This window comes from Delftia sp. DS1230 (genome assembly GCF_040112715.1).
GTDB classification, from domain to species: domain Bacteria; phylum Pseudomonadota; class Gammaproteobacteria; order Burkholderiales; family Burkholderiaceae_C; genus Comamonas; species Comamonas tsuruhatensis.
In genome coordinates, this window is record NZ_CP157763.1 from 2728712 (window position 1) to 2783188 (window position 54477).

Below are 54477 nucleotides of genomic sequence, written 5' to 3' on the forward strand. Positions count from 1 at the left end.
AGGTGGCACTGGGTGGCTGGGTCAGCACCAACTATGCGGTGCTGGCCTGCAGCAGTTTTCCGACCTGCCAGGGCAGTTGGTGGCCGGCCATGGATTTTTCGCAGGCGCTGCAGATCTGGCGTCCGCTGGGCCTGCTGCAGGACGGCAGCAACATCAGCCTTGCGGGCCTCACGGCCATCCACTATCTGCACCGCCTTGCGGCCTATGTGGTGGTGGCCGCGCTTGCCGGGCTGTGGTGGCGGTTGGGCGAGGCGCCTGCCCTGGCGCCGCAGCGCCGCGTGCTGGCTGCGTTTTTGGTGTTGCAGGTGCTGACAGGCCTGTCGAACGTGGTGCTGGACTGGCCGCTGGTGGCTGCAGTGCTGCATACGGGTGGCGCAGCCGCGCTGGTGACCGTGATTGTTTGGTGCCTGGCGGCCAGTCGCCCGGGCACGCTGCGGGCCGGGTTGCCGGTTGCCCGTGGAGAGATTGCATGAGTAAACAAGCTTCCCTGAGTGTCGAGTCCTCACGCTGGACGCAGTTCTATGCCCTGACCAAGCCCCGCGTGGTGCAGTTGATCGTGTTCTGCGCGCTGATCGGCATGGTGCTGGCCGTGCCGGGCTGGCCCAACGCCGACCAGTGGCTGCACATGGCGCTGGCCTGCCTGGGCATCTGGCTGGTGGCGGGCGCCGCAGCGGCCTTCAACTGCCTGGTGGAGCGCCATATCGATGCGCGCATGAAGCGCACCTCCTGGCGGCCCACGGCGCGCGGGGAGCTGACCAGCCAGCAGGCCCTGGCCTTCTCGGCCATCCTGTGCACGCTGGGTGCGCTGGTGCTGCTGCTGTGCACCAATCCGCTGACCATGTGGCTGACGCTGGCCACCTTCGTGGGCTATGCCGTGATCTACACGGTGATCCTCAAGCCCGCCACGCCGCAGAACATCGTGATCGGCGGCGCCTCCGGCGCCATGCCGCCCGTGCTGGGCTGGGCCGCGATGACGGGCCAGGTCGGACCCGAGGCGCTGATCCTGTTTCTCATCATCTTCCTGTGGACGCCTCCGCATTTCTGGGCGCTGGCGCTGTACCGCGTGGAGGACTACCGCCAGTCGGGCCTGCCGATGCTGCCCGTCACGCATGGCAGCGAGTACACGCGGCTGCAGATCCTGCTGTACACGGTGATCCTGTTCGCAGCCTGCATGCTGCCCTTCATGTACGGCATGAGCTCCTGGCTGTACCTGGTGGTGGCCGTGGTGCTGAGCGTGGGCTTTTGCGGCTATGCCTTCGCGCTGTGGCGCAATTACTCGGACGAGCTGTCGCGCAGGACTTTCCGCTTCTCGCTGGTGCATCTGAGCGTGCTGTTCCTGGCACTGCTGATCGATCACTACCTCTGGCTGGGCTGATGGCCTGAGGGCCATGGCCGCGCAATGACAAACCGGGCCCTTGAGGCCCGGTTTGTCTTGGTGCCTGCCGTCTTACTTGATCTGCCGCTTTTCCAGCTTGCGCGCCAGCGTGCGCCGGTGCATGCCCAGGCGGCGTGCGGCCTCGGAGATGTTGAAGTCGCTCTCGGCCAGGGTTTCGTGGATGTGTTCCCACTCCAGTGTCTTGATGGAAGTGGGGTTGCGAGACAGCTCCACGTCGGTGCGGCCTTCGAGGCGGCCGAAGGCGGCCTCGATGTCGTCGGTGTTGGACGGCTTGGCCAGGTAGTGGCAGGCGCCGAGCTTGACGGCCTCCACGGCCGTGGCAATGCTGGCATAGCCGGTGAGCACGACGATCAGCGCCTCGGGGTTGTGCTGGTGCAGCATCTGCACGCAGCTCAGGCCCGAGGCATTGCCGGCCAGCTTGAGGTCCATGACGGCGTATTGCGGCGAATGCGTCTGCAGCAGCTCGCGCACTTCCTCGGCGCTGGCGGCCTGCAGCACGCGGTAGCCGCGCCGCTCGAACGATCGCGTCAGCGTGCGTGCAAACGTTGCATCGTCTTCAACCAGCAGCAGGAGGCGGGAGCTGTCCATGGGCGATTCGGGTTCCTGTGGGCGCCGCTTCAGGCGCCGGGTTCAATGGCAATCGATGACAGGGGCAGGCGGATCTCCACCTCGCTGCCCCTGGGCGGGGTGTTCCTCACCTGAACGCGTCCGCCCAGCGAGCGCGCCACGTTGAGCACCAGGAACAGGCCCAGTCCGCGGCCCGGGCGCTCCGTCTTGGTGGAGATATGGCGCTGGCCCAGCTGCTCCAGCACGGCAGGTGCAAAGCCGGGACCCTTGTCGCGCACGGTGATGCACAGCATGCCGGTGCGCACGGACAGGTGCAGCGCCACATGGCCGGGAGATGCCTCGGCGGCATTGTCGAGCACATTGCAAACCATTTGCTGCAACGCGGTATCCGAAAGAATGGGGAAGTCCTCTTCGGCCTGGACATAGTCGAAACGCTCCACCGCATGGCGTGACTGCCATTGGGCGACCACTCCATCCATGAAGGCATGCAAGGTCGTGGCCTGGGGCGCGTCGGCGCGGGTTTCGCCGGCGGACATGAGCACGCTGGAGACGATGGATTTGCAGCGCAGCAGCTGCTGCTGCATCTCCTGCAGGTCGGCGAGCAGATCGGGATCTTGCGTGATGACGGGCATGCGCTGCCAGTCGCCCAGGATGACGGACATGGTCGACAGCGGCGTGCCCAGCTCGTGCGCCGCGCCCGTGGCCAGCAGGCCCATGCGCACGATGTGCTCTTCCTCGCTGGCGCGCTGGCGCATGTTGGCCAGCCGCGCGTCGCGCCGTCGCAGGTTGGAGACGATGCGGCGCAGGAAGACCACCAGCAGCACCGTGGTCAGCCCGAAGCTGATCAGGATGCCGCTCACGTACAGGCCGGGCAGCCCGTCCGGTCCCGCCGCGCCAATGGGCAGGGGCCAGTGCACGATGGCCAGCACCAGGGTGCACAGCGAGGTGCTGGCAACGATGATCCAGGCGTGCACGGGCCTGAGCAGCACGGCGCCCAGAATGCCCTGCAGCAGGAACAGGTAGATGAAGGGATTGCTGGCGCCGCCGCTCAGATATAGCTGTATGGCCAGGGCGAGCACGTCGGCCAGCAGGGCCAGGAACAGGTTGCGCGCCGAGATCTGGCGGCGGTGGCTGCGGTACCAGTAGATGTAGCCGAGGTTGGTGAACACGCTGGCCATCAGCACCAGGGCCATGGCCGGCAGCGGCAGGTTGATGCCGAAGCCGTAGTGCACCAGGGAGATGGTGATCACCTGCCCGACCACGGCAAACCAGCGCAGCTGTATCAGCAGCTGCATGTTCTGGCGTTCGGTGGTGCGCTCGACGCGGAACAGGGACTCTGAAGGCGAATTCACGCGGGCGATTGTGCGCTACCGCAGGCAGCCGTGGCGCGGCAGGGTCTTGTAGAGGACTGAAGAAAAAGGGCCACCGATGTCATCGATGGCCCCATTGCCTGCGCAAGGCGGTTCTATGGCTTGTCGGCCGGCTGCCGGTCATTGCGCCTGACCAGCCAGGCGGCACCGACCACCATCAGCGCCAATCCGTACCAGGTCAGTGCGTAGACCAGGTGGCTGTTGGGAAAGCGGATCACGGTCATGCCCGGGCGCGGCCAGGTGCCGTCCGCCACGAGCTGGCCGGGCAGGCCGGCGTCGATGAAATAGGGCGCTGCCTTGCCAAGGCCCTGGGCCTGTGCAATGGCCGCCACATCGCGCGAGAACCAGCGCTGCTGAGCAGGATCGTTCTCGCGCAGAAAACCGCCGCGCGGCTCGCTGATGCGCAGCAGGCCGGACACCGTCACCTGGTCCTGGGATGCCTGCCCGGGCTGCGCCTGCCAGCGTGCGCGCTGCTCCGTGGGGATGAAGCCCCGGTTGACCAGCACCTGGCTGCCATCGTCCAGCTGCAGCGGCGTCAGCACCCAGAAGCCTGCTCCCAGCTCGGTCACGGCCTGGGTCAGCACGGTCTTGCCTGTCAGCCATTGGCCGCTGGCCTGCACGGCGCGGTATTCATGGTCGGCGGCCGTGATCTGCGGCCATTCGGTGGGCGGGGGCAGGGCAGCGGGCGCGGCGTGCACGCGCTGCTCCACGCGCTCTATGAGATCCAGCTTCCAGGCGCGGCGCTGCACCTGCCAGCTGCCCAGGAAGATGAAGCCCAAAAACAAGGCGATGCCCACCGAGATGAGCATCGCCTGAGCGAGTGGGCCGCGCCGGCGCGATGCGCCTGCGCGGCTGGAGGGCCCGGAGTTTCCGGATGCGGTCAAGGCGTGACCACGGCCGGTGCCGTCTGCGCCGCAGGATCGGTCGGCATGGTGTGCTGGGGCATCATGTTGGTGTTCATGTGGAACATGACCCACAGCGTGCCTGCGATGCCGATGGCCACGAAGACCACGGTGAAGATGGTGGACAGCAGGGTCCAGCCGCCTTCGATCTTGCCGTTCATGTGCAGGAAGAAGACCATGTGGACCAGGATCTGCACCACGGCGAAGCCGCCGAGCACCATCACGGCCGTCGAGCGGTCAGAGATGATGTTGCCCATCACCAGCCAGAACGGGATGGCCGTCAGGATGATCGAGAGCACGAAGCCCCACATGTAGCCCGAGAACGTGCTGTGCGGGCCGGCATCGTGGTGGTGGTCGTCATGGCCGTGATGGTCGTGGTGACCGTGGCCGGCGTGGATGTCGTGTGCAGCCATTTACAGCACCCCCATCAGATAAACAAAAGTGAAGACGCCGATCCAGACCACGTCCAAGAAGTGCCAGAACATCGACAGGCACATCAGACGGCGGTTGTTCTCGTGCGTCAGGCCGTGCTTGTTGATCTGGATCATCAGCGTGACCAGCCAGATCAGGCCGAAGGTCACGTGCAGGCCGTGGGTGCCCACCAGCGTGAAGAACGAGGACAGGAAGGCGCTGCGCTGAGGGCCAGCGCCCTCGTGCAGCAGGTGGGAGAACTCATAGAGTTCCAGGCCCAGGAAGCACAGGCCGAACAGGCCGGTGATGGCCAGCCACATCTGCGTGCCGCCCAGCTTGCCCTGCTGCTTTTGCAGCATGGCGAAGCCGAAGGTGATCGACGAGAGCAGCAGGAAGGCCGTGTTCATCGCCACCAGGGGCAGGTCGAACAGCTGGGCGCCCGTGGGGCCTGCAGCGTAGTTGCGGCCCAGCACGCCATAGGTGGCGAACAGCGCTGCAAAGATCAGGCAGTCGCTCATCAGGTAGAGCCAGAAGCCCAGAGCGGTGCCGTTTTCGGGATGGGGCTCCTCGGCGAGGTGGTACTCACGCGGGGCCAGGGCGGCAGCGCCGCCTGCGGTGTAACGGATATCAGACATGACGTGCCAGCTGTTGTGTGCGCAGTTCTTCCGTGGCCGCGACTTCCGCGGCGGGGATGTAGTAGTCGCGCTTGTAGTTGAACGTGTGGATGATCGACGCCAGCACGGTGGCGGCGAAGGACACGATGGCCAGGGGCCACATGTGCCAGATCATCGCGAAGCCGAAGACCGTGGACAGCGCAGCGATCACGACACCGGCGCCGGTGTTGGCGGGCATGTGCACGGGCTTGAAGCCGGTCAGCGGACGCTGGTAGCCGTGCTTCTTCATATCCCACCAGGCATCGATCTCATGCACCACGGGCGTGAAGGCGAAGTTGTACTGGGGCGGGGGCGAGGATGTGGCCCACTCCAGCGTGCGGCCTTCCCATGGATCGCCGGTTTCGTCACGCAGCTGGTCGCGCTTGAAGTAGCTGACCACGAGCTGCATCAGGAAGCTGCCGATGCCCAGGGCCACCAGGCCTGCGCCGCAGGCGGCGATGATGAACCAGATCTGCAGCGAGGGGTCCTCGAAGTGGTTGGCGCGGCGCGTCACACCCATCAGGCCCAGCACGTACAGCGGCGTGAAGGCCACCCAGAAGCCGACCAGCCAGAACCAGAAGGAGCACTTGCCCCAGAACTCATCGAGCTTGTAGCCGAAGGCCTTGGGGAACCAGAAGTTGATGCCGGCGAACACGCCGAATACCACGCCGCCGATGATCACGTTGTGGAAGTGGGCGATCAGGAACAGGCTGTTGTGCAGCACGAAGTCGGCCGGGGGAACGGCCAGCAGCACGCCGGTCATGCCGCCGATGGCGAAGGTGCACATGAAGCCCACGGTCCACAGCATCGGCACGGTGAAGCGGATGCGGCCGCGGTACATGGTGAACAGCCAGTTGAAGATCTTGGCGCCCGTCGGGATCGAAATGATCATCGTCGTGATGCCGAAGAACGTGTTCACGCTGGCGCCCGAGCCCATGGTGAAGAAGTGGTGCAGCCACACCAGGTAGGACAGGATGGTGATACACACCGTCGCGTACACCATGGAGGTGTAGCCGAACAGGCGCTTGCGGCTGAAGGTCGAGACGATCTCGGAGAAGATGCCGAAGCACGGCAGGATCAGGATGTAGACCTCGGGGTGGCCCCAGATCCAGATCAGGTTCACGTACAGCATGGGGTTGCCGCCCAGGTCGTTCGTGAAGAAGTTCGTGCCGACGTAGCGGTCCAGCGACATCAGCACCAGGGCTGCGGTCAGGATGGGGAACGAGGCCACGATCAGCGCGTTGGTGCACAGGGCAGTCCAGGTGAAGACGGGCATCTTCATCAGGTTCATGCCGGGTGCGCGCATCTTGATGATGGTCACGATCAGGTTGATGCCCGACAGCGTGGTGCCGACACCGGCCACCTGCAATCCCCAGATGTAGTAGTCAAGCCCCACCCCCGGGTTCTGCGCCCCCAGGTTGGACAGGGCCAGCCAGCCGGAGGTGGAGAACTCGCCCAGGAACAGCGAGATCATCACCAGCACGGCGCCGCCCGTGGTCATCCAGAAGCTGAAGTTGTTCAGGAACGGGAAGGACACGTCGCGGGCGCCGATCTGCAGCGGCACCAGGTAGTTCATCAGGCCGGTCACGAAGGGCATGGCCACGAAGAAGATCATGATCACGCCGTGGGCCGTGAAGATCTGGTCGTAGTGGTGCGGAGGCAGGTAGCCCAGGTTGTCGCCGAAGGCCATGGCCTGCTGCAGGCGCATCATCAGCGCATCTGCGAAGCCGCGCAGCAGCATGACCAGACCGAGGATCATGTACATGATGCCGATCTTCTTGTGGTCGATGCTGCACAGCCAGTCACGCCACAGCGGGCCCCACAGGCGGAACTTGGTGAGAAGGCCCAGCACGCCGAGGCCGCCGAGCACCACGGCGATGAAGGTCACCAGCACGATGGGCTCATGCGCCATCGGGATGGAGTCCCAGGTGATGCGTCCCAGCAGCCAGTGGGCCTGTGCCGGGGAGGTATGTTCAGACATATCGAGTCTCTTAGGTCGTTTTGGAACGGGCGGCGGGCTGGCCGTCGTCCGCTTCCGCTATCTGCTTATTGCTGTGCGCTGGCGGCCGAGCCGTCGCGCTGGTCCAGGAAGGCCACGACGCGGTCGGCGTTTTGCACCGTGCACACATCCTGGGGCAGGTTCATGCCCACGGCCTTGAGATAGGCTTCACCGCCTGCGGCATCGATGGCCATCATGTGGTGCATGCACATCTTGCCTTCCTCGACGCAGCGGTTGAGCACCTTGTCGTACAGGCCTTCGTCCACGGTGGCGAAGCGCTCGACCGGGTTGCGCTCGCTGGGCTTGACCAGATTCAGGTAGGTGTCGCGGTTCAGGGCCTTGCCTTCGGACTTGGCCTTGGCAACCCACTGCTCGAATTCCTCGTCGCTGAGGCCGTGGAACTTGAACGTCATGCCCGAGAAGCCGGCGCCGCTGTAGTGCGATGCCAGGCCGTGGAACACACCGGTCTTGTTGATCACTGCGTTCAGCTCGGTCTGCATGCCGGGCATGGCATAGATCATGCCGGCCAGGTCAGGCACGTAGAAGGCGTTCATCGTCGAGGTGGCGGTCAGCTTGAAGTGGATGGGACGATCCACGGGAGCGGCCAGCTCGTTGACGGTGGCGATGCCCTTTTCAGGGATGAAGAACAGCCACTTCCAGTCCATGGCCACGACCTGCACTTCCAGCGGCTTGACATCGGTGCTCAAGGGCTTGGAGGCCGAGACGCGGTCCAGCGGGCGGTAGGGGTCGAGCTTGTGGGTGCTGATCCAGGTGATGGCGCCCAGCGCGATGATGATCATCAGCGGCACGGACCAGATCACCAGCTCCAGCGTGGTGGAGTGGTGCCATTCGGGGTCGTAGTGGGCCTCGGTGTTCGACTGGCGGTATTTCCAGGCGAACAGCAGCGTGAGGATGATCACCGGGATGATGATGATCAGCATCAGCAAGGTGGCCGTGACCACCAGGTTGCCTTGCTGCGCGGCGATATCGCCGGCCGGGTTGAGCACGACGGCTTTGCTGCAGCCAGTGAGACTGGCTGTCAAAGCGGCCGCGGTGAGCCACGCAGGCCCACGGAGTTCCTTGATTTTTAGCATGCTAGGGGCGCAACAAGAGCGCGTTTACATAGAAACGCGGATTACAAGATCCGGGCAAATGTATTACGAAGTATAAATTTGTCCATTGGACATTTTGTCCAACGTCAAGGAGAAGCCGGGAACTTTCTGCTACCTGGCGGGGCAGGCAGCGGGGTCCCGGCGATCCGGAGGCCGCATTTTTCGGCCGCGCGCAGCAGGAAAAACACCAAGTCCGGTCGAGGTGAAACCGCCTTGCGCCAGATCAAGCGAGGGCGTAGAACGGAGCTGTCAGTGAGACGAGACAAGGAGCATCCATCTATGAGCGGCCTCGACACAACTGCAAGCTTCCCCAACGGAAGCTACGAAAGCAAGGAATCTCTGTCCCGCGCCGACACCCACGAAGATGTCACGCCCAACGAGATCGCCGTCGGCGTGATCCTGGGGCGATCCTCGGAGTACTTCGACTTCTTCGTGTTCGGCATCGCCTGCGTGCTGGTCTTCCCGGCACTGCTGTTCCCTTATCTTTCCAAGCTTGACGGCACGTTGATGTCGTTCGGCATCTTCGCGCTGGCCTTCGTGGCGCGGCCGTTGGGCACGGCGCTGTCCATGGCCGTGCAGCGGCGCTGGGGCCGGGCGACCAAGCTGACGCTGGCGCTCTTCCTGCTGGGCGTGTGTACGGTGGGCATGGCCTTCCTGCCCAGCTACCAGCAGGCGGGCGTGAACGCCATCATCGTGCTGGCGCTGCTGCGCATCGGCCAGGGCATTGCACTGGGCGGCTCCTGGGACGGCCTGCCGTCGCTGCTGGCCATGTCGGCGCCCCAGAACCGGCGGGGCTGGTATTCGATGATCGGGCAGCTGGGTGCGCCGCTGGGCTTTGTGCTGGCGGCAGGCCTGTTTGCCTTCATCTATGCCCATGTGGATGCCGACGAGTTCCTCAGCTGGGGCTGGCGCTATCCCTTCTGCGTGGCCTTTGCCATCAACGTGGTGGCACTGTTTGCCCGGTTGCGCCTGGTGGTGGGCCAGTCCTACACCGAGCTGCTGGCGCAGCGCGAGCTGGAGCCCATGGGCGTGGTGCCGCTGATGCGCGACGAGGGCCGCAACGTGGTCATCGGCGCCTTTGCAGCCCTTGCCAGCTTTGCGCTCTTCCACCTGGTGACCATCTTCCCGCTGTCCTGGATCTCGCTGTATTCGGACCAGTCGGTGAACCATGTGCTGGGCGTGCAGATCGTTGGCGCCTTCTGTGCGGCCGGCGCCATCATGGTTTCGGGCTGGCTGGCCGACCGAGTGGGGCGGCGCAACACGCTGGGCACCATGGCCTGCCTGATCGGCATCTTCAGCTTTGTGGCTCCCTGGCTGCTGGGCAGCGGCACCACGGGCAACAACGTGTTCATCATCGTCGGCTTCATCCTGCTGGGCCTGTCCTACGGGCAGGCGGCAGGCACGGTGACGGCCAACTTCCCCTCGCGCTATCGCTATACGGGCGCGGCCCTGTCCTCGGACATGGCCTGGCTGGTCGGCGCGGCCTTTGCCCCGCTGGTGGCGCTGGGCGTGTCCTCGCGCTTCGGCCTGGTGGCGCTGGGCATCTATCTGCTGTCGGGCGCGCTGTGCACGCTGGCGGCGCTGGGCATCAACCGGGCCATCGAGACGCGCGACTGAACGGGCCCTTGCAAGCCAAAGGCCGGCTCTGCCGGCCTTTTTTGTCGCCGGGCCGCCCCAAGGCAAAAAGCTGGCCCCCTGGGGGGCAGCGGACCTTGCGAAGCAGGGGAGCGTGGGGGCATTTTCCGTTGCGGCTCCGCCTCAGGGGTTTTCACCGTAGCGCTGCTTGAAGTCGAATTCGAGCCTGTCGCAGTCCTGCACCGATTCAAACTGCTGCGTCTTGCGCTCGGCCTCTGGCCGCGCGGTTTCCTTGCGGCAGATCTTGATGGTTTCGCGCTCCACCCAGCGCGCCTCGCCTTCGGGCGTGGACAGCAGCTGCCCGGCCAGCATGAGCACACCGAAGAAAGCCACGGGCAGGCCGATGAGCCAGGGCACGATGCGGCTTTTGCCTGGTTGGGCCGGTTCGGCGGAATGAGGCTCGGGTGTCGGTGGTTGCGCCATGGTGTGCTTGCTGTGGTTCCGGCTGGCGATTATCCAGGGCGCCCATCGCGCGCAGTCTGAGCGGGATCAGGGAACGGCGAGATCGCCTGTGCTAGCCATCTCCCCCATCTCCTGCATCAGCCATTTCTCCAGCGCAAGAATGTCGGCCCTGCGGCTCGGATGGGGCGCCACCCACAGCTGCAGGCGCCGCGGACCGGCCAGCGCGGCGGGCTGGAGATCGTGCTCAAGGGCGGGCAGATGGGAGGAGAGGCCTTCTTTGGCCACGTGCGTGATGGAGGCTAGGCAGGGCTCGCTGCCGCGACGATGGGGCAAACCTATAATGCGCGTTGGTCCCGACGGGACACCCTCCCGCCAGGGACAGCGCCCCGCGTGCGCGCTCCGAACTCCTAGACACCATGAGCACACCCACTTTCACCGTTGCCGACATTCGCAAGAGCTTTCTGGACTTTTTCGCATCCAAGGGCCACACCATCGTGGAGTCGAGCCCCCTGGTGCCCGGCAACGACCCGACGCTGATGTTCACCAACTCGGGCATGGTCCAGTTCAAGGACGTGTTCCTGGGTACCGACAAGCGCCCCTACACGCGTGCCACCTCGGTGCAGACCTGCCTGCGCGCAGGCGGCAAGCACAACGACCTGGAAAACGTGGGCTACACGGCCCGCCACCACACCTTCTTCGAGATGCTGGGCAACTGGTCCTTTGGCGACTACTTCAAGCGCGAGTCGCTCAAGTGGGCCTGGGAACTGCTGACCGAGGTCTACAAGCTGCCCAAGGAGCGCCTGCTGGCCACGGTCTACGCCGAGGACGACGAGGCCTACGACATCTGGACCAAGGAAATCGGCCTGCCTCCCGAGCGCGTGATCCGCATCGGCGACAACAAGGGCGGCCGCTACAAGAGCGACAACTTCTGGATGATGGCCGACACCGGCCCCTGCGGCCCCTGCTCGGAAATCTTCTACGACCACGGCGCGCACGTGGCCGGCGGCCCTCCGGGCAGCCCTGACGAAGACGGCGACCGCTTCATCGAGATCTGGAACAACGTGTTCATGCAGTTCGACATGGACGAGCAGGGCAACGTCAAGCCGCTGCCCGCCCCCTGCGTGGATACCGGCATGGGCCTGGAGCGCCTGGCCGCCATCCTGCAGCATGTGCACAGCAACTACGAGATCGACCTGTTCCAGGCACTGATCAAGGCGGCTGCGCGCGAGACGCACATTGCCGACCTCGAGACCCCGTCGCTCAAGGTCATTGCCGACCACATCCGCGCCACCTCCTTCCTGGTGGCCGACGGCGTGATCCCGTCCAACGAAGGCCGGGGCTACGTGCAGCGCCGCATCGTGCGCCGCGCCATCCGCCACGGCTACAAGCTGGGCCAGAAGACTCCGTTCTTCCACAAGCTGGTCAAGGACCTCGTGGCCGTGATGGGCGACGCCTATCCCAAGATCCGCGAGCAGGAAGCGCGCATCACCGAAGTGCTCAAGGTCGAGGAAGAACGCTTCTTCGAGACCCTGGCCAACGGCATGGAAATCCTGGATGCGGCGCTGGCCGGTGGCGCCAAGGTGCTGCCCGGCGACGTGGCCTTCAAGCTGCACGACACCTACGGCTTCCCGCTGGACCTGACCAACGACGTCTGCCGCGAGCGTGGCCTGGGCGTGGACGAGGCAGGCTTTCAGGCCGCCATGGAAGAACAGAAGAACAAGGCCCGCGCGGCTGGCAAGTTCAAGATGGACCGCGCCCTCGAGTACACGGGCCAGGCCAATGCCTTCACCGGCTACCAGAAGCTGGCCGAGGCCGCCAAGGTGGTCGCGCTGTATGCCGAAGGCAGCGCCGTGCAGGAACTCAAGGCCGGCCAGAGCGGCGTGGTCGTGCTCGACACCACACCCTTCTACGCCGAGTCCGGCGGCCAGGTGGGCGACCAGGGCGTGATCAGCACCGCAGGCGCGCGCTTCGCGGTCGAGGACACGCTCAAGATCAAGGCCGATGTGTTCGGCCACCATGGCGTGCTGGAGTCCGGCAGCCTGAAGGTGGGCGATGCCGTGCAGGCCGAGGTGGACACGCAGCTGCGTGCCGCCACCATGCGCAACCACTCGGTCACGCACATCATGCACAAGGCCCTGCGCGAAGTGCTGGGCGACCACGTGCAGCAAAAGGGCTCGCTGGTCAACGCCGAGCGCACGCGCTTCGACTTTGCCCACAACCAGGCCGTGACCGCTGCCGAGATCCGCGAGATCGAGCGCCGCGTGAACGCCGAGATCCTGGCCAACACGCCCACCGACGCGCGGGTGATGGACATCGAATCGGCCAAGGCCACGGGCGCCATGATGCTGTTCGGCGAGAAGTACGGCGACTCCGTGCGCGTGCTGGACATCGGCACCAGCCGCGAGCTGTGCGGCGGCACCCACGTGCAGCGCACGGGCGACATCGGCCTGTTCAAGGTGGTGGGCGAAGGCGGCGTGGCCGCTGGCGTGCGCCGCATCGAGGCGGTGACCGGCGAGAACGCGCTGGCCTACCTGCAATCGCTGGAATCCACGGTGGACCAGGCGGCCGCCGCGCTGAAGGCGCCGACGGCCGAGCTGAACACCCGCATCGGCGGCGCGCTGGAGCAGATCCGTGCGCTGGAGAAGGAAGTGGCTGCGCTCAAGGGCAAGCTCGCTTCCAGCCAGGGCGACGAACTGGCCGGTCAGGCCGTCGACGTCAAGGGCATCAAGGTGCTGGCCGCCAGGCTGGAAGGCGCCGATGCCAAGACCCTGCGCGAGACCATGGACAAGCTCAAGGACAAGCTGGGCGCCGCCGCCATCGTGCTGGCGGCGGTCGATGGCGACAAGGTGCAGCTGGCTGCCGGCGTGACCAAGGCCGAGACCTCGCGCATCAAGGCTGGCGAGCTGGTGAACTTCGTGGCCAGCCAGGTCGGCGGCAAGGGCGGCGGCAAGCCCGACATGGCCATGGCCGGTGGCACGGATGCAGCGGGCCTGCCGGCCGCGCTGGCCGCCGTGCAGGCCTGGGTGGCAGAGCGCGCCTGATCCAGCTGCGCGGCAGATGATTGCTGCTGCTCCCGCTTCGGGACGCCCCGGTGGATTCCTCCACCGGGGCGTCTTGCCGTGGGCGCTGCGCATGGCGTGCGTGATGGGCGTGGTGGCGCAATCGGCCGCTGCCGCCGCGCAAAGCGTGGTCTTCATCAACCCCGGCCGGTCCGACGAGCGCTACTGGACCACGGTCAGCGAGGCCATGCAGGACGCGGCCAGCAGCCTGGGCATGCAGCTGCAGGTGCGCTATGCGCAGCGCGACCACCTGCGCCCCATCGAGATCGCGCGGCAGATCGCGGCCCTGCCCAAGGCGCAGCGGCCCCGCTACGTGATGTTCACCAACGACTACAGCGTGGCGCCCGAAATCCTGCGCACGCTGGAGGCGGCAGGCATAGACAGCTTCATGGCCTTCAGTGGCGTGCCCGAGACATTGCGTGGCCAGACCGGCGTGGCGCGGGAGCGCTATCGCCACTGGCTGGGCAGCCTGGAGCCGGGCGCCGAAGAGGCCGGCTACCTCACGGCCAAGGCCTTGTTCGCCGCCGCGCGGGCGTCGGGCCACGCGCGTGCGGCCGATGGCCGGCTGCACATGGTGGCCATTGCCGGCGACCGCTCCACGCCCTCGTCGGTGGAGCGCAATGCCGGCATGCGCCGCGCAGCGGCCGAGGCCGGCGACGTGGTGCTGCAGCAGGAAGTCTTTGGCGAATGGCGCCGGGAACGCGCCGAGCAGCAGGCGGCCGTGCTGTTCCAGCGCTATCCCGAAGTGCGCCTGGTGTGGGCCGGCAACGACGAGATGGCCTTTGGCGCCATGCAGGCCTGGCGCGCGCGCGGGGGAGCGCCCGGGCACGATGCCTTCTTCAGTGCCATCAATTCATCGGCCGCCGCCATGACGGCGCTGCGCACGGGCGAGCTGAGCGCATTGGCGGGCGGCCATTTCCTCACGGGCGCCTGGGCTCTGGTCATGCTGTACGACCATGCGCACGGCAGCGATTTCGCCACCGAAGGGCTGGAGCAGGTGCGGCCCATGTTCGCCTTGCTGGACAAGTCCCAGATCGACCGCTACGAGCACAGGATCAGCGCGCCCCTGGCTCCGCTGGACTTTCGCAGCTACAGCAAGCACCTCAATCCCCGGCTGCGGCGCTACGGATTCGAGTTGAAGCACCTGCTGCGCTGAGCGCCTTCCATGCCCCGCTTCCGTTCGATCGCCTCCTTGCTGATTGTGCGCATCATGCTGCTGGCCGTGGCCTGCATGCTGGTGTTCGGCGGTGCCCACGCCTGGTGGGAGTACCGCAAGGGGCAGCAGGAGTTTCGCCGTTCCATGGAGACGGTGGTGACCAACAGCATGATCTCGCTGTCGGCAGCGCTGTGGGATATAGAGCCTGCCCTGGTGCACGAGCAGGTGCAGTGGCTGGGCCGGCTGCCCCTGGTCGGCCATGTGCAGCTGCGCGTCACCTCCACGGGCGAGATGTACGAGGCCGGCGAGCCCAGGGATGGCCAGGCCCCCGCCGTGTCCATGGCCATTGCGGCGCCCAGGCACAGCCAGTCCAGCTTGCCGCTGGGTGAGTTGCAGGTCTGGGAAAACCGGGGCCACTACCTGGAGGTGCTGCGCGACTCCACGCTGCGCGTGCTGCTGGGCTACGCGCTGTTCACGGCCCTGGTCTGCCTGATGGTGGCCTGGGTGATGCGCCGCGAACTTCGCCAGCCGCTGCAGCAGATTGCAGGCTTTGCGGCCAGCCTCAAGCCCAACGAGCTGTCGCGGCCACTGGTGCTGGAGCGGACCCGGCGCGGCCAGCACGACGAGATCGATCTGGTGGTGCAGGGCTTTGCCCAGCTGCAGCATGACCTGCGCGGCCACATCGAGCATCTGGACCTGCTGGTGGCCCAGCGCACCGGGCAACTGCAGGAGCTGGTGGAAGAGGTCAAGCGCATGTCGCTGACCGACGCGCTGACCGGCTGCCTCAACCGGCGCGCCATGGACGAGCGCCTGGCGACCGAGGTCGTCCAGAGCCGGGACCGGGGCGCGGCGCTGAGCGTGATGTTCGTGGACGTGGACCACTTCAAGCGGGTGAACGACAGGCACGGCCATGCCGCTGGCGACGCCGCGCTGCGCGAGGTGGCGCTGCGCTGCCAGCGTGCGCTGGAGCTGGATTCGTCGGCGCACTGGATGGCGCGCTACGGCGGGGAGGAGTTCCTGATCGTGATCCCTGGTGTCGCTGCGGCCCGGGCCGGGGCACTGGCCGGTCAACTGCGCGAGACCGTGCGCACCACGCCCGTGCATGTCCACGGGCTGGATCTGATGCTGACGGCCAGCTTTGGCGTGGCCCAATTGCGTGGCGGCGAGGGCGTGCAGCAACTGCTGCAGCGTGCCGATGCCATGCTCTACGAGGCTAAGCACGCCGGGCGCGACTGCGTGCGCGTGGCCGACACGGCCTGACCGACCCGGCCTGACCTCAGGTCGGGCTCAGAACAGTTCGATGTCGTTGCTGTTCACCTGTGGTGCCAGCAATCCCTGGGTGATCAGGTCGCCGTAGTACCAGGTCTGGTTGCGGCCATGTTCCTTGGCGTGGTAGAGCGCCTGGTCGGCATGCCCCAGAACCTCCACGGGCGCGCCCGTGCCCATGGCGGCAAATCCCGCGCTCACGGTGATGCGGCCGACCTGGGGAAACTCGTAGCTCTCCACATCGTGGCGCAGGCGCTCCAGCGCCTTGCGCGCATTGGCCAGGCTGACCGAGCGCAGCAGCACCACGAACTCCTCTCCGCCGAAGCGGAATACGCGGTCCTTGGCATCGAAGCAGCTGCGCAGGATGTTGGCCACCAGGATCAGCACCTCGTCGCCATACAGATGGCCGAAGCGGTCGTTGATGCGCTTGAAATGGTCGATGTCGATGGCGGCCAGCCACTGGCCCGGAACATCTTGCGTGGCCACGCCAGGCATGGCTGCCGGCGGCTCCTGCAGAGACAGGCGCAGGAACTGCTCGTCGAAGGTCTTGCGGTTGAGCAGGCCGGTCAGCGCGTCGCGCTCGCTGTAGTCCAGCAGGCTCTGGTAGTTGTGATAGACGCCGAAGATGCCTTGGATCACATCCAGCCGGCTGGGCGAGAAGGCCGTGGACTGGGCAATCTCCAGGCAGTGGTAGGCCGTCTCCTGGCGCCACAGCGGCAGCCACAGCACATGGCGGCCATCGGGCTGCACGGCCGAGGCGACCAGGGCGCGCTGCTGCAGGGCCTGCTGCAGCGAGGGCATGGAGGACAGCTCCACGCTCTGCGGGTCGTACAGGGCCTCGGCATCGGTGGACATGACCTCATCGCCCTGGCTCCAGGTGCGCGCACGCACGCAGTGCCTGCCGTCAGGCATGGCGAACAGCTCCAGCGCCCGCACCTGCACCACGCCGTTGAGCTTGAACAAGGTGGACAGCACCGAGATTTCCAATCGCAGATGGTCCCGGTGGGCCGTCATCTCGACCAGATTCTGTAGCAATGGCTGCATGCGAGGCCTTGTCTTGGAGGAGGGCGCGACCGGCTCAGCGGCGCTCAAACACCAGATCCCATACGCCGTGGCCCAGGCGGATGCCGCGGTTCTCGAACTTGGTCAGCGGCCGGTAGTCGGGCTTGGCGGCATAGCCTTGTGCCGTGTTGGCCAGCAGGGGCTCGGCGCCCAGCACTTCCAGCATCTGCACTGCGTAGGGTTCCCAGTCGGTGGCGCAGTGGATGTAGCCACCGGGGCGCAGCCGGCGCGCCAGCTTGGCCACCAGCGGCTCCTGGATCAGGCGGCGCTTGTTGTGCTTCTTCTTGTGCCAGGGATCGGGAAAGAAGATGTGCACGCCGTCGAGGCTGGCCTCGGGCAGCATGTTGTCTATGACTTCGACGGCGTCGTGCTGCAGGATGCGGATGTTGGTGATGTCCTGCTCGCCAATGCGCTTGAGCAGGGCGCCCACGCCAGGCTCGTGCACCTCGCAGCAAAGGAAGTTGTCGTCGGGGCGCACGCGCGCAATGTGTGCCGTGGCCTCGCCCATGCCGAAGCCGATCTCCAGGATCAGCCGGCCCTGGCGGCCATAGGTGGCTGCTGCGTCCAGCGGCGCGGCCTGGTAGTTGAGCACGAAGCGCGGGCCCAGTTCCTCAAAGGCCTTGGCCTGGCCGGTCGTGGTGCGGCCGGCGCGGCGCACATAGCTTTTGATGGTCTTGGGATGGGCCACGCCCTCGGGCGGCTGGCCGGTACGCGCGGCCGCAGGCGTGGAGGGTGAAGGGCAATCATGCGGCGTGCCGGAGGCAGCGGGCATGGTGTTCGGGATGTCGCCGTCCATGGACTGCTCGGCGTGGGAGGAAGGAATTGGGTTCACGGGCTCAATTGTATGTATGGCGCCAGCTCCGTACCCAGAACTGCAGCGCTTCGCCCAATGCGGTCTGTGGAGAAGGCTGGGGCAGGCCCAGGTGGGTGGCGGCGGTGCGAAGCGTGGCCAGGGGGACGCTCAGGTCCAGGGCGGGGGCGCCGTGCTGCTTGGAAAGTTTCTCGCCGTCAGGCATGAGCACCAGCGGCGTATGCAGGTACTGCGGGGCGGGCAGGCCCAGGGCGCGCTGCAGCAGCATCTGGCGGGGCGTATTGTCGGCGAGGTCGGCGCCGCGCACCACATGGGTGACGCCCTGCAGGCCGTCATCGACGACCACGGCCAGCTGATAGGCCCACAGGCCATCGGCCCGGCGCAGCACGAAGTCGCCGACGCTGTGGGTCACGTCCTGCTGCTGTGCGCCCATGCGGCGGTCCAGCCAGTGCAGCACGGGGTGGCGGCCGGCAAAGTGGTCCAGCGCAAAGCGCCAGGCGCGGGGGCTCTTGCCATGCAGGCCGTCGCGGCAGGTGCCGGGGTAGGGGCGCTCCACATGGCGTTCATGGATCCAGCCCAGATGGTCCCAGGCGGCCTCGATGTCCTTGCGTGTGCAGCCGCAGGGATAGGCCAGGCCGCTGGCCTTGAGCTGCTCCACAGCGGCCTCGTAGAGGGCGCCGCGGCGGGATTGCCAGACCGGCTCCTCGTCGGGCAGCAGGCCGCAGGCGGCGAGCTGGCCCAGGATGGCCATGTCGGCACCGGGCTGGCAGCGCGGGGGATCTATGTCCTCGATGCGCACCAGCCAGCGCCCGCCGTGGGCCCGGGCATCCAGCCAACTGGCCAGCGCTGCCACCAGGGAGCCTGCGTGCAGCAGGCCCGTGGGCGAGGGCGCAAAGCGGCCCACATAGGGGGAGGCCGCGGTGGCAATGCCGGGATCGGGGGACTGAGGGACGGCGCAAATCATCGGGGCCGGATGTTAAAGCCTCGCGCCGCCCCTTGCCATGACCTGGGAGCCGGACACTGCCTCGGCTCAGTCCGCAACCATGGCCAGCGCCATCTCCAGCCCCGAGACGAAGGCATCCTCGACACGGCGGCCAATGCACCAGTCGCCGCACAGGCCCAGGCCGGCGTCCTTGTTGCGCAAATGGCTGCTGCCCAGCGGCGACAGGGTCTGGGCATGGGGCCAGAGATAGACGCTGGCATGGCGGGGGGGGATGCGGATGCGCGTGATCTCGCCAAAGGCCTTCTGCATCTTGGCCAGCACGCGGGGCGCGTCGTCGGAGCGGTGCTCCTGGGACCATTGGGGGCTGGCCAGCACGGTCCATCGCTCGCTCTGGGAGCGTCCCGGCTTGGACGATTCGCGCGCCACCCAGACCGCACGCTCATGGGTGGTACGGGCTGCATTCCACTGTGGGCCCAGGGTGGACAGGCCGGCCTCGGTGGCCATGGGATAGGACAGCGTCAGCGCCCAGCACGGTGCCATCTCCACGGCCGCCATGCCCTGCACCAGCGACAGGGCCAGGGGCGTGGTCTGCAGCAGCTGGCGCGCCTGGGGCGCGGGCAGGGCGAGTATCACTTCATCGAATCCGGTGCGGATCTGCGTGGTCGGCTCGGTCGTCTCCACATGCAGGCTCCAGCCGCGCGATCCGGGCTGGCGTTCGAGCTTGGTCACGCGCTGGCCCAGATGCAGGCGGTCGGCGTCCCACAGCGGCGCGGCCCAGGCCATGGGCAGGGCCTGCATGTCGGGCGTGGCCACCCAATGGGCCTCGGTGGGTGCGGGTGCGGCGCTGGACTGGCGACCCTGCGCATCCAGCACGCGCAGCGTGCTCACGCTCCAGGGGCGGCACAGGCCGGGCACGGTCTGCAGGGCCAGCTCGAAGCGCTTGTCGCGCACGGTGAAATACTGCGCGCCGATGTCGAAGGCGCCATGCGCGGCGTTGACCGAGCGCATGCGCCCGCCCACCTGGGGCAGCCGTTCGTAGACATGGACATCGTCGCCGGCCTGCATCAGCGTGCGGGCGCAGGCCAGGCCCGCCATGCCGGCACCGATCACGGCGATGCGGCGCGCGCCGGCCTTGGGGCGCGCCTTGGAGGCTTCGGGGGGCTTGGTGGCCTTTTTCTTGACCGTGGACTTGGAGGCGGCGCGGGAAGCGTTCATGGAGCAGACCTTTGCGGGCAGTGGCAGATTCCGGGAAGCATGTCCTTGCCGGCCTGCTTCGCCGCAGCGGCGGAGCAGGCCGGGACCTGTAACCACTCTACACCCGCACAGACCGCCCGGCGGCGTGCGCCAACTCAATGTCGGTGATGATTTTCCATGAGAGCGCGGCGCGTGGCGGGGCTTTCCAGCTGCTGCAGCCACCACTGCAGCGCGCGCGGCGGGTCCTGCTGCGGCGGGCAGGACCATGCGTAGTGCATGCGCACATTGCGCGAGGGCCGGGCGACCTGGCGCGTTACCAGCAGGCCGGCCTGCACATAGACGTCGGCCATGAAATGGGGCAGGAAGCCGCAGCCTATGCCGCGCACCTGGGCCTCGATCTTGGCCTGCATGGAGTCCACGGTGAAGATGTCCTGGCCGCTGAGCAGGCCCATGCTGGCGCTGTCGCGCAGGCCTGAATCGGCCACGGCGATGATGCGGTGCTGCAGCAGCGTCGCGTCGGTGATGGGCTCGGGCGCCGTGGCCAGCGGATGGTGGGGCGCCACGGCAAAGACGAAGTCCAGCTCGCCCAGCTCGCAGGCCTGCAGGCCTGCCACGTTGCTGGAGTTGACGGCCACGCCGATGGCCAGGTCGGCGCGGCCCGAGGTCAGCGTCTCCAGCGTGCCGGTGAGGATGCCGTCGCGCAGCTTCAGCCGCGTGGGCGGCTGCATGGCGTAGAAGGCCTCGACCAGTTCCAGCATGGGCGTGCGCGCCACGGCGCCGTCCACCACGATGGTCAGATGCGGCTCCCAGCCCGTGGCCACACGGCGCACGCGGTGGGCCACGGTGTCGATCTCATGCAGCAGCCGGGTGCCTTCGCGCAGCAGTTCCCGGCCGGCCTCGGTGGGCTGGGCGTGGCGCGAGCGGCGGTCGAACAGCAGCACGTCCAGCGCATCCTCGATCTGGCGCACGCGGTAGGTCAGGGCACTTGGCACCAGGCCCAGCTGGCGTGCGGCGGCGGCAAAGCTGCCGGCCTCGGCAATGGCCTGGAGCATGGCCAGGCTGTCGGGAGTGAGCACGTCGCGGGGGCTGGGCATGGGGCGTTATGGATTCAAAAGCTTTGAATGATGCCATCAATCCCGCTGTGCCTGGCCTGCTACAGCGGCTTCTACAGTGGAGCCACCGACGCAAGAGTTTTGAAGATCTGACCAGTTGAAAGGGACATACACATGATCGCCCTGCGCAAATCCCGCGAACGCGGCCATGCCGACCACGGCTGGCTGCGCTCGCACCACAGCTTCTCGTTTGCGGGCTATCACGATCCGCGCCACATGGGCTTTGGCAACCTGCGCGTGATCAATGAAGACCATATCGCCCCGGGCACGGGCTTTGGCGCCCATGGCCACAAGGACATGGAGATCATCAGCTACGTGCTCGAAGGCCGGCTCTCGCACAAGGACAGCATGGGCAATGAGCAGACCATCTCGCCGGGAGAGGTGCAGCGCATGAGCGCCGGCTCGGGCGTGGTGCACAGCGAGCACAACCACGCACCAGGCCAGACCACGCATTTCCTGCAGATCTGGCTGCTGCCCAGCGAGACGGGCATTGCGCCCGGCTATGCGCAGAAAGCCTTTGCCGACGAGGAAAAGCGCGGCCGCCTGCGCCTGGTGGCCTCGCCCGATGGCGCGGATGGCTCGGTCACCGTCCATGCCGATGCCCGGCTCTATGCCGGCCTGTTCGACGGCGATGAGCACGCCGAAATGGAGCTGCCCCCCGGCCGCAAAACCTATGTGCATCTGGTGCGCGGCGCGCTGAGCGTCAATGGGCAACGGCTGACAACGGGCGATGCGGCCCTTGTGGAGAATGAACCGCGACTGCGCCTGCACGACGGGGAACAGTCCGAGGTCCTGGTGTTCGATCTGCAAGCCTGAGCATTCACGAGGAGTAACCATCATGCTGAACCGTCTGAGCAACCCGCTGGCGCTGGCCGGCCGCATCCTGATCGCGCTGATGTTCGTGCCTGCGGGCTTTCAGAAAATCGGAGGCTTCGCCGGCACGGTGGGCTATGCGGCCTCGGTGGGCATGCCCATGCCGCAGATCGGCGTGGCCGTGGCCCTGGTGGTGGAGATCGTCGGCGGGCTGGCCCTGCTGCTGGGCTGGTGCACGCGCTGGGCGGCCCTGGCGCTGGCCTTCTTCACGCTGGTGGCCAGCTTCTTCTTCCATGCCTACTGGAGCGTGCCGGCTGACGCGGCCATGATGCAGCAGCTGCTGTTCTGGAAGAACATCGCCGTCACGGGCGGCCTGCTGGGCTTTGCCGCCCATGGCGCCGGTGGCTGGAGTGTGGATGCACGGCGCCATTGAGTGGCCCGCGCACTGCCGCCAGCTCCTTTATTTTTGTTAGGCTACCGGCCTGAGTGGGCCCCGCAGCAGCGCTGTGGGGCCTTTTGGCGTGGATGATCGATGAATGTGGCGCCTGCCGGCCTGGAGCCGTGGCCGGCGCCCGAGGATTTCTTGTATGGCAGATATCGTGGTGGTCTACCACTCGGGTTACGGGCACACCCAGCGCATGGCCCAGGCCGTGGCCGATGGCGCGGGTGCGCGCATGCTGGCCATAGACAGCGACGGCCAGCTGCCTGCCGGCGGCTGGGAGCTGCTGGCGGCGGCAGATGCCATCATCTTCGGCTCGCCCACCTACATGGGCGGGCCCAGCTGGCAGTTCAAGCGCTTTGCCGATGCCTCGTCCAAGCCGTGGTTCGTGCAGGCCTGGAAGGACAAGCTGTTCGCCGGCTTCACCAACAGTGCCAGCGTCAACGGCAACAAGCAGACCACGCTGGACTATCTGTTCCAGCTGGCCATGCAGCACGGCGGGCTGTGGGTGGGCAGCGGCATGCTGCCGTCCAACGCGCGCGCCGCGCAGCGCAACGACCTCAACTGGATAGGCGCCTTCAGCGGCGCCATGGCGCAATCGGCCTCGGATGCCTCGGCCGCCGAGATGCTGCCGGGCGACCTGGAGACCGCGCGCCTGTTCGGCGAGCGCGTGGCGCAGCAGGCGCTGCGGCTGGTGCGCCAGGCCGGCGCGGCTTGATCGGCCGGCTCCACTGAACCTCACGCACCCAGCCGGTCCAGCAGGCTGTACCAAGCCACCCCTGCCGCTATGTACAACCGTTGCAACCCATGCAGCGGTATCGGCTGAACCGGCGTTACCGGAAAGGGGCAGGCCGGCGCATTTCCGCCGGCCATCAGCGCGGCCGCCTCCCGCCCCAGCAGGGTAGCCATGGCAATGCCGCGGCCGTTGTAGCCCAGGGCCATGGTGATGCCGGGGGCAGGCTGGTGCAGGTGGGGCATGAAGTCGCGTGTGACGGCGATGCGCCCTGCCCAGCGGTACTCGTATTGGAGGGGGCCCAGTCCGGGGAACATCAGCGCCACGGCGCGTTCCAGGTGGGCATAGTCGCCTGCACCCTGCGGGTCCGCAAAATGTCCGCGCCCGCCCATGAGCAGACGGCCTTGTGCGTCCTTGCGAAAGTACAGCAGCAGGCGCTGCGAGGTCGAGCCTGTCTCGCCCCCGGGCAGGATGTGCGCGCCCGCCTTGCCCAGGGGCTGCGTGGCCACGATGAAGCTGTTGGCTGCCAGTACCGTGCGCGCCAGGCCAGGCCACAGACCATCGGTATAGCCGTTGGTGGCCAGCAGCACCTGCCTGGCCTGTATGCGTTGACCCTGGGCCGTGGTGGCGGTCCAATGGTCCGTGCCCTGTCGCTCCAGTGCCAGCACGGGCGATCCGCTGTGGACCTGCGCGCCCAGGGTCTGTGCGGCGCGCACCAGTCCGCGCACGTAGGCCAGGGGCTGTATGGCGCCGGCGCGGCCGTCCAGCCAGCCGCCGGCAAACGCGGGCGTGCCGGTGCGTGCTGCCGTGGCAGTGCGGTCCAGCAGTTCCACGCGCACGCCGCGCCGCTCCCACTGCCGGGCGCGCGCATGCATGCCGTCCACCGCCTGCTGGGTGTATCCGACCTGCAGCCAGCCGGCGCGCACGGGCGCACAGTCGATGTCGTGGCGTTCGATCAACCCGTACACAAGGTCGGCCGAGCGGGAGACGGCGTCGATCAGCCGCTCGCCAAGAGCGGCACCGTGGATGCGCTGCAGTTCGTCGGGGTCGTACTTGAGGGTGGGGTTCACCTGGCCGCCGTTGCGGCCCGACGCGCCCCAGCCGGGAGCATGGGCGTCAAGCACGCACACGCTGGCGCCGCTTTCGGCCAGATGCAGTGCTGCCGACAGGCCGGTATATCCCGCGCCGATCACCAGCACGTCGGTGGTGGTCAGCGCTGCCGCCAGCGGTGGCGTGGGCGGTGCGGCGGGTGCAGTGGCCGCCCACAGCGATGGCGCTGACGGGTGCGACAGCACGGGGCGTACCGACGAAGACGATGCGATGGAGGCGGTAGCTGCCATCGTCATGCCGCACCTTGTGATGGCGCACAGTGCTGGTGCAGCACGCGCCGCAGGAAGTCCTGCGTGCGTGCATGGCGCGGTGCGCCCAGCACCTGGGCCGAAGGGCCTGCCTCCACGATGGTGCCGCCGTGCAGAAAGCACACGCGGTCGGCCACCTCGCGAGCAAAGGCCATCTCGTGCGTGACCACGATCATCGTCATGCCTTCTTCGGCCAGCTGGCGCATCACGCCCAGCACGTCGCCTACCAGCTCGGGGTCCAGGGCCGAAGTGGGTTCGTCGAACAGCATGGCCTCTGGCTTCATGGCCAGGGCGCGGGCAATGGCCACCCGCTGCTGCTGCCCGCCCGAAAGCTGTGCGGGCCAAGCCTGTGCCTTGTCTGCCAGACCTACCTTGCGCAGCAGCTCCAATGCCTCGGCATGGGCCTGGCCGGGCGCTTGGCCCTTCACATGGATGGGGCCTTCCATCACGTTCTGCACCACGGTGCGGTGCGGGAAGAGGTTGAAGCGCTGGAAGACCATGCCCATGCGGCTGCGCAGCGCGTGGATGGACGGCGCGCGTGTGTCCACGCGCTCACCGAAGGCGCGCACCTCGCCGCCCTGGTACGACTCCAGGCCGTTGATGCAGCGCAGCACCGTGGACTTGCCTGATCCCGAAGGGCCGATCAGACACACCACCTCTCCACGTGCCACGCGCAGGTTGACGCCCCGCAGCACGCGATGCTCGCCGTAGGCCTTTTCCAGGTGATCGATCTCGATCATGGCGACTTCCTTCCCGCTCCAAAGCGCTTCTCCAGACGCCTGAGCCCCCATACCAGCGGCAGGCTCATGGCCAGGTAGAGCAGGGCGACCAGGGTGTAGACCGTCATGTTCTGGAAGGTGGACGCTGCGATCAGCTGGCCCTGGCGCGTCATCTCGGCCACGGTGATGGTGGAGACCAGGGACGAGTCCTTGAGCATCATCACCAGGGTGTTGCCGTAGGGCGGCAGCGCTATGCGGAATGCCTGCGGCAGCACCACGCGGCGCATGAGCAGGGCCGGTCGCATGCCCATGGCCAATGCGGCTTCCCGCTGGCCTGGGTCCACCGCCTCGATGCCGGCGCGGAAGTTTTCTGCCTGATAGGCCGAATAGGCAATGCCCAGGCCGATCACCCCGGCCTGGAAGGCGGTGAGCTGGATGCCGACCTCGGGCAGCACGAAGTAGATGTAGAACAGCTGCACGATGATGGGCAGGCCCCGTATCACATTGACCACGGTCGACGCGGCCCACGAGACGGCGCGCACGGGTGAGAGCTTGCCCAGCGCCAGCACCAGTCCGATCGCGCTGGACAACAGGAACGACAGCGCGGTGACCTGCACCGTGACCACCGCTCCTTGCAGCAGGATGGGCAGGAACTCTCGCGCGTGCTGCACAAATGCTTGCATGGCGTACTTTCCTCGAAGGTGTCATTGCCGTGCATTGCGCGGCAAAGGGGGTTGATGCGCGAGGCGATCCGACGGGCGTCCGATGTCCTCAGATGCCCCACTTCTTGACGATCTGGGCCAGGGTGCCGTCTGCCTTGATGGTGGCGATGGCCTTGTTCAGGCGGGCCAGGGTTTCGGTGTCACCCTTGCGCACCACCAGGCACACATCCCCCACGTTGGAGGGCTTGTAGCTTTCGGCCAGCTTCACGCCCTGGAAGCTGTGCTGGCGTATCTGGTAGGCAATGATGGGCTGGTCACCCAGCCCTGCCTTGATGCGGCCAAGCGCCAGGTCGCGCGTCATGTCGGCTACCGAGTCGTAGCTGCGCACTTCCCTGAAGATGCCCTTTTTCTGCAGCAGGTCGTAGAACACCGTGCCCACCTGGGCACCGACGACCTCGCCCTTGAGATCGTCCAGTGACACATAAGCCTTGGCATCGTCGGCCTTGACGATCAGGCCCTCGCCGTAGGAGTAGACCGCATCGCTGAAATCGACCACCTGCTGGCGTGCGGCGGTCTTGAGCATGGCCGCCGAGATGATGTCGATCTTGCTGGATGTGAGCGAGGGGATCAGCGCCGCAAAGCTGGTCTGCTGCACATGGGCCTGGAAACCTGCGGCCTTGGCCACGGCCTGCATGGTGTCGACCATCATGCCCTGGATGCTGTTGCTCTTGACGTCCAGAAAGGTGAACGGAATGCCTGTGGGCGTGGCGCCCACGTTGTAGCTGGCCGGGGCGCTGCCGCCTTGCGCCGCAGCCTGCGCGACGGCGCCGGCGGCACACAGGCCCAAGGCGAGGTGGAGGACGCGGCGGACAAAACCTGGCATTGCCTGACTCCTTGGCGTGAACGACGGAAGGAAAGAGCAGGGACAGGTCACCTTGGGGGCTGCCCCTCGCCTGCAGCGAAGAATTCTCGGAACCGTGCCAATGATCAATGTGGATGAATCTTCAAGAAATAAGAGAAAACCACTAAGTAATTCAAAGAAATCGATATGCGATTCTTTTGATGTGGATGCCTATACTTGCCGCCATGCAAGCACCGTCTCAACCCGCTTCGTCACCGATGGATGACGACACCAACCCCCTGTTCAACCAGTCGCTGGAGAAGGGCCTGGCCGTGCTCTGCGCCTTCAGCGCGCAGCACCGGAGCATGACGCTGGCCGATGTGGCCGCCGCTGCGGGCATCAACAAAAGCTCGGCGCAACGCATGGTGTTCACGCTGGAGCAACTGGGCTACGTCCGCAAGCATCCGCAAACCCGGCGCTACCAGCTCGCGCCGCGCGTCATGCGCGTGGGCTACAACTACCTGGCGGCCAACCCGGTGATCGACCTGGCCAATCCGTATCTTTCGGAACTGACCAAGATCACGACCGAGACCACCTGCCTGACCGAGCCCGACGGGCTGGAGATGGTCTACGTGGCACGCTTCATCAGCGCCCAGTTTGTGCCGGTGCACATGCCCATTGGAAGCCGCATCCCCATGTACTGCACTGCCTCGGGGCGTGCTTGGCTGAGCGCACTGCCCGATGAAGAAGCCCTGGCCCTGCTGCGCCAGAGCGAGCGGACCGCGCACACACGTTTCACCATCACGGACGAGGCCGCCATCCTCGATGAGCTGGCCCAGGCGCGTCAGCGCGGCTATGCCGTCAACCGGGAGGAACTCTTTCTGGGCGACATGACGCTGGGCGCGCCCGTCATCGGCAGCCATGGCCGTCCCGTGGCCGCCGTGCACATCGTCGCGCCGACCAGCCGATGGACGGTGGAGGAGGCGCAGGCCCGCCTGGGCCCAGGGCTGCTGGCCTGCGCCCGCTCGCTCAGCAACTCGGTGCGTGCTCTGGGTTGAACGGCAGCCGATGCTGCAGCCGGTACGGCCGCATTGGTGGTGCACGCCGCAAGCGTGGCGTGCATGCCCCTGGCTTCAGGTCAGGGCTGGGGGATCGGCCTATGCAGACGGAGTCTCCTGGGCCTGCGGATGCTCCAGCTGGGGTGCGGCCGACAGGTCCGCACCCACGGCGCGGCGCTCGTCGAAGACGAAGCAGCCGCCGTCATAGAAGGCGCCGTCGGTCTCCTCGAAGTACTTGAGGATGCCGCCCTCGAGCTGATAGACATGGTCCAGGCCTTCGTCCTGCATCAGGATGGCGGCCTTCTCGCAGCGTATGCCGCCCGTGCAGTAGCTGACCACGGTCTTGCCGGCCAGTTCGGCCTTGTGGGCGCGCAGCGCGGGCGGGAATTCGGTGAACTTGGTGATGCGCCAGTCGATGGTGCCCTTGAAGGCGCCGGCATCGACCTCGAAATCGTTGCGCGTATCCAGCGTCACCACCTCGCGGCCCTCGTCATCGTGGCCCTGCTGCAGCCAGCGGCGCAGCGTGGCGGGGCTGACAGAAGGCGCGCGGCCCTCTGCCGGGCGGATGGTGGGGTGGTCCATGCGGATGATCTCGCGCTTGACCTTGACCAGCATCTTGCGGAAAGGCACGGTGTCGGACCAGCTTTCCTTGGGGGCCAGGTCGGCAAAGCGCTCATCGCTGCGCAACTGATCGACGAAGCTGTGCACCGCCTGGGCGGGGCCTGCCAGGAAGAAGTTGATGCCTTCCTCGGCCAGCAGGATGGTGCCCTTGAGCGCAAGGGCCTGGGCGCGTTCGGCCAGGGTGTCGCGCAGCGCCGCTGCGTCGGGCAGCGGCGTGAACTTGTAGCAGGAAATATTGAGGATATCGGGCACAGGCAGGCAGGCGGGGGGCGGCAAGGGCCGCAGGTTGGATCGGGTCGCCGGCGAGGGGCGGCCCGATCAGCCGCCCGACACCAGCAGGGCCTTGATTTTATTGGCCAGCTGGGCCACGGCCAGCGAAGCCGGTGCACCGGGCATGGATTGCAGCAGCAACTGGCGTCGCATCACGGCCTCGCGCACGGCCGGGTCGGAGGGAATGTCGCCCAGGTGCGTGAGCCGCAATGGCTCGCCGGAGGCCGTGCTGACAAAGCGGTTGAGCACCTGCTGGAGCTGACCCGTGATGGCGCGGCCATCGCCGGGACGCGCGGCCTGGTTGATGGCCAGGCGGATCTGCTGGCGCTTTTGCTGAATGGCAAGCACCTTGATGGCTGCATAGGCGTCGGTCAGCGAGGTGGGCTCGGGCGTGGCGATGACCAGCACTTCGGTGGCCATGGACACCGAGAACAGCACCACGTCGGAGATGCCCGCGCCCGTGTCCAGCAGCACGATGTCGTAGCGAGGAGCCAGCGTCTCGATGGTGTGCGTGAACTGCTGGCGGATCTCGGGCGTGAGCCGCGAGTACTCGATCATCCCCGAGCCGGCCAGCAGCACCGAGTAGCCGCCGGGGGCGGGCAGGATGGCTTCCTCCAGCGTGGAACGGCCGGTGAACACATCGTGCAGCGTGACCTTGGGGTAGAGGTTGAGCACCACGTCCAGGTTGGCCAGGCCCAGGTCGGCATCGAGCACCAGGACCTTGAGGCCATGGCGTGTCAGCGCTGCGGCCAGGTTGGCCGAAACGAAGGTCTTGCCCACGCCGCCCTTGCCGCTGGTCACGGCGATGATGTGTCCGCGCGGCTTGGCGCGCACGGCATCGCTCATCGAAACGGCAGCGGGCAGGGAGGGGTGGGGAATGGCGTTGTCGCTTACCACCGGGCTATCAGCGGAGTCCATCTTCGGGGTCCACATCGGTTGCAATATCTGGATTCAGCCCATTGTCAAACGGGGAGGGGGCATACAAAGGTCCGAAAAGCAGGCTTTTTTCCTCCGCGCTTACCGTACTGTCTGGTTGTTCTTCAATGTGCACGCGGTTGCGGCCGGCAGACTTGGCCAGGTACAACTGTTTGTCGGCACGCTCGGTCCACAAGGTCGTGGTGCTGCGTATCCACTGCAGCGCATAGGCGCCGCCGATGCTGATGGTGATCTGCAGTGTCAACGTGGGTGAGATGACCACCGGCATGCGCTCGATGGCGCTGCGTATGCGCTCGGCCACGGACAGGCCGAACGTCGCAGGGCAGGCCGGCAGCACGATGGCGAACTCCTCGCCTCCGTAGCGGGCCAGCGTGTCCATGGGGCGCACGCAACTGGTCAGGGTCCGGGCCACCGACTGCAGAACCCGGTCGCCGACGATATGGCCGTGCTGGTCGTTGATCTGCTTGAAATGGTCGATGTCCAGCATCAGCATCAGCGCCGCTTCGCCCGAGCGCGCCACGCGGTCGATCTCGCGCTCGGCAATGGTGCGGAAATGGCGGCGATTGGCCAGCCCCGTGAGCGGGTCGCGCAGCGACAGCGAACACAGTTCGTCGATCAGCGCCTGCAGGTATCGCGTCGGCGAATCCGTGGGCAAATGGACCGCCCCGCCAGCGTGGGTAACCAGCGCGTGGGCTGTGGCCAGGCGCAGGTCGCGCAGGTATACGGATTGGTGGGAGGCGGGGGCAGTCACAGAGGGCTGAATCAAAAGCCGGTGAAGTGTATCAGTGTGTAGGCTCAATTGTCGCCGCGCCGGCGTCGACTTTTGCACCATCGCTGGTAACAGATGTTGATCCCGGCCGAGATATGAAGGGCGGCAGGGCCAGCGCGGCGAGGAATTCCGCATCGGTGCGGTACAGCCGCAGGTGCGGCCCGCGGTGCAGGGCGCCGGCGCGCAGCAGCACCTGCTCGGCCGGCAACTTCAGGCCCACCACGTGCAGCACGCCGCTGCGCTTGGCCACCAGCAGTTGCAGGCGCACGAAGGTCTCCACGCCCGTCACGTCGATGCGGTTGATGGGCTGGGCCAGCAGGCACAGGTGGTGCGTCTCGGGGCGCAGCGCCCATTCGTCGCCGATGCGTCGCTCCAGGGCCGAGGCCGAGCCGAAGTCCAGCTCGGCATCCATGCGCAGGGCCAGCAGGCCTGGCGCCAGCGGAGGCAACTGCCAGAGGTTGCGGTCGCGCAGGCTGCCATCAGGATGCTGGCCCACCTCGATGATGCGCGGGTGCAGGCGCTGGTAGAGGAAGTAGCCCAGGCTCAGCACGATGCCCGCGAACACGCCCCAGTACATGCGCGGCGCCGTGACGATGGTCAGCAGCAGCGTGGCCAGGGCAATGCTGCCCTCCACGCGCGACACCTTGAACAGCTGCAGCAGCACACGCGGCTTGACGAGGTTGACCACGGCCGTGATCACGATGGCCGCCAGCGCCGCCTTGGGCACGTGGTACAGCGCCGGGATGAACCACATCACCACGATGACCACCAGCAGGATGGAGAACACGTTGGACCATCCCGTCTTGGCGCCGGCCAGCAGGTTCACGGCCGAGCGCGAGAACGAGGCGCTGGTGGCAAAGCTGCCGAACAGGCCCGCACTGATCTTGGACAGGCCCTGGGCGACCAGGTCCTGGTTCTCGTTCCAGCGCGTGCCGGCCTGCTGGTGCTCCACCTGGGCGCTGGAGGCCGTCTCCAGAAAGCTCACCAGCGAGATCACCAGCACCGGCATCACCAGGGCGCCGAACTCGTCCCAGCTCAGCAGCCCCGGCAGCTGGAAGCTGGGCAGGCCCGCGGGCAGATGGCCGACCACGGCGCCGCCGTCGTCGGCAAAGTCCGTGGCCCAACTGATCACGCCGGTCAGCGCGATGATGAAGATGGCCGAGGGAAAGGCCGCACGCCAGCGCTTGGCGAGCACGAGCAAGGCAATGCTGGCCATGCCGTAGACGATGGACTGCCAGTCGAAAAGCTGCAGCGACGGCGTGTTCCAGACGGCACCCCAGGTCGAGCGCAGGCCCAGCAGCGTGGGCAGCTGCGAGGCCAGGATCAGCAGCGCCGCAGCCTGCGTGAAGCCGGTGAGCACGGGCGAGGTCACCAGGTTGAGCAGCCAGCCGGCGCGCATCAGCCCCAGCGACCACTGCACCAGGCCCGACAGAATCGCCATCCATGCGGCCAGCGCCACCCAGTGCGCGGAGCCTGGCTCGGCCAGGCCTGTGAGCGAGGCGCCGATCAGCAGCGCGCTCAGGGCCGTGGGTCCCACGCCCAGACGGGGCGAGCCGCTGAACAGCACGGCCACCAGGGCTGGAACGATGGATGCGTAAATGCCCGTGATCAGCGGCATGCCCGCAAGGGCAGCATAGGCCACGCCCTGGGGCAGAAGCATCAGACCAACGGTGAGACCTGCCCAGAACTCCCCGCGCAGCACGGCTGCCGAAGGTTTGGGCCATGCCAGGAAGGGAAACCAGCGCGCCAGGGAATGCATGGCCGCTATTGTCATGCTAACTGGATGGTGCCGGGATGTTCGGGCTTGTCCTACAGGCGCTTGCGTCGGCGTCGTATGGGTTTGTCCCAGGGCCATAAATAAAGTCGAGGCCTGTGTTGACCGCCTCACAACTATTCAAGGAGTAACCGCATGACTTTCATCACCCAACGCTGCTGCCAGATCCTCGCCGTGTCTGCCCTGGCCTTCGGCCTTGCCGCCTGCGGCAAGACCGAAGACACTGCGGGCCAGAAGCTCGACTCTGCGGTTCAGCAGTCCCAGCAGGCCGCGCAAAGCGCCGGCCAGAAGATCGACAACGCCATGAGCAGCGCCGGCACCAAGATCGAGGAAGGTGCTGCCAAGGCCGAAGCGGCCACCAACAACGCCATGAGCCAGGCAGGCGCCGCACTCGACGACGCCGGCATCACGGCCCAGATCAAGGCCGACCTGATCAAGGAGCCCGATATCTCCGCCCTCAAGATCGACGTGGACACCAAGGCAGGCGCCGTGACGCTGACCGGCTCGGTCCCCAGCGAAGCACTCAAGATGCGCGCAGGCGACATTGCCAAGTCCGTCAAGGGCGTGAACAACGTCAGCAACATGCTGGAGATCAAGGCCAGCTGATCGCAGCCACCGGCTCCGTTGCCCTTGTGAAAACCAGGCGGATTCCCCGCCTGGTTTTTTTATGCCTGAACGCTGCAGCCCAGCGCATAAGATGCGCTGCATGACCACACCCGACCTGCAGATCAGCACCCATCTCATCCACCATCCCTACCAGCCGCCCGAGGGCTTTGTTGCGCCGCAGCCGCCCGTGCACAAGGCCTCGACGGTGATCTTCGAGAACGTGGCGGCCATGCGCCGCCGCCAGTGGTTGGACAAGAGCAGCTACACCTACGGCCTGCACGGCACGCCCACCACGTTCTTGCTGGAAGAGCGCCTGAGCGCGCTGGAAGGCGGCCTGCAATGCCTGCTGGTGCCCAGCGGCCTGGCGGCCATCGCCACCACCTCCCTGGCCCTGCTGCGCACCGGCGACGAGATGCTGCTGCCCGACAACGCCTACGGCCCCAACAAGACCTTGAGCGAGGGAGAGCTGGCCCATTTCGGCGTGCGCCACCAGTGCTATGACGCCATGGATGTTGCCGACCTCGAAGCCAAAATCACGCCCAAGACGCGTTTGGTCTGGCTGGAGGCGCCGGGCTCGGTGACCATGGAGTTCCCCGACCTCATCGCCATGGTGCGCCTGTGCCGCGGGCGGGGCATCACCACCGTGCTGGACAACACCTGGGGCGCGGGCCTGGCCTTCAATCCCTTCGATCTGCTGGCCGATGGAACGCACAGCCTGGGCGTGGATGCCACCGTGCATGCGCTGACCAAGTACCCCAGCGGCGGTGGCGACGTGCTCATGGGCAGCATCATCACGCGCGACCAGGCGCTGCACATGCGCATCAAGCTGGCGCACATGCGCCTGGGCCTGGGCGTGGGCGGCAACGACACCGAGGCCGTGCTGCGCTCCCTGCCCAGCATCGCGCTGCGCTACCACGCCCAGGACCGCGCCGCGCGCGAGCTGGCGCGCTGGCTGCAGCAGCAGCCGGCCGTGGCCCAGGTGCTGCACCCGGCGCTGGAAGGCGCTCCGGGCCACGAGAACTGGAAGGCGCTGTGTGGCGCAGCCGCAGGCGGCGAGGGCGTGGCCGCCGGCCTGTTCAGCGTGGTCATCGATCCGCGCCACGGCCAGCAGGCCGTGGACCGCTTCTGCGACAGCCTGCGCCTGTTCAAGATCGGCTACAGCTGGGGCGGTCCCATCAGCCTGGTCGTGCCCTATGAGCTGTCGTCCATGCGCAGCTGCCCCACGCCCCAGCTGCGCAGCGGCACCGTGGTGCGCTTTGCCATCGGCCTGGAGGCGGTGCAGGACCTGCGTGCCGACCTGGAGCAGGCCCTGGCCGCCGCGTTTGCATAGTTGAGCGCCAGGCGCAGGTGACATCTGCCTGTCACCTGCGCCGCCGATGCTCGCTGGCTTCATACCACCCCACGGAGGCCTTCGGGCCCCGGTCCAGCATGAAGCACAAAGAGAGCATCACCAACATCCTGCAGCAGGCGAAAGCCGGCTCCCGCGAATCCGGCCTCGTGGCCAGCCGCCGCCATTTCGTGCGCGGCATGGGCGCCTCGGCCCTGGCGCTGCCACTGGCCGGCTGCGGCGGGTCGGATGGCGACAGCCGCATTCCCGTCGAGTTCCGCCACGGCGTGGCCAGCGGCGACCCGTTGAGTGACCGCGTCATCCTCTGGACCCGCGTGACGCCGCCGCAGGGCCATTCCAGCGACATCGAGGTGGAGTGGGAAGTGGCATCGGACGCCGACTTCAAGACCCTCGTGACTTCGGGCAAGGCCATGGCGCGCGCCACCCAGGATTTCACCTTCAAGGCCGATGCCACGGGCCTCAGGCCCGCCACGCGCTACCACTACCGCTTTCGCTGCCAGGGCATGACCAGCGCCACGGGCCGCACGCGAACCCTGCCCGTGGGCGCCGTGCAGCAGGTCAAGCTGGCCGTGTTTTCCTGCGCCAACTACCCGGCCGGCTACTTCAATGTCTACGCGCATGCGGCACGCCAGGGCGACCTGGACGCCACCGTGCATCTGGGCGACTACATCTACGAATATGCGCGCGGCGGCTATGCCAACGGCAAGGCCGAAGCCATGCAGCGCCAGAGCCTGCCGGCCAACGAAATCGTCAGCCTGGCCGACTACCGCCAGCGCCATGCCCAGTACAAGAGCGATGCCGACCTGCAGGCCCTGCATGCGGCAGCGCCCATGATTGCGGTTTGGGACGACCACGAAGTCTCCAATGACACCTGGATGCACGGCGCCGAGAACCATCAGCCGGCCGCCGAAGGCGACTTCGAGCTGCGCAAGGTGGCCGCGCTCAAGGCCTATCACGAGTGGATGCCCACGCGCAACGCACAGCCCGAGATCATCTACCGCAGCTTCGCCTTCGGCGACCTGCTGGCGCTGCACATGCTGGACACGCGCGTCATCGGCCGCGACGAACAGCTGGACTACGCCGACTATTTCACGGCACAGGGGCTGGACGCGGCGCGCTTTTCCTCCGACATGTCCAATCCCGCACGCCAGCTCATGGGCGCCACGCAGACCCAGTGGCTTGGCCAGCAGATGGCGGCCTCGCAGGCCACCTGGCAGGTGCTGGGTCAGCAGGTGCTGATGGGGCGCATGGAGCTGCCGGCGCCCTTGCTGATGGACATCCTCAGCCCCGGCAGCGGTGTCTCGCTGCCGGCCTACGCGGCGCTGCTGGCCAAGGCCCAGGCCAACCCGGCCAGCCTGACGGCGGCGGAAAAGGCCATCCTGGCCCAGCCCAGCATTCCCTACAACCTCGATGCCTGGGACGGCTACGCCGTGGCTCGCGAGACCGTGCTGGCCACGGCGCGCAGCCTGGGCAAGAACCTGGTCGTGCTGGCCGGTGACACCCACAACGCCTGGGCCAGCGAGCTGCGCGACCGCAGCGGGCAGGGCGTGGGCGTGGAGTTCGCCACCTCGTCTGTCAGCTCGCCCGGCTTCGAGGACTACCTGCCCGGCCAGGATCCGGCCCAGTTGCGTGGCGCGCTGCTGCAGTTCATCAACACGCTCAAGTACTGCGATACCTCCCGCCGCGGCTACATGATCGTCACGGCAACCCCCCAGGCCTGCCAGGCCGAATGGATCTATGTGGATACGGTGTTCAGCCGCCAGTACCAGACCGTGCGGGACGCGGCCTGGAAGGTGCTGCCCGGCCAGCCGGGCAAGCTGGTGCAGGCCTGAGGGCGGACCGGGGTGCGGGCCTGCGCGGTCTGGGCGGGGGCCCTCGGTAGTTTCCGCCATGGCAGCGCGGCCATGGCTGCGCTAACTTGGGGCTCGCTGATCCAGGAGGTCCAGGCATGCAGGCATCCCCCGCTCCCGAGAAAGCTTCCGACCACCCGGCTGGCGCGCTGCAGGTGCAACCGCTGCGCATGGCCGATCCCTGGCGCTGGCTGGCGCTGGGCTGGCGCGATCTGCGGCGGGCGCCGGGCGTTGCGCTGTTCTATGGCCTGTGCTTCTGGGCCATGGCCCTGCTCATCGGCTGGGTGTTCCGTGCCAGCCCTGAATACAGCATGGCCATGGCCAGCGGCTGTCTGCTCATCGGCCCCTTCCTGGCCATGGGCCTGTACGACACCAGCCGCAGGCTGGAGCGCGGATTGCCGCCGGAGCTTGGCAGCTCGCTGACCTGCTGGGACACGCAAATGGGCAGCATGGGCATGCTGGTCATGGTGCTGCTGGTGCTGGAGATGCTCTGGGCGCGCGCCTCCATGGTGGTGTTTGCCGTGTTCTTCGATACCGGCATGCCCACCACGGCCGGCATGCTGCAGGCCGTGACACGGCCGGAGAATTGGGAGTTCCTGGCGATCTACGTGCTGGTCGGCGGCGCCTTCGCGGCCCTGGTGTTCGCCAGCATGGTGGTGGCGCTGCCGGCCATGCTGGACCGGGGCAGCGATGCGCTGACGGCCTGCATCACCAGCATGCGCGTGGTCGGCCTCAACCTGGCCGTCATGCTGCAATGGGCCGCGATCATCACCGTGCTGGTGGCTGCTGCGCTGTGGTGGCACGGCGTGGGCCTGCTGCTGGTGGGGCCTTTGCTGGGCTGCGCCAGTTGGCATGCTTACCGCTGCAGCGTGGGTGAATCTGCCGACCCTGCGTCCCCCCTATCCTGAGGTTTTACGGCCGGGCCCCGTCTTGCGGCTACAGTGGGGCTTGCAACAACAGAGGAGTCCACCTGTGGCGACACCCAACTACGCCTATGAAAAACGCCAGCGCGAACTGGCCAAGAAGCAGAAGAAGCTTGAAAAGGAGAAGGCCAAGGCCGAAAGAAAACCCGACGACCATGAGGGCGGCGGTATGGCGGGTGAAGACCAGGCATCCCCCGCAGCGGCGCATTCCGGCGAGGAAGGCCGCAGCAGCTGACAGCCTGGCTGCCCTGTGCTCAGGGCAGCAGTTTGCTGAGCTGTGGCCAGACGTTGTCCAGCATGCGCGGCTGGGCCTTGGCCGTGGGGTGGATGCGGTCAGCCTGGAACCACTGGGCCGAGTCGGCCGCATCGCCTATACCGGCCAGCAGGAAGGGCACGAGCGGTACCTTCTGCTCCTGCGCCACCTTGGAGAACAATTGCTCGAACTGTCGCGTATAGCCGCTGCCGTAGTTGGGAGGCACCTGCATGCCCACCAGCAGCACCTTGGCCCCGGCATCACGGGCCGCGCGTACCATGGCGTCCAGATTGCCCTGCGTGCTTTGCAGCGGCAGGCCGCGCAGCGCATCGTTGCCTCCCAATTCGATCACCACCACCGACGGCTTGTGCTGCTTGAGCAGGGCCGGCAGGCGCGAGCGGCCGCCCGAGGTGGTCTCGCCGCTCACGCTGGCGTTGACCAGCGGCACATTTTTCTGGCTCTCCTGCAGGCGCTTTTGCAGCAGCGCCACCCAGCCCGTTCCGCGGGCCAGACCGTACTCGGCACTCAGCGAATCGCCCAGTACCAGCAACGGGCCGGCGTCTGCAGCCTGGGCGGGCATGGCCGTCCAAGTACCCAGCAGACCGAAGGCCAAGCCGGCCGAGATAAAGTGGCGGCGTCGGCGCATTGCGCGCAGCTTGTCTTGCATCGTCTTCCCATCCTCCATGTCACAAAGCACTGCCCAGCCCCTGATCGAAGTCGAGCATGTCTTCAAGTCGGTCAGCGATTCGACCGGAACACTGGATATTCTGAGGGATATCGATCTGCGCTTCGCGGCAAGGGAAACCGTGGCCATCGTCGGTGCCTCGGGCTCGGGCAAGAGCACGCTGCTGTCCATACTCGCAGGCCTGGATACGCCCACGCGCGGCACGGTGCGGCTGCAGGGCCAGGACATGTTTGCGCTGGACGAGGATGCGCGCGCTGCCGTGCGTGCGCAGAAGCTGGGCTTTGTCTTCCAGAGCTTCCAGCTGCTGGGCAATCTGACGGCGCTGGAGAACGTGATGCTGCCGCTGGAGCTGGCCGGCAGCCGCGACGCCCGCCGCCGCGCCACCGAAATGCTGGAGCGCGTGGGGCTGGGCCAGCGCCTGGGCCATTATCCCAAGCTGCTGTCGGGCGGTGAGCAGCAGCGTGTGGCGCTGGCCCGCGCCTTCGTGGTCGAGCCCGCCGTGCTGCTGGCCGACGAGCCCACGGGCAGCCTGGACTTTGCGACCGGCGAAACCATCATGGAGCTGATGTTCGCGCTCAACCGTGAGCGCGGCACCACGTTGGTCATGGTCACGCATGACCGAGCCATCGCCGCGCGCTGCGAGCGGCGCGTGACCATCGAGGCCGGCCGCGTCGCCAGCATCGAAGAGGGGCAGGCGCTGGCGGCCTGATCGGCCGCCGGGTCAAGCGGCTGCAACCAGTGGCAGGACCTCAGGCGGCGACAGCTTCGCGCCGTCCGGCCGCCTCGCAGGCCGCGGCCGTGAAGATCACGTCCGTGGAGGAGTTGAGTGCGGTTTCGGCCGAGTCCTGGATCACGCCGATCACAAAGCCCACGCCCACCACCTGCATGGCCAGATCGTTGGAGATGCCGAACAGGCTGCAGGCCAGCGGAATCAGCAGCAGCGAGCCACCGGCCACGCCCGAGGCGCCGCAGGCGCACACCGCGGACACCACGCACAGCAAGATGGCGGTCAGCAGATCGACCTGGATGCCCAGGGTATGGGCCGCAGCCAGCGAGAGCACGCTGATGGTGACGGCGGCGCCGGCCATGTTGATGGTGGCGCCCAGCGGGATGGAGACGCTGTAGGTGTCCTCATCCAGGCCCAGGCGCTTGGCCAGCGCCAGGTTCACCGGGATGTTGGCGGCCGAGCTGCGCGTGAAGAAGGCCGTGACCGCGCTCTCGCGCAGGCAGGTCAGCACCAGGGGATAGGGATTGCGGCGCGTCTGCGTCCAGACGATGAACGGATTGACCACCAGGGCCACGAAGAGCATGCAGCCCAGCAGCACGGCCAGCAGGTGGGCATAGTCCAGCAGCTTTTCCAGGCCCGACTGGGCAAAGGTGCCCGCCACCAGGCCGAAGATGCCCAGCGGCGCCAGGCGGATCACGCCCTGGATCACGCGGGTGATGGCCTGGCCCAGGTCATGCATCACGGCGCGCGTGGTCTCAGAGGCGTGGCGCAGGGCCAGGCCCATGGCCACTGCCCAGGCAAGGATGCCGATGTAGTTGGCATTCATCAGCGCGCGTACCGGGTTGTCGAAGGCGCTTTGCACCAGGGCCATCAGCACTTCGCCAATGCGCCCAGGCGCGCCCTGGGCGGGGGCGGCGTCCTTGAACTGGATGGTGGACGGGAAGGCCATGCTGGCCACCACGGCCACCACGGCCGCGGCAAAGGTGCCCAGCACATACAACCACAGGATGGGCCGTATCTGCGTGGCGTGGCCGGGCCGGTGGTTGCTGGTGGCCGAGACCACCAGCAGCAGCACCAGGACAGGGGCAACGGCCTTGAGGGCGGAGATGAACAGCGTCCCCAGCAGGGATACGGACTGGGCGGCCTCGGGCCAGAGCCAGGCCAACAGGCCGCCGGCGACCAGACTGATGGCGATCTGGCCCACCAGGCTGGTGCGGGCAAGCCAGGCAAGAAAGGCTTTGAGCATGATGGTTGAAAAAGAAATGGAAAAACAGGGCGATGAAAAATGCAAAGCGGCATGCCCGTGGCTTCGGTGCATGCCGCAATGAGAGGGGCCCGCTGGAAAGCGGCCAACCCGCGCAGTGTAGCGGCTACGTAAAAACCACAGGAGCCGTTGCGTGCAGACGGGCTTCGTCCGGCGGGTGCCGGGGCTGCGCCCAATTGGCGGGATAATCGCGCCCCATGTCGTCCCCCAAAGTTCTCTTCGGCTTCCACGCCGTCGGCGTGCGCATGAAGACCGCGCCCCAATCCATCATCGAGGTCTACTACGAGGCCACGCGCCGTGATGCGCGCATGCGCCAGTTCCTCGACCGCGCCAAGTCGGCCGGCGTCCGGCTGATCGAGGCCGACGGCGAACGCCTGGCCAAGCTCGCCGGAAGCCACGGCCACCAGGGCGTGGCCGCGCGCGTGGAGGCGGTGGCCCAGGTGCATTCGCTGGATGAACTGCTGGAGCAGCTGGAGGCCGATGGCGTCAGCAACCCGCTGCTGCTGGTGCTGGACGGCGTGACCGATCCGCACAACCTCGGCGCCTGCCTGCGCGTGGCCGATGGCGCAGGCGCCCATGCGGTGATTGCGCCCAAGGACCATGCGGTGGGCGTGAACGCCACCGTGGCCAAGGTGGCCAGCGGCGCGGCCGAGACCGTGCCCTATTTCATGGTCACCAACCTGGCGCGCACGCTCAACGAGCTCAAGGAGCGCGACATCTGGATCATCGGCACCAGCGACGATGCGCCCAAGACCCTGTACGAGGTGGACCTCAAGGGCCCCACGGCCCTGGTGCTGGGCGCAGAAGGCGACGGCATGCGCCAGCTCACGCGCAAGACCTGCGACGAGCTGATCGGCATTCCCATGATGGGCGCCGTCTCCAGCCTCAATGTGTCCGTGGCCAGCGGCGTGTGCCTGTACGAGGCGCTGCGCCAGCGCGGCCTGGGCACCACGCCTGCCGTATCCGCCGCCCCGGCCGACCAGATCTAGGCTGGCGCGCCGCCGGCGCCCAGCTCCACCACGCTCTCGAAGCCGCCCCAGAACATGCGCTTGGCGTCGAAGGGCATGGTGGCCGGGTCCATGGAGGCAATGCGCGGGTCCTTCATGACGGCGGCATTGATGCGGTCGCGCTCCGCGCGCGAGGCATAGACGATCCATGAAAAGAACACGATCTCGCCTTCCTTGAGCTGCACGGCCTGGGGAAACGAGGTCAGCTTGCCCATGGGCACGTCGTCGCCCGCGCATTCCCAGTACTGCAGCGCTCCGTATTCCATCCAGACCTTGCCTGCGGCCTCGGCCACCTCGCGGTAGGCCTGCAGGTTGGCCCGGGGAACGGGCAGTACGAATCCGTCGATGTAGTGCATGGTGCTCTCCTGGTGAAAACCGGCGTCAGAGCCGGGCTGCGAGTTCCGCCAACTGGTCTGCGCACTGGCCCCAGCCGCTGTGAAAGCCCATGGCCTCGTGCTGGGCGCGGTCGGCGGCATTCCAATGGCGCACCCGGGCGGTATAGCGGGTCTGGCTGCCTTCGGGGTCGAAGGTGACGATGCCCGTCATGAAGGGCTTGTCGGCTGGCACCCAGCCTTGGGTGAAGGCGTCGGTGAAGACCAGGCGCCGGTTGGGAATGACTTCCAGGTAGACACCGCTGCCGGGCATCTCCTGGCCTTCGGGGCTGCGCATGACGATGAGGCTGTGGCCGCCGGGCCGCACGTCGTTGTCCACCCGGGCCACGCTCCAGGGGCTGGGTGCAAACCATTGCTGGATCAGCGCCGGCTCGGTCCAGCAGCGGTAGAGCCTGTCGGCGGGGATGTCGAACAGGCGCGTGAGCACCAGGTCGTTGGCGTGTTCGGGAAGGTCTTGTGCTGTCATGGTGCTCCTCATTGCATGGAGTGCAGGCCGATGCGGTTGCCCTCGGTGTCCACCACGACGGCGCAGTGGCCGTGGGGGCCGATGGAGAATTTGGCCTGCTCGATGCGCCCGCCTGCGGCCTCGACGCGGCCCTGTTCGATGGCGCAGTCCTCGCAGCCGAAATAGACCAGCGTGCCGCCGCCGCCGGAAGGTGCGTCGTCCATCCGCACCAGCATTCCGCCCGCGCCGGGGCCTGTCATGTCCATCGGAAAGGACAGCATCTCCTGGCTGTCGGAGCCATCGGGCGCGGGCAGGTGCTCCAGCTTGCCTTGGAAGACGGTTTCATAGAACCGGCGCGCACGCGCCATGTCCTGCACATGGATCTCGAACCAGACGACGGGATTGGCGTTCATGAGGACTCCTTCGTGGGTGACAGAGGCAATGTGTCGGCCGGCCTTGTTCAGGCCTCGCCCTTGACGTTGACCATCCAGGGTGTGTTGAAGCGGTCCGTCACCATGCCAAAGCCCGGCGACCAGAACGTGGCCTGGAAGGGCATGGTCACCTTGCCGCCTTCGGCCAGCGCGTTGAAGATGCGGCCGCCTTCGGTGGCGTCGTCCACGCCGATCGAGATCCACATGCCCTGGGCCTGCTGGTAGCCGCCGCCACCGCAGTTGTCGGTGGCGTCAGAGGCCATCAGCGCCTGGTCCTTGATCTGCAGGTGGGCATGCATGATCAGGCGCTTGTCGGCCTCGGGCATCTGCTCCATGCCCGGCGTCTCGCCAAAGGTGCTCTGGTGCACGATGGTGCCGCCGAACAGCCTGGCGTAGAAGGCGAAGGCCTCGGCGCAGTTGCCGTTGAAGTTCAGATAGGGGATGAATTGCATGGAACGCTCCTGGGAGGGACGGTGGCGAGGGGAGTGGAGGAACGGGAGGACGGGACGACGGGAGGAGGGGACCAGGAGGCTTCAGCCGCCGTCATGCGCGCGCTCAAGAGCGGCGATGTCCAGCTTTTGCATGCCCAGCAGGGCCTGCATCACGCGCTGGGCGGCGGCCATGTCGGGGCCTCCCATCCAGCTGGCCATCTGGGACGGAACGATTTGCCACGACAGGCCATGGCGGTCCTTGAGCCAGCCGCATTGACGCGCCGCCGGGTCGCCGCCCTCGGACAGGGCGCCCCAGTAGTGGTCTATCTCGTCCTGTGTATCGCAACTGACCATCAGCGAGACGGCCTCGTTGAAGCGGAACATGGGGCCGCCGTTGAGCGCCAGAAAGGGCTGGCCTTCCAGCTCGAATTGCACCGTCATCACGCTGCCCGCCGGCCTGCCGTGGATGTCGTGGCCTGCTTCGCCGTAGCGCGCAATGGCCGTGATGCGGGAATCGGGAAAGACTTCGGTATAGAAGCGCGCCGCCTGCTCGCCCTGGTTGTCGAACCAGAGGCAGGGCTGTATGCGGCCGGTGTGCAAAGCCATGCTTGTCTCCTTGGTGACGGTGATAACCGCTTTATGCCGTTCGATGCCGGCTTTTTATCGATTTCTGCCCGGCGTGTGTACGCCGTTCACATATGCTAGGGACTAAAATGGACGCTGTCCACATCAAGCGCTGTCAGCTTCGGTGTCAAGCTGTAAATCGGCGGGGCAGGGCTGTCTTCCCTCTCGGGTGATGCGGCCACGCAGAAAAAAGGAAGCAAAACAGTGACGCAGCGACGTGTCAGGCGTGAGTCATATCACCACGGCGACCTGCGCCAGGCCCTGGTCGAGGCTGGCCTGGCGCTGGCGCGTGAAGGCGGTCCCCAGGCGATCGTGCTGCGCGAGGCCACGCGCCGGGCGGGCGTGGCGCCCAATGCAGCCTATCGTCACTTTGCCAACCGCCAGGCGCTGTTTGATGCCGTGCGCGCTGCGGCCCTGGGCGCACTGGCAGCAGCCATCGAGGCCGAAATGGCCCAGGCGCGCACCCTGCCCGATGTGCTGCAGCGCTCACGCGCGCTGCTGGCTGCCGTGGGGCGCGGCTATCTGGGCTTTGCCCAGACGGAGACCGGCTGGTTTCGCACGGCCTTTGCTTCGGTCGAGTACGACGTGGACCTGCCGCCCGACACCACGCGTGCAGCGGCCATGGGACTGAACCCGTTCGAGCTGCTGGGCTATGCGCTGGACAGCATGGCCGAGGCCGGCGTGATGCCTGCCGAGCGCCGGCCCCAGGCCGAGTTCCTGGCCTGGTCCGCGGTGCACGGCATGGCCTTGCTGGTGATAGACGGGCCGCTGCGCCACGCCACCGCCGAGCAGCGGCGCGCGCTGGCGCTGCGCCTGCTGGAGATGGTGGAAAAAGGCATTTGATGCGTGGCGGGGCGACACTGCCTCACAATGGCCTGCCATTTTTTTCCATCGCCGCCCCGATGCCCGACGAACATTCCCTTTCCTCGCCTTCCCCCGCCGAGCCTGAACTGGCCGGCCAGGGCGAGCTGCGCGACTGCATCGCGCGTGCAGCCCATATCGCGGTGCTCACGGGCGCAGGCGTCAGCGCCGAATCCGGCGTACCCACCTTTCGCGACGACAAGAACAGCTACTGGGCACAGTTCAACCCGCAGGACATGGCCAGCGAGGCAGGCTTTCGCGCGCATCCGCAGCGCGTCTGGCAGTGGTATGCGCACCGGCGCGAAGCCGTGGCTGCGGTGCAGCCCAACGCCGGCCACCATGCGCTGGCGCAATGGGCCTTGCGCCACCCGGGCCGCATGACGTTGGTCACGCAGAACGTCGATGGCCTGCACCAGCGCGCAGGCAGCCCCGGCGTGCTGTGCCTGCATGGTGAGCTGATGCGGGACCGATGGCTGGAAAGGCCGCGCGCATGCTGCGATCTGGCCCAGGTGAAGCCGGGCGAGCCGCCGCAGTGCGCCGTCTGCGGCAACCTGGTGCGCCCGGGCGTGGTCTGGTTCGGCGAGTCCCTGCCCATGGGCGTGTGGCAGGCCGCGGAGGCGGCGGTGCAGCACTGCGATGTGCTGCTGGTGGTGGGCACATCGGGCGCCGTGTACCCGGCTGCAGGGCTGGCGCGAATCGCACGCAGGGCGGGCGCACATGTGGCCGTGATCAATCCCGCACCGTCCGAGCTGGATGACGCGGCCCACCAATGCCTGCGCGGCCCGTCGGCACAGGTGCTGCCGCTGCTGCTGGGCGACTGAAGGCGGAGGGGCAGGCCGCCCGACGCGGCCCAGGGGGAGGGAAGGGGCTTGCGCCATGGCGGCTTCTTTTGACGCACAACCGGGGCAGTCCCCTCCCTCTCGCGCATCCGCTCAGATCCAGCCCAGCGCTCCCAGCGCCGCGCCGGCGCCCAGCAGCCACAGCAGGTGAATGCGCGTGCGCCAGACCAGCAGGGCGCAGACCAGGGTCAGCAGCCACAGGCGCCAATCCTGGGCGGGGCGGCCGCTGCCCGTGCCCAGCAGCCAGCCCGTGGCCAGCAGCAGGCCGATGACCAGAGGGCCCATGCCCTGCTTGAAGGCCCGCACGCCGCGCCGGTTCCTGTTGCGCTGGCCCCAGCGCGATGCCTGCCAGGCCAGCAGCGAACTGGGCAAGAGGATGCCCACCATGCAGATGGTCACGCCCAGTGCTCCAAAGGCCCAGGCCAGCAGGCCCGTGCCTCCGCCTGCGTTCAGGCCCAGGTTCCATCCCAGCAGGGCGATGAACAGCACATTGGGCCCGGGCGCCGCCTGGGCAATGGCGATGGAGGAGCTGAACTGCGCCTCACTGAGCCAGCCATGGCCATCGACCAGAAAACGGTGCATGTCGGGCGCCGTGGCAATGGCCCCGCCCACGGCCATCAGCGACAGCGTCAGGAAATACAGCAGCAACTGCAACCAGTCGGCGGGCTGCAGGCTCAGTGCAATCTGGTGGGCAGCATTCATGGCGTGAGCTTTCTCCAGGTCAGCACGCAGCCCGCGCCGCCGACCACCAGCAGCACCCAGGCCAGCGGAATGCGCATCACCGCCATGGCAATGAACGAGGCCAGCGCCAGGCCCGCGCTGCACCAGCGCCCCAGCGGGTGGCGGCTCAGCGTGCTGGCCAGCTTCAGGCCCATGCCCGCCACCAGGCCGGCTGCGACGGCGCCCATGCCGCGCAGCGCGCCGGCCACGGCGGGGTGGTCGGCCAGCTGGGAATAGATCACGGTCAGCGTCAGCACCAGCAGCATGGGAAAGCACAGCATGCCGCACACGGCCACCACGGCACCGCGCCAGCCGAAGTAGCGCTCGCCAATGGTGATGGACAGGTTGACCACATTGGGGCCGGGCATGATCTGGGCCACGGCCCAGTCCTCCACAAACTCTTCATTGGTCAGCCAGCGCTTTTTCTCGACCAGCTCGCGCTGTACCACGGCCAGCACACCGCCAAAGCCCTGCAGGGCCAGCCAGGTGAAGGACCAGAACAGATCGCGCAGATTGACGGGGGCGGGACGCCGGGCCGGCACATCGGCGGGGTCGTGTGGCGGGAGGGCCTGGGGCGGCGATGCGGGCATGTTCTGGCTTGTGTCTGAGCCGCCCGGGCAGGGCCCCGGGAGGGCATCGCTGTTGTCGTGGGGGAACCGCGCGGGCCGGTCCTGTCTTCGTGCGTGCCGCCGGGGCGGTACGCACGGAATGTTAATCCTGCGCAGCGGCCTTGTCGGCAGCGGCCCCATCGGCAACGGCGATGGGGGCATTGCAAGCGCAGATGGCTTGCTGCCGGCATGCGCCCAGGCCTGCCCGCCGGCCTGTCTGAACAGGAGTAGATTCTCTCCACCCACACAACCCGAGGATCTCCGACATGGACATGGATTGGAGCAAGGCGCTGCAGGAAAGCCTGGTCTGGCTGGCGGCGGCCTCAGTGATCACCGTCGTGGCTTTCGCGGCCGTGGCGCTGCTGGTGGTTCGATTCACCCGCTGGGGTCGGCAGTTCTGGCAGCTGGCCGGCCCGTTCCTGCACCCCAGAAACAGCTGGTGGCCGCTGCTGGTGTTCACGCTGCTGCTGGTGCTGGCCCTGGTCTCGGTGCGCATGAACGTGCTGTTTTCCTACTGGTACAACGGCTTCTACAGCGCGCTGCAGGAACTGGACCAGAAGGGCTTTTGGCGCTTCCTGGGTATCTTTGCGGTGCTGGCCACGGTCCACATCCTGCGCGAGCTGTTCAATTTCTATGTGAACCAGGCGTTTCGCATCCGCTGGCGGGTGTGGCTCAACGAGCGCGTGACCACCGACTGGATGCGCGGCGATGCCTACTATCGCAGCCACTTCCTGGACGAGCCGGTGGACAACCCCGACCAGCGCATCGAGCTGGATGTGAACACCTTTGTCTCGAACTCGCTGACCCTGGCGCTGGGTGCCGTCAGCGCGGTGGTCTCGCTGGTGGCGTTCACGGGCATTCTCTGGGGGCTGTCCGCGCCCATCGCGGTGGCGGGCGTGGAGGTTCCGCGGGCCATGGTGTTCGCGGTCTACCTCTATGTGATCGTCGCCACGCTGATCGCCTTTCGCCTGGGCCAGCCGCTGATCCGGCTGAACTTCCTGAACGAGAGGCTGACCGCCAACTTCCGCTACGCCCTGGTGCGCGTGCGCGAATATGCGGAGAACATCGCCTTCTACCAGGGCGCCGCCATCGAACGCAACACGCTTTTGACGCGCTTTTCGGCGTTGATCGCCAATGTCTGGGCGCTGGTCTACCGCAGCCTGAAGTTCGACGGCTTCAACCTCACCGTCAACCAGGTGGCCGTGGTCTTTCCCTTTCTGCTGCAGGCGCCGCGCTTTTTCAGCGGTGCCATCAAGCTCGGTGATGTGATGCAGACCTCGCAGGCCTTTGGGCAGGTGCAGGATGCGCTGTCATTTTTCCGCACCTCCTACGACACCTTCGCCCAGTACCGCGCCGCGCTGGACCGCCTGTGCGGCTTTCTGGATGCCAATGCCCAGACCCGCGAACTGCCCCAGGTCGTCCACAAAGATCAACCCGGCGCCCTGGACATCGAGGGTCTGCAGGTCAGCCGCCCCGACGGCCACCACCTGCTCAGCGACCTGCAACTCAAGCTCACTCCCGGCCAGGCGCTGCTGATCAAGGGGCCTTCGGGCAGCGGCAAGACCACCTTGCTGCGGTCCATTGCCGGCCTGTGGCCGCATGCCCAGGGCACGGTGGGCCGCCCGGGCGGCCACCAGGCGCTGTTCCTGTCGCAGCGCCCGTATCTGCCGCTGGGGGACCTGCGTACGGCCATTGCCTATCCGATGGATGCTTCACCGCAGGACGACGAGCGCCTTCAACAGGCGCTGCGCCAGGTCAGCCTGGCCCATCTGGCCGACAAGCTGGATGTCAACCAGGATTGGTCCCGCATCCTGTCGATTGGCGAGCAGCAGCGCCTGGCCTTTGCGCGCGTGCTGTTCAACCGGCCCGCCATCGTCTTTCTCGATGAATCAACCTCGGCCATGGACGAGGGCCTGGAGCATGCGCTGTACACGCTGCTGCGCGAGCAGATGCGCTCGACCATGCTGGTGAGCGTGGGCCACCGCAGCACGCTGGCGGGTTTCCATACCCACGCGCTGGCGGTCGATGGCAATGGCGGGTGGACGCTGTCGGAAGTAAGCGCACCGCAGAGCGCCCCCCAGGCTTGATCCGCGTGCGGCCCTGGGCCGCGCGCGATCAATCGTCCATGGGCAAAGAATCGCAGTTGCCCAGGTCGGAGGGCGGCTGCTGGGGCAACTGGCGCACCGCGTCGCGCAGGGCGGTGCGCAGGCCCTCTTCCAGCACGGGGTGATAGATGGGCGCACGCAGCAACTCATGCACGGTCAGTTGCTGCTGCACGGCCAGGGCCAGCAGATGGGCCAGATGCTCGCCGCCCGGTGCGCACATTTCCGCGCCCAGCAGCCGGCCGCTGGCCGTGTCCGCATAGACATGAAGCAGGCCCGCGTTGCGCTGCGCAGCGCGTGCACGCCCCTGGTGCGCGAAATCCACGCGGCCCACCACGAAGTCCTGGCCCAGCAGCGCCTTCATGTGCTGGCCCACGACGGCCGCGTTGGGCGAGCTGAAGACAATGGACAGCGGCGTGCGCCGCTCGAAGCAGGCCACGTTCTCTGCCATGGCGTTGGTGCCGGCAATATGGCCTTCGTCCACAGCCTCATGCAACAAGGGGCGGTCGCCATTGGCATCGCCCGCGAGGAACAGCGGCAGCTCGCCGACCTGCAGTGTCTCGCGGCTCACGGGCGGCTGCCCATGCTCGTCCAGCTCAAGTCCCAGCGTCTCCAGCCCCAGGCCTTCCAGCTGCGGGCGCCGGCCCATGGCGGCCACCACGTGGTCCACGACGATGCGGGTGTCGCCTGCACGCACGACGATGCTGCTGTCCGGGCCCTTGCTCAACTGCACTTCATGGTCGGTGATCACCACCATCTCTTTCTCAAGCAGATGCCGCAATGCGTCGGTGACATTCGGGTCGGACAGGCCCGCCAGCTTCGGGCCGCGTCCCAATGCGGTGACCTCCAGTCCCAGCCGCGCCAGCGCCTGTGCAATCTCCACGCCCAGCGGACCCAGGCCGACGACGGCCACGCGCGGGCCCAGCGTCTTGCGTTCGAACAAGGTGTCGGTGGTCAGGATGCGCTTGCCAAAGCGCTTCCATTCCTCCGGCACCACGGGGCTGGAGCCCGGAGCGAGGATGAGCTTGCGCGCAGCCAGCACCTTGCCATTGACCTCGATCCGATTGGCTGCCAGCAGCCTGGCACGCCCGTCGATGGCCCGCCAGCCCAGGCCCTCCGTGGCCTTGATCGTGCTTGCCACGAACTCGTCGCGCAGCTTGCGCACGCGGCGCAAAACGGCGGGCAGGTCCAGCTGCAGCCCGCTCGCGCCGCGTATGCCGAAGGTATCGAGGTGATGGCGTGCATGGAAGGCGTTGGCCGCCTCGATCAGCAACTTGGACGGCATGCATCCCACCCGCGCACAGGTCGTCCCCCAGGGCCCGTCGTTGACGATGGCGAAATGCTCCGTGTGCTTGCGCACCTCGCGCAATGCCGACAGTCCGGCCGATCCGGCACCGACGATGATCACGTCGAGGGCGGTGGTGGGTGGGTTTTTCATGCTGTCTGATTCCTTTGACTGTGGCACCAGGTCCCGTGGAGGTCTCCGCTGCCGGTGGATGTGCCGAAAGGTGTGCCGACGGGAGTGCTGACTGAAGTGCCGACTGAAGTGCCGACAGATGGTCGAGATGACTGCCTCGCCTGCCATGGGACATGCGTGCCAGTCTGCATGCTGGCGCTCGCGGCAGTCGTAGGCGAAGGGCCGAAACCGCTGCTGGACATTCAGGCTCGGCCCGTGCCGCGCAGGGGCTAGCCGGATGCCCAGTGTTGCCATGCCGCGCCCGTGCGGCTGCCTGATGCGCCGAAATCCGCTTCCCGCGCAAAGCGCCTGAGGGATGTCTCGGTAACCCTCAAATGGCTGACACGGCACAAGCGGCTTTGCGCTGTTTGCAACCAGCGGCGCAGGGACCAATGAAGCTGCGCCACCATCTCGCCATGCACCTGTGCGCTGTGCAGGCGCAGGCGGCCATCGAGGATGAAGGCCCTCACCGACCGTGCAGAAAGCTGCAGATCCTCGCAGACCTGCCTCAGCCCGACGCCTTCGCGGACCCGGGTGCTCAGGCCGCGCCTGTGCATCTGGCAGCGAACGGAGCGTTCGCTGCGGTCCAGCCGGCGGCAGATCACCTGCACAGGCAGGACGCCGGCCCAGCGTTCGAGTGCCAGCAGTTCTGCGGGACTCCAGCGGCGGCGAATTGCGCCATTCGGCCATGCGCTGTCGGATGTCAGGCAGTGTGTGATTGCCATGGAAAGCCCCCATTCATATGGCGCTGCGCTATGGCATGGCCTGAATCCCGGATGCCGATGAGACAATTATTGATGGGGGATTCTTTTGCAAGCTTTTGATTTTGTTGATTGTTTTTGTTGTTTTGATTGCTGCTCGGATGGACGGCTCCATACCGCGATGCCTATCGTGGAGCCGGGATGCGGATCACGGAAATAGCGTCTGCACCGGCGCGCATATGCCAAGCCCCATGCGGATTTCCTGTTCGGCGCCCGATTTCCATGAACGACTTCTTTGCTTTTTCAGGAGAACCCTTCATGCGCCTTCAGCCAAAGCATTTGAATTTTTCCGTTGCGTGCCTAGCGTTGCTGGCACTGCCGGCCGCGCAGGCCCTGCCCATGCAGGACGTGGGCACGTCGGCAGGCCCGCAATGCGTGGGCCTGGACATCAACAACAGCGGCCATGTCGTGGGTGCCTGTGCAGAGAGCGACGGCTCGTCCGCAGGCTTCGTGTCGCTGGCGCCGGGCAGTGCGGCAGACCTTGTGCGCCTGTCGCCGGGCCGCAACTGCAACGCGGCGGCCATCACCAACAGCGGCCAGGTGGTGGGCAGCTGCCTGGACGGCAATTCGGTGTCCGTGGGCGTGTTCTGGAATGCGGCCACGCCGGCCACGGTGCAGACACTGCAGCCGCTGACGCTCGATGTGCGCAGCATGCCCACGGCATTCAACCAGGGCGGCTATGTGGCAGGCGTCAGCCTGAGCGGCAGCAACACGGCCCGCCCTGTCATGTGGCGCAACAATGAAACCACGGCACGCGCGCTGCCGGCGGGCCTGCTGGGCCTGAACAGCACCAACTGCGTGCCGTCCGATGTGGACAATTTCGTGGTGGGCGGCAACATGCCGGGCATCGTGGGCAACTGTCCCGACAACAGCGGGCATCCGCGTCCTGTCTATTGGTCTGCCGCAGTCCTGGGCGGCTATATGGCCACGGCCCTGAACCTGCCTCTCAATGCCGTCTTCTGCCGCGCAAAGACCGTCGTCAATACCCGCATCATGGGCTACTGCGATTTCGGTGCCCAAGGTGGACGCACCGTCGTCTGGCTCAACTCGTCCTCCAGTCCGCAGGTGCTGTCCATATCGTCCCCGCCCGCGCGAAACAGCGGCGTAGATCTCAACATCCTCGGCGAGGTGATTGGGCACTACCAGATGGCAGACGGGCGCAGCATGCCCTATTACTGGAACAGCCAGACCGGTGTCATCCGCGATATTCCTCCGCTGCCTGGCGGCATGAATGCACGTGTGGTGGATATCGGTGACAACGGAACGGTGGCGGGCCACAGCGAACTGGCCGACGGAAGTTCGCACGCCATCACCTGGACCCCCTTGGGCGGCACCGTGGACCAGGGAACCCTCGCAGGCGGCGAGAACAGTGCGGCCTCGGCACTGAGCCAGGATGGCTGCTACATGACAGGAAGGAGCGAAGTCGCGCAATTGGCCTCGCATGCCTTCGTGCAGAACCTGTGCGCGCCATGAAGGCGCAGCCTCATCTCACACCGTGCATAAAGGAAATACCATGAAGATGCGATATCCAAGACTTGCAACCACACTGGCAATTGTTGTGTGCGGGCTCTGGGTCCCTGCTGTGCAAGCGAACGGCATTTCATTCGAGAATTTTTCCTCCTCCAATACAGTGCAGGCTTTTGGAGGCTCAACTTCCATGATGTCTCCGATCATGGGCAGGGGAACGGGCGATTCGTCGAACTCGAAGGAGCTGCTTCGCCGCATGATGGCTTTGGATATAGAGTTGCTACCACTTCTAATGATAGCGAAAGGAGTATGAGCATACTTGCGATATGAATGCACCTGTGGGAAACAGGGGCGATATCGCAATGGTGGCTTGCCACAGCGAACTGGCCGATGAGAGCTTTCGCTCCAGGCGCCCACAGGCAACGCATGCATTTGTGCAGAACCTGTGCATTCCCTGGTCGTTAGTATCAATTCAAAAACGATGAGATAAAGGGGTTGAAATGAGATTTCGATATGAAAAATCATTGTCCACTATGGTGGTATTTATTGTTTTAATGTCCTCCTCCGCGCTGCATGCGAAGAATATTTATTTTTCGGAAGATGGTCTAATAAATTTGGAAAATAGCAGCCTGCATGCGAATGATGGTTCACTTAAATCTATCATTTGTGGCACTATTTTGCTATTGGAAATTGACGAGCGGCTAGTTGGTTATTGCCTGAGGTAGTCCTTTGGGAAATTTCATTAGCCAGGCCTTGAAAACAGGCTGTGCAAACTATTTAATTTGACATGGCTTGTTGTCCCGGCTTGCGATTTTGCATTGAGGGTATTCGATGGGTGATCATCAGTATCAAATCAGTCTGGCAATGCCATGCGGCCCAGCCTTCCTGGGCGCCCGTTCCGGCGCAGGGGCATCGTCGGCCATCAACTTCCCCATCAGGCCGCGCAGGATTGCCAGCGTCGGCGCCTCGCTGCGCTGACGCAGCGTAACCAGCCCGAAGCGGGCGGTGCTGCGCATGGGCGGGTCCATGGGCAATTCGGCCAGGTCCGGGGCGACGGCGCGCACGGCCAGCAGCACGGTGTCGCTGTTGCGCGCAACGTCCACGAGGCTGGGCAACTCCTCGCACTGCAGTGTGACGAACCGCGCCGGGTGGGCCATGGCGCCATAGGTCTCCACCAGCAGCCAGGCCACCTGGTCGCTCAGCGGGGTGGAGGCGACGGGGTAGCGCTGCACATCCTCGAAGCGCAGATCCCGCTGCAGGCGGGCCAGTGGATGGTCGGTGCGGCACATGAAGGCGGCGCGCATTTCGTGCACGACGTCCAGCGCAAGGTCGGGTGCGGGCCGCAGCGCGCGCAGGTCCACGACCAGGGCGTCGAGCAGGCGCTCGCGTAGCGAGTGCACCAGCAGATCGGTGCTGCCGCGCGCCACCTCGGTTCGCACGCCGGGATGGTGCACGGTCATGTGCTGCAGGAACGGCGTCATCAATATTGCGCCGGGGCCCGATCCCAGGCCCACACGCACAGTGCCGGCCGCACCCTCGCGCAATTGGCGCCCCCTGTCACGCAGCGCGTCGGCTTCAGCCACCAGGGCGCGTGCCCGTCCCAGCATCTCGCGGCCGAAGGCTGTGAGTTCGCTGTGGCGGCCGATGCGGTCGAACAAGGGTATGCCCAGCTCCTGCTCCAGCGCGCGCACGCTGCGGCTGAGGGCCGGCTGTGTCAGATGCATGGCCTCGGCCGAGCGGCTGAAGGAGCCGGTCTGCGCCACCGATATGAGATGCCTGAGCTGCACCAGCGTCATGATTTTTCGCGCCCTGAAGTCTGCATGAAACTCATGCTAATGCAGCCAACAATGCATTGGACGTTCGATGACCCGGCTCCTAGGATGCCGCGTATCCGGCCGACCGAGCCGGAGCCATCCACCAAGGAGACATGATGAGATTTTTGTTCCAGCGCGTTTGGCTGACGGGCGCCGGCCTGTTGCTGAGCGCGGGCCTGGCCTGTGCGCAGAGCCCGTCCTCCAGGCCCGTGAGCCTGATGGTTCCCTATCCGGCCGGCGGCCCTTCGGACGCCATTGCCCGCATCTTCAGCGTGCCGCTGTCCAAGGCGCTGGGCCAGCAGGTCATCGTGGAGAACCTGGGCGGCGTGAGCGGTGCCATGGCCGCGCAGAAGGTGCTGGCAGCGCCGCCTGACGGGCACTACGTCTTCCAGGGCTCGCCCAACGAGGTGATCCTGTCGCCGCTGGCCAATGCGGCCGTGCGTCTCAAGGCAGAGGATTTCCGACTGGTCCATCCCGTGGCCGAGGCTGTGATGGTGTTTGTCGCCCGCAAGGACCTGGAGGCCGGCAATGTGGATGAGCTGATCGCGCTGGCCCGCAAAAGCGCCAGCCGGCCGCTGTCGTACGGCAGCGTCGGGATTGGCTCGCTCTACCACCTGATTCTGGAGAAGGTGCAGCAGGACGCTGGCATACAACTCATGCATGCGCCCTACAAGGGCAACGCGCCGCTGCTGCAGGACATAGGCAGCGGGCAAGTCGATTTCGCTGTGCTCGTCTACAGCGCTGCCATGGGCGCGCTGGCCGAGCAGGGCCGGCTCAAGATCCTGGGCCAGCTGGGGGAGCAGCGATCGGAGCTGCTCAA

The 54477-nt window shown here is 66.5% G+C and carries 57 protein-coding genes (2 of these 57 only partly in view); 23 read left to right on the forward strand and 34 right to left on the reverse strand.

Features of this window, described 5'->3' with window-relative positions:
- On the forward strand, positions 1 to 473 hold the 3' end of the coding sequence (locus AAN986_RS12175; protein ID WP_016451655.1) for a COX15/CtaA family protein. It extends 718 nt beyond the left edge of the window; 473 of the gene's 1191 nt are visible here — the last part of the coding sequence; the start codon falls outside the window, past its left edge; the stop codon is at positions 471 to 473.
- A complete protein-coding gene (gene cyoE, locus AAN986_RS12180) occupies positions 470 to 1375 on the forward strand; it encodes a heme o synthase (protein WP_016447188.1) in 906 nt (301 codons plus the stop codon). The genes AAN986_RS12175 and cyoE overlap by 4 nt, the downstream gene beginning before the upstream one ends.
- Positions 1376 to 1447: 72 nt before the next feature.
- Here cyoE and AAN986_RS12185 read toward each other — a convergent pair whose 3' ends face one another.
- The 7 genes from AAN986_RS12185 to cyoA form a co-directional block, all read right to left on the reverse strand.
- A complete protein-coding gene (locus AAN986_RS12185) occupies positions 1448 to 1984 on the reverse strand; it encodes a response regulator transcription factor (protein ID WP_012205888.1) in 537 nt (178 codons plus the stop codon).
- A gap of 29 nt (positions 1985 to 2013) precedes the next feature.
- The gene (locus AAN986_RS12190; RefSeq protein ID WP_016447187.1) at positions 2014 to 3315 is read right to left on the reverse strand and encodes an ATP-binding protein; all 1302 of its coding nucleotides are present in this window, start codon (positions 3313 to 3315) and stop codon (positions 2014 to 2016) included.
- Positions 3316 to 3428: 113 nt separating this feature from the next.
- Positions 3429 to 4142: an SURF1 family protein gene (locus tag AAN986_RS12195; protein WP_047216989.1), complete on the reverse strand. Its 714-nt coding sequence runs from the start codon at positions 4140 to 4142 to the stop codon at positions 3429 to 3431.
- A 71-nt stretch (positions 4143 to 4213) separates the two neighbouring features.
- Entirely contained in the window at positions 4214 to 4648 is a 435-nt protein-coding gene (cyoD, locus tag AAN986_RS12200; RefSeq protein ID WP_047216990.1) for a cytochrome o ubiquinol oxidase subunit IV, read from the reverse strand.
- Positions 4649 to 5281 (reverse strand): cytochrome o ubiquinol oxidase subunit III, encoded by a 633-nt coding sequence (gene cyoC / locus AAN986_RS12205; protein WP_016447184.1) that lies wholly within the window; start codon positions 5279 to 5281, stop codon positions 4649 to 4651.
- Positions 5274 to 7280: a cytochrome o ubiquinol oxidase subunit I gene (gene cyoB / locus AAN986_RS12210; protein WP_016447183.1), complete on the reverse strand. Its 2007-nt coding sequence runs from the start codon at positions 7278 to 7280 to the stop codon at positions 5274 to 5276. The genes cyoC and cyoB overlap by 8 nt, the downstream gene beginning before the upstream one ends.
- A 65-nt stretch (positions 7281 to 7345) precedes the next feature.
- Positions 7346 to 8392: a ubiquinol oxidase subunit II gene (gene cyoA, locus AAN986_RS12215; protein WP_016447182.1), complete on the reverse strand. Its 1047-nt coding sequence runs from the start codon at positions 8390 to 8392 to the stop codon at positions 7346 to 7348.
- A gap of 297 nt (positions 8393 to 8689) precedes the next feature.
- Here cyoA and AAN986_RS12220 point away from each other — a divergent pair, with 297 nt between their 5' ends.
- The gene (locus AAN986_RS12220; protein ID WP_016447181.1) at positions 8690 to 10027 is read left to right on the forward strand and encodes an MFS transporter; all 1338 of its coding nucleotides are present in this window, start codon (positions 8690 to 8692) and stop codon (positions 10025 to 10027) included.
- A 141-nt stretch (positions 10028 to 10168) separates the two neighbouring features.
- Here AAN986_RS12220 and AAN986_RS12225 read toward each other — a convergent pair whose 3' ends face one another.
- Positions 10169 to 10468: a hypothetical protein gene (locus tag AAN986_RS12225; protein ID WP_047216991.1), complete on the reverse strand. Its 300-nt coding sequence runs from the start codon at positions 10466 to 10468 to the stop codon at positions 10169 to 10171.
- A gap of 66 nt (positions 10469 to 10534) precedes the next feature.
- Entirely contained in the window at positions 10535 to 10780 is a 246-nt protein-coding gene (locus AAN986_RS12230; RefSeq protein ID WP_156179747.1) for a hypothetical protein, read from the reverse strand.
- Positions 10781 to 10863: 83 nt separating this feature from the next.
- Between AAN986_RS12230 and alaS the strand changes: the two genes are divergently transcribed.
- From alaS to AAN986_RS12245, 3 genes are all read left to right on the forward strand, one after another.
- The gene (gene alaS / locus AAN986_RS12235) at positions 10864 to 13488 is read left to right on the forward strand and encodes an alanine--tRNA ligase (protein ID WP_016447179.1); all 2625 of its coding nucleotides are present in this window, start codon (positions 10864 to 10866) and stop codon (positions 13486 to 13488) included.
- Positions 13489 to 13579: 91 nt separating this feature from the next.
- Positions 13580 to 14662 (forward strand): ABC transporter substrate-binding protein, encoded by a 1083-nt coding sequence (locus AAN986_RS12240; RefSeq protein ID WP_016447178.1) that lies wholly within the window; start codon positions 13580 to 13582, stop codon positions 14660 to 14662.
- Positions 14663 to 14671: 9 nt separating this feature from the next.
- On the forward strand, positions 14672 to 15922 hold the full coding sequence (locus AAN986_RS12245; protein WP_047216993.1) for a GGDEF domain-containing protein: 1251 nt from the start codon (positions 14672 to 14674) through the stop codon (positions 15920 to 15922).
- A gap of 27 nt (positions 15923 to 15949) precedes the next feature.
- Here the strand turns inward: AAN986_RS12245 and AAN986_RS12250 are convergent, their stop codons facing one another.
- From AAN986_RS12250 to AAN986_RS12270, 5 genes are all read right to left on the reverse strand, one after another.
- Complete coding sequence (locus AAN986_RS12250) at positions 15950 to 16972, reverse strand: GGDEF domain-containing protein (protein ID WP_016447176.1); 1023 nt, start codon at positions 16970 to 16972, stop codon at positions 15950 to 15952.
- Between the two features lie 34 nt (positions 16973 to 17006).
- Positions 17007 to 17762: a tRNA (guanosine(46)-N7)-methyltransferase TrmB gene (gene trmB / locus AAN986_RS12255; protein WP_197065211.1), complete on the reverse strand. Its 756-nt coding sequence runs from the start codon at positions 17760 to 17762 to the stop codon at positions 17007 to 17009.
- 64 nt (positions 17763 to 17826) lie between these two features.
- Complete coding sequence (gluQRS, locus tag AAN986_RS12260) at positions 17827 to 18765, reverse strand: tRNA glutamyl-Q(34) synthetase GluQRS (protein WP_047216994.1); 939 nt, start codon at positions 18763 to 18765, stop codon at positions 17827 to 17829.
- Between the two features lie 66 nt (positions 18766 to 18831).
- Positions 18832 to 19959, reverse strand: coding sequence for an FAD-dependent oxidoreductase (locus AAN986_RS12265; protein ID WP_349335679.1), 1128 nt, complete (start codon positions 19957 to 19959; stop codon positions 18832 to 18834).
- Between the two features lie 134 nt (positions 19960 to 20093).
- Complete coding sequence (locus AAN986_RS12270) at positions 20094 to 21032, reverse strand: LysR family transcriptional regulator (protein ID WP_016447172.1); 939 nt, start codon at positions 21030 to 21032, stop codon at positions 20094 to 20096.
- Positions 21033 to 21164: 132 nt separating this feature from the next.
- Here AAN986_RS12270 and AAN986_RS12275 point away from each other — a divergent pair, with 132 nt between their 5' ends.
- The 3 genes from AAN986_RS12275 (at position 21165) to AAN986_RS12285 (ending at position 23020) form a co-directional block, all read left to right on the forward strand.
- A complete protein-coding gene (locus AAN986_RS12275; RefSeq protein ID WP_016451660.1) occupies positions 21165 to 21866 on the forward strand; it encodes a pirin family protein in 702 nt (233 codons plus the stop codon).
- 22 nt (positions 21867 to 21888) lie between these two features.
- The gene (locus AAN986_RS12280; RefSeq protein ID WP_016447170.1) at positions 21889 to 22296 is read left to right on the forward strand and encodes a DoxX family protein; all 408 of its coding nucleotides are present in this window, start codon (positions 21889 to 21891) and stop codon (positions 22294 to 22296) included.
- Positions 22297 to 22450: 154 nt separating this feature from the next.
- Complete coding sequence (locus AAN986_RS12285) at positions 22451 to 23020, forward strand: flavodoxin family protein (protein ID WP_046239827.1); 570 nt, start codon at positions 22451 to 22453, stop codon at positions 23018 to 23020.
- A gap of 20 nt (positions 23021 to 23040) precedes the next feature.
- Here AAN986_RS12285 and AAN986_RS12290 read toward each other — a convergent pair whose 3' ends face one another.
- From AAN986_RS12290 to AAN986_RS12305, 4 genes are all read right to left on the reverse strand, one after another.
- Positions 23041 to 24381 (reverse strand): FAD-binding oxidoreductase, encoded by a 1341-nt coding sequence (locus AAN986_RS12290; RefSeq protein ID WP_349335680.1) that lies wholly within the window; start codon positions 24379 to 24381, stop codon positions 23041 to 23043.
- Positions 24378 to 25133, reverse strand: coding sequence for an amino acid ABC transporter ATP-binding protein (locus AAN986_RS12295; protein WP_349335681.1), 756 nt, complete (start codon positions 25131 to 25133; stop codon positions 24378 to 24380). Before AAN986_RS12295 ends, AAN986_RS12290 begins: the two co-directional genes overlap by 4 nt.
- Positions 25130 to 25795 (reverse strand): ectoine/hydroxyectoine ABC transporter permease subunit EhuD, encoded by a 666-nt coding sequence (gene ehuD, locus AAN986_RS12300; RefSeq protein ID WP_016451664.1) that lies wholly within the window; start codon positions 25793 to 25795, stop codon positions 25130 to 25132. The genes AAN986_RS12295 and ehuD overlap by 4 nt, the downstream gene beginning before the upstream one ends.
- A gap of 88 nt (positions 25796 to 25883) precedes the next feature.
- On the reverse strand, positions 25884 to 26657 hold the full coding sequence (locus AAN986_RS12305; protein ID WP_349335682.1) for an ABC transporter substrate-binding protein: 774 nt from the start codon (positions 26655 to 26657) through the stop codon (positions 25884 to 25886).
- A 236-nt stretch (positions 26658 to 26893) separates the two neighbouring features.
- Here AAN986_RS12305 and AAN986_RS12310 point away from each other — a divergent pair, with 236 nt between their 5' ends.
- Positions 26894 to 27673, forward strand: coding sequence for an IclR family transcriptional regulator (locus AAN986_RS12310; RefSeq protein ID WP_016447164.1), 780 nt, complete (start codon positions 26894 to 26896; stop codon positions 27671 to 27673).
- 99 nt (positions 27674 to 27772) lie between these two features.
- Here the strand turns inward: AAN986_RS12310 and AAN986_RS12315 are convergent, their stop codons facing one another.
- From AAN986_RS12315 to AAN986_RS12330, 4 genes are all read right to left on the reverse strand, one after another.
- Positions 27773 to 28546: a sulfurtransferase gene (locus AAN986_RS12315; protein WP_047216997.1), complete on the reverse strand. Its 774-nt coding sequence runs from the start codon at positions 28544 to 28546 to the stop codon at positions 27773 to 27775.
- Positions 28547 to 28612: 66 nt separating this feature from the next.
- The gene (locus AAN986_RS12320) at positions 28613 to 29482 is read right to left on the reverse strand and encodes a MinD/ParA family protein (RefSeq protein ID WP_016447162.1); all 870 of its coding nucleotides are present in this window, start codon (positions 29480 to 29482) and stop codon (positions 28613 to 28615) included.
- On the reverse strand, positions 29469 to 30332 hold the full coding sequence (locus AAN986_RS12325) for a GGDEF domain-containing protein (protein WP_016447161.1): 864 nt from the start codon (positions 30330 to 30332) through the stop codon (positions 29469 to 29471). The genes AAN986_RS12320 and AAN986_RS12325 overlap by 14 nt, the downstream gene beginning before the upstream one ends.
- Entirely contained in the window at positions 30283 to 32028 is a 1746-nt protein-coding gene (locus tag AAN986_RS12330; protein WP_016447160.1) for a SulP family inorganic anion transporter, read from the reverse strand. The genes AAN986_RS12325 and AAN986_RS12330 overlap by 50 nt, the downstream gene beginning before the upstream one ends.
- A 150-nt stretch (positions 32029 to 32178) precedes the next feature.
- Here AAN986_RS12330 and AAN986_RS12335 point away from each other — a divergent pair, with 150 nt between their 5' ends.
- From AAN986_RS12335 to AAN986_RS12355, 5 genes are all read left to right on the forward strand, one after another.
- A complete protein-coding gene (locus AAN986_RS12335) occupies positions 32179 to 32649 on the forward strand; it encodes a BON domain-containing protein (protein WP_016447159.1) in 471 nt (156 codons plus the stop codon).
- Positions 32650 to 32749: 100 nt separating this feature from the next.
- The gene (locus AAN986_RS12340; protein ID WP_133074038.1) at positions 32750 to 33979 is read left to right on the forward strand and encodes a PLP-dependent transferase; all 1230 of its coding nucleotides are present in this window, start codon (positions 32750 to 32752) and stop codon (positions 33977 to 33979) included.
- Positions 33980 to 34077: 98 nt separating this feature from the next.
- Positions 34078 to 35829 carry an alkaline phosphatase D family protein gene (locus AAN986_RS12345; RefSeq protein ID WP_349335683.1) on the forward strand — a complete coding sequence of 584 codons (1752 nt, stop codon included), beginning with the start codon at positions 34078 to 34080 and terminating at the stop codon, positions 35827 to 35829.
- A gap of 116 nt (positions 35830 to 35945) precedes the next feature.
- The gene (locus AAN986_RS12350; RefSeq protein ID WP_047327361.1) at positions 35946 to 36755 is read left to right on the forward strand and encodes a DUF2189 domain-containing protein; all 810 of its coding nucleotides are present in this window, start codon (positions 35946 to 35948) and stop codon (positions 36753 to 36755) included.
- Between the two features lie 64 nt (positions 36756 to 36819).
- Positions 36820 to 37005: a hypothetical protein gene (locus tag AAN986_RS12355; RefSeq protein WP_016447155.1), complete on the forward strand. Its 186-nt coding sequence runs from the start codon at positions 36820 to 36822 to the stop codon at positions 37003 to 37005.
- Between the two features lie 19 nt (positions 37006 to 37024).
- On the opposite strand, the gene AAN986_RS12360 is transcribed toward AAN986_RS12355, so the two are convergent.
- Positions 37025 to 37690 (reverse strand): arylesterase, encoded by a 666-nt coding sequence (locus tag AAN986_RS12360; RefSeq protein WP_349335684.1) that lies wholly within the window; start codon positions 37688 to 37690, stop codon positions 37025 to 37027.
- Positions 37691 to 37706: 16 nt separating this feature from the next.
- Here AAN986_RS12360 and AAN986_RS12365 point away from each other — a divergent pair, with 16 nt between their 5' ends.
- Positions 37707 to 38417 carry an ABC transporter ATP-binding protein gene (locus tag AAN986_RS12365; RefSeq protein WP_017403911.1) on the forward strand — a complete coding sequence of 237 codons (711 nt, stop codon included), beginning with the start codon at positions 37707 to 37709 and terminating at the stop codon, positions 38415 to 38417.
- Positions 38418 to 38457: 40 nt separating this feature from the next.
- On the opposite strand, the gene sstT is transcribed toward AAN986_RS12365, so the two are convergent.
- On the reverse strand, positions 38458 to 39681 hold the full coding sequence (sstT, locus tag AAN986_RS12370) for a serine/threonine transporter SstT (protein WP_016447152.1): 1224 nt from the start codon (positions 39679 to 39681) through the stop codon (positions 38458 to 38460).
- Between the two features lie 215 nt (positions 39682 to 39896).
- On the opposite strand from sstT, the gene rlmB reads away from it, so the two are divergent.
- The gene (rlmB, locus tag AAN986_RS12375) at positions 39897 to 40688 is read left to right on the forward strand and encodes a 23S rRNA (guanosine(2251)-2'-O)-methyltransferase RlmB (RefSeq protein ID WP_016447151.1); all 792 of its coding nucleotides are present in this window, start codon (positions 39897 to 39899) and stop codon (positions 40686 to 40688) included.
- Here the strand turns inward: rlmB and AAN986_RS12380 are convergent.
- From AAN986_RS12380 to AAN986_RS12400, 5 genes are all read right to left on the reverse strand, one after another.
- A complete protein-coding gene (locus tag AAN986_RS12380) occupies positions 40685 to 41062 on the reverse strand; it encodes a DUF1428 domain-containing protein (protein ID WP_047217000.1) in 378 nt (125 codons plus the stop codon). The genes rlmB and AAN986_RS12380 overlap by 4 nt on opposite strands.
- A 25-nt stretch (positions 41063 to 41087) precedes the next feature.
- Entirely contained in the window at positions 41088 to 41564 is a 477-nt protein-coding gene (locus tag AAN986_RS12385) for an SRPBCC family protein (protein ID WP_017403914.1), read from the reverse strand.
- 8 nt (positions 41565 to 41572) lie between these two features.
- Positions 41573 to 41956: a VOC family protein gene (locus tag AAN986_RS12390; RefSeq protein ID WP_047217001.1), complete on the reverse strand. Its 384-nt coding sequence runs from the start codon at positions 41954 to 41956 to the stop codon at positions 41573 to 41575.
- A 47-nt stretch (positions 41957 to 42003) separates the two neighbouring features.
- A complete protein-coding gene (locus AAN986_RS12395; protein WP_034365141.1) occupies positions 42004 to 42426 on the reverse strand; it encodes a VOC family protein in 423 nt (140 codons plus the stop codon).
- 81 nt (positions 42427 to 42507) lie between these two features.
- Positions 42508 to 43011: a VOC family protein gene (locus AAN986_RS12400; protein ID WP_016447147.1), complete on the reverse strand. Its 504-nt coding sequence runs from the start codon at positions 43009 to 43011 to the stop codon at positions 42508 to 42510.
- A gap of 222 nt (positions 43012 to 43233) precedes the next feature.
- On the opposite strand from AAN986_RS12400, the gene AAN986_RS12405 reads away from it, so the two are divergent.
- Together AAN986_RS12405 and AAN986_RS12410 are read left to right on the forward strand one after the other, a co-directional pair.
- A complete protein-coding gene (locus AAN986_RS12405) occupies positions 43234 to 43872 on the forward strand; it encodes a TetR/AcrR family transcriptional regulator (RefSeq protein ID WP_047217002.1) in 639 nt (212 codons plus the stop codon).
- Positions 43872 to 44711, forward strand: a complete 840-nt coding sequence (locus tag AAN986_RS12410) for an NAD-dependent deacylase (RefSeq protein ID WP_349335685.1) — start codon at positions 43872 to 43874, stop codon at positions 44709 to 44711. The genes AAN986_RS12405 and AAN986_RS12410 overlap by 1 nt, the downstream gene beginning before the upstream one ends.
- A 111-nt stretch (positions 44712 to 44822) precedes the next feature.
- Here the strand turns inward: AAN986_RS12410 and AAN986_RS12415 are convergent, their stop codons facing one another.
- A complete protein-coding gene (locus AAN986_RS12415) occupies positions 44823 to 45431 on the reverse strand; it encodes a chromate transporter (RefSeq protein WP_017403920.1) in 609 nt (202 codons plus the stop codon).
- Positions 45428 to 46039, reverse strand: a complete 612-nt coding sequence (locus tag AAN986_RS12420) for a chromate transporter (RefSeq protein WP_126311437.1) — start codon at positions 46037 to 46039, stop codon at positions 45428 to 45430. Before AAN986_RS12420 ends, AAN986_RS12415 begins: the two co-directional genes overlap by 4 nt.
- Positions 46040 to 46323: 284 nt before the next feature.
- Between AAN986_RS12420 and AAN986_RS12425 the strand changes: the two genes are divergently transcribed.
- Positions 46324 to 48144, forward strand: coding sequence for an ABC transporter ATP-binding protein/permease (locus AAN986_RS12425; RefSeq protein ID WP_074921306.1), 1821 nt, complete (start codon positions 46324 to 46326; stop codon positions 48142 to 48144).
- Positions 48145 to 48172: 28 nt separating this feature from the next.
- On the opposite strand, the gene AAN986_RS12430 is transcribed toward AAN986_RS12425, so the two are convergent.
- Together AAN986_RS12430 and AAN986_RS12435 are read right to left on the reverse strand one after the other, a co-directional pair.
- The gene (locus AAN986_RS12430) at positions 48173 to 49597 is read right to left on the reverse strand and encodes a dihydrolipoyl dehydrogenase (RefSeq protein ID WP_349335686.1); all 1425 of its coding nucleotides are present in this window, start codon (positions 49595 to 49597) and stop codon (positions 48173 to 48175) included.
- 248 nt (positions 49598 to 49845) lie between these two features.
- Positions 49846 to 50340 (reverse strand): hypothetical protein, encoded by a 495-nt coding sequence (locus tag AAN986_RS12435; RefSeq protein ID WP_016451677.1) that lies wholly within the window; start codon positions 50338 to 50340, stop codon positions 49846 to 49848.
- A 294-nt stretch (positions 50341 to 50634) separates the two neighbouring features.
- On the opposite strand from AAN986_RS12435, the gene AAN986_RS12440 reads away from it, so the two are divergent.
- Positions 50635 to 51849 carry an HAF family protein gene (locus tag AAN986_RS12440; protein WP_047217060.1) on the forward strand — a complete coding sequence of 405 codons (1215 nt, stop codon included), beginning with the start codon at positions 50635 to 50637 and terminating at the stop codon, positions 51847 to 51849.
- Positions 51850 to 51889: 40 nt separating this feature from the next.
- The gene (locus AAN986_RS12445; RefSeq protein WP_156179749.1) at positions 51890 to 52156 is read left to right on the forward strand and encodes a hypothetical protein; all 267 of its coding nucleotides are present in this window, start codon (positions 51890 to 51892) and stop codon (positions 52154 to 52156) included.
- Between the two features lie 535 nt (positions 52157 to 52691).
- Here the strand turns inward: AAN986_RS12445 and AAN986_RS12450 are convergent.
- Complete coding sequence (locus AAN986_RS12450) at positions 52692 to 53639, reverse strand: LysR family transcriptional regulator (RefSeq protein ID WP_349335687.1); 948 nt, start codon at positions 53637 to 53639, stop codon at positions 52692 to 52694.
- 134 nt (positions 53640 to 53773) lie between these two features.
- Between AAN986_RS12450 and AAN986_RS12455 the strand changes: the two genes are divergently transcribed.
- Positions 53774 to 54477, forward strand: the 5' portion of a protein-coding gene (locus tag AAN986_RS12455) for a tripartite tricarboxylate transporter substrate binding protein (RefSeq protein WP_013802199.1). The gene runs 280 nt beyond the window's last position; the window shows 704 of its 984 coding nt (coding positions 1-704); its start codon is at positions 53774 to 53776; its stop codon lies off the right edge, out of view.

Coding starts and splice junctions, on each gene's coding strand:
- ehuD (WP_016451664.1), bottom strand. CDS start 25,795: ATGCAAGCATTTGTGCAGCACGCGCGAGAGTTCCTGCCCATCCTGCTG.
- AAN986_RS12305 (WP_349335682.1), bottom strand. CDS start 26,657: ATGCCAGGTTTTGTCCGCCGCGTCCTCCACCTCGCCTTGGGCCTGTGT.
- AAN986_RS12320 (WP_016447162.1), bottom strand. CDS start 29,482: ATGGACTCCGCTGATAGCCCGGTGGTAAGCGACAACGCCATTCCCCAC.
- AAN986_RS12340 (WP_133074038.1), top strand. CDS start 32,750: ATGACCACACCCGACCTGCAGATCAGCACCCATCTCATCCACCATCCC.
- AAN986_RS12430 (WP_349335686.1), bottom strand. CDS start 49,597: ATGAAAAACCCACCCACCACCGCCCTCGACGTGATCATCGTCGGTGCC.
- AAN986_RS12330 (WP_016447160.1), bottom strand. CDS start 32,028: ATGCATTCCCTGGCGCGCTGGTTTCCCTTCCTGGCATGGCCCAAACCT.
- AAN986_RS12285 (WP_046239827.1), top strand. CDS start 22,451: ATGGCAGATATCGTGGTGGTCTACCACTCGGGTTACGGGCACACCCAG.
- AAN986_RS12345 (WP_349335683.1), top strand. CDS start 34,078: ATGAAGCACAAAGAGAGCATCACCAACATCCTGCAGCAGGCGAAAGCC.
- AAN986_RS12385 (WP_017403914.1), bottom strand. CDS start 41,564: ATGACAGCACAAGACCTTCCCGAACACGCCAACGACCTGGTGCTCACG.
- cyoE (WP_016447188.1), top strand. CDS start 470: ATGAGTAAACAAGCTTCCCTGAGTGTCGAGTCCTCACGCTGGACGCAG.
- AAN986_RS12380 (WP_047217000.1), bottom strand. CDS start 41,062: ATGCACTACATCGACGGATTCGTACTGCCCGTTCCCCGGGCCAACCTG.
- AAN986_RS12185 (WP_012205888.1), bottom strand. CDS start 1,984: ATGGACAGCTCCCGCCTCCTGCTGCTGGTTGAAGACGATGCAACGTTT.
- AAN986_RS12325 (WP_016447161.1), bottom strand. CDS start 30,332: ATGGTGCAAAAGTCGACGCCGGCGCGGCGACAATTGAGCCTACACACT.
- alaS (WP_016447179.1), top strand. CDS start 10,864: ATGAGCACACCCACTTTCACCGTTGCCGACATTCGCAAGAGCTTTCTG.
- AAN986_RS12250 (WP_016447176.1), bottom strand. CDS start 16,972: ATGCAGCCATTGCTACAGAATCTGGTCGAGATGACGGCCCACCGGGAC.
- rlmB (WP_016447151.1), top strand. CDS start 39,897: ATGTCGTCCCCCAAAGTTCTCTTCGGCTTCCACGCCGTCGGCGTGCGC.
- cyoC (WP_016447184.1), bottom strand. CDS start 5,281: ATGTCTGATATCCGTTACACCGCAGGCGGCGCTGCCGCCCTGGCCCCG.
- AAN986_RS12275 (WP_016451660.1), top strand. CDS start 21,165: ATGATCGCCCTGCGCAAATCCCGCGAACGCGGCCATGCCGACCACGGC.
- AAN986_RS12450 (WP_349335687.1), bottom strand. CDS start 53,639: ATGACGCTGGTGCAGCTCAGGCATCTCATATCGGTGGCGCAGACCGGC.
- AAN986_RS12360 (WP_349335684.1), bottom strand. CDS start 37,690: ATGCAAGACAAGCTGCGCGCAATGCGCCGACGCCGCCACTTTATCTCG.
- trmB (WP_197065211.1), bottom strand. CDS start 17,762: ATGCCCGCTGCCTCCGGCACGCCGCATGATTGCCCTTCACCCTCCACG.
- cyoB (WP_016447183.1), bottom strand. CDS start 7,280: ATGTCTGAACATACCTCCCCGGCACAGGCCCACTGGCTGCTGGGACGC.
- AAN986_RS12415 (WP_017403920.1), bottom strand. CDS start 45,431: ATGAATGCTGCCCACCAGATTGCACTGAGCCTGCAGCCCGCCGACTGG.
- AAN986_RS12270 (WP_016447172.1), bottom strand. CDS start 21,032: ATGCCCAGCCCCCGCGACGTGCTCACTCCCGACAGCCTGGCCATGCTC.
- AAN986_RS12290 (WP_349335680.1), bottom strand. CDS start 24,381: ATGACGATGGCAGCTACCGCCTCCATCGCATCGTCTTCGTCGGTACGC.
- AAN986_RS12435 (WP_016451677.1), bottom strand. CDS start 50,340: ATGGCAATCACACACTGCCTGACATCCGACAGCGCATGGCCGAATGGC.
- cyoA (WP_016447182.1), bottom strand. CDS start 8,392: ATGCTAAAAATCAAGGAACTCCGTGGGCCTGCGTGGCTCACCGCGGCC.
- AAN986_RS12310 (WP_016447164.1), top strand. CDS start 26,894: ATGGATGACGACACCAACCCCCTGTTCAACCAGTCGCTGGAGAAGGGC.
- AAN986_RS12350 (WP_047327361.1), top strand. CDS start 35,946: ATGCAGGCATCCCCCGCTCCCGAGAAAGCTTCCGACCACCCGGCTGGC.
- AAN986_RS12440 (WP_047217060.1), top strand. CDS start 50,635: ATGCGCCTTCAGCCAAAGCATTTGAATTTTTCCGTTGCGTGCCTAGCG.
- AAN986_RS12420 (WP_126311437.1), bottom strand. CDS start 46,039: ATGCCCGCATCGCCGCCCCAGGCCCTCCCGCCACACGACCCCGCCGAT.
- AAN986_RS12425 (WP_074921306.1), top strand. CDS start 46,324: ATGGACATGGATTGGAGCAAGGCGCTGCAGGAAAGCCTGGTCTGGCTG.
- AAN986_RS12410 (WP_349335685.1), top strand. CDS start 43,872: ATGCGTGGCGGGGCGACACTGCCTCACAATGGCCTGCCATTTTTTTCC.
- AAN986_RS12390 (WP_047217001.1), bottom strand. CDS start 41,956: ATGAACGCCAATCCCGTCGTCTGGTTCGAGATCCATGTGCAGGACATG.
- AAN986_RS12335 (WP_016447159.1), top strand. CDS start 32,179: ATGACTTTCATCACCCAACGCTGCTGCCAGATCCTCGCCGTGTCTGCC.
- gluQRS (WP_047216994.1), bottom strand. CDS start 18,765: ATGATTTGCGCCGTCCCTCAGTCCCCCGATCCCGGCATTGCCACCGCG.
- AAN986_RS12220 (WP_016447181.1), top strand. CDS start 8,690: ATGAGCGGCCTCGACACAACTGCAAGCTTCCCCAACGGAAGCTACGAA.
- AAN986_RS12245 (WP_047216993.1), top strand. CDS start 14,672: ATGCCCCGCTTCCGTTCGATCGCCTCCTTGCTGATTGTGCGCATCATG.
- AAN986_RS12400 (WP_016447147.1), bottom strand. CDS start 43,011: ATGGCTTTGCACACCGGCCGCATACAGCCCTGCCTCTGGTTCGACAAC.
- cyoD (WP_047216990.1), bottom strand. CDS start 4,648: ATGGCTGCACACGACATCCACGCCGGCCACGGTCACCACGACCATCAC.
- AAN986_RS12445 (WP_156179749.1), top strand. CDS start 51,890: ATGAAGATGCGATATCCAAGACTTGCAACCACACTGGCAATTGTTGTG.
- AAN986_RS12195 (WP_047216989.1), bottom strand. CDS start 4,142: ATGCTCATCTCGGTGGGCATCGCCTTGTTTTTGGGCTTCATCTTCCTG.
- AAN986_RS12365 (WP_017403911.1), top strand. CDS start 37,707: ATGTCACAAAGCACTGCCCAGCCCCTGATCGAAGTCGAGCATGTCTTC.
- AAN986_RS12280 (WP_016447170.1), top strand. CDS start 21,889: ATGCTGAACCGTCTGAGCAACCCGCTGGCGCTGGCCGGCCGCATCCTG.
- AAN986_RS12395 (WP_034365141.1), bottom strand. CDS start 42,426: ATGCAATTCATCCCCTATCTGAACTTCAACGGCAACTGCGCCGAGGCC.
- AAN986_RS12265 (WP_349335679.1), bottom strand. CDS start 19,959: ATGAACGCTTCCCGCGCCGCCTCCAAGTCCACGGTCAAGAAAAAGGCC.
- AAN986_RS12240 (WP_016447178.1), top strand. CDS start 13,580: ATGGCGTGCGTGATGGGCGTGGTGGCGCAATCGGCCGCTGCCGCCGCG.
- AAN986_RS12225 (WP_047216991.1), bottom strand. CDS start 10,468: ATGGCGCAACCACCGACACCCGAGCCTCATTCCGCCGAACCGGCCCAA.
- sstT (WP_016447152.1), bottom strand. CDS start 39,681: ATGCTCAAAGCCTTTCTTGCCTGGCTTGCCCGCACCAGCCTGGTGGGC.
- AAN986_RS12295 (WP_349335681.1), bottom strand. CDS start 25,133: ATGATCGAGATCGATCACCTGGAAAAGGCCTACGGCGAGCATCGCGTG.